Annotated in this window: 48 protein-coding genes and 1 tRNA gene (2 of these 49 only partly in view); 29 read left to right on the top strand and 20 right to left on the bottom strand. The window is 64.4% G+C overall.

Annotated elements, in window-relative coordinates:
• Window positions 1–2,283 carry the 3' portion of a [protein-PII] uridylyltransferase gene (locus ABIA45_RS29275; protein WP_157285340.1) on the top strand. 507 nt of this gene lie to the left of the window's left edge, so the window shows 2,283 of its 2,790 coding nt (coding positions 508–2,790); its start codon lies off the left edge, out of view; it ends in the stop codon at window positions 2,281–2,283.
• Window positions 2,284–2,445: 162 nt separating this feature from the next.
• On the opposite strand, the gene ABIA45_RS29270 is transcribed toward ABIA45_RS29275, so the two are convergent.
• Window positions 2,446–2,976, bottom strand: coding sequence for a methylated-DNA--[protein]-cysteine S-methyltransferase (locus tag ABIA45_RS29270; protein WP_271541690.1), 531 nt, complete (start codon window positions 2,974–2,976; stop codon window positions 2,446–2,448).
• A gap of 38 nt (window positions 2,977–3,014) precedes the next feature.
• Between ABIA45_RS29270 and ABIA45_RS29265 the strand changes: the two genes are divergently transcribed.
• Complete coding sequence (locus tag ABIA45_RS29265) at window positions 3,015–3,431, top strand: DUF1304 domain-containing protein (RefSeq protein ID WP_404654549.1); 417 nt, start codon at window positions 3,015–3,017, stop codon at window positions 3,429–3,431.
• 134 nt (window positions 3,432–3,565) lie between these two features.
• Window positions 3,566–4,789, top strand: coding sequence for an ABC transporter substrate-binding protein (locus ABIA45_RS29260; RefSeq protein WP_157285338.1), 1,224 nt, complete (start codon window positions 3,566–3,568; stop codon window positions 4,787–4,789).
• A 168-nt stretch (window positions 4,790–4,957) separates the two neighbouring features.
• Here the strand turns inward: ABIA45_RS29260 and ABIA45_RS29255 are convergent, their stop codons facing one another.
• On the bottom strand, window positions 4,958–5,383 hold the full coding sequence (locus ABIA45_RS29255) for a DUF1330 domain-containing protein (RefSeq protein WP_404654548.1): 426 nt from the start codon (window positions 5,381–5,383) through the stop codon (window positions 4,958–4,960).
• A gap of 170 nt (window positions 5,384–5,553) precedes the next feature.
• Here ABIA45_RS29255 and ABIA45_RS29250 point away from each other — a divergent pair, with 170 nt between their 5' ends.
• Window positions 5,554–7,764, top strand: coding sequence for a transglycosylase domain-containing protein (locus ABIA45_RS29250; protein ID WP_404654547.1), 2,211 nt, complete (start codon window positions 5,554–5,556; stop codon window positions 7,762–7,764).
• Window positions 7,765–8,106: 342 nt separating this feature from the next.
• On the opposite strand, the gene ABIA45_RS29245 is transcribed toward ABIA45_RS29250, so the two are convergent.
• The 4 genes from ABIA45_RS29245 to ABIA45_RS29230 form a co-directional block, all read right to left on the bottom strand.
• Window positions 8,107–8,946, bottom strand: a complete 840-nt coding sequence (locus tag ABIA45_RS29245; protein ID WP_036023974.1) for a M48 family metallopeptidase — start codon at window positions 8,944–8,946, stop codon at window positions 8,107–8,109.
• Window positions 8,947–9,163: 217 nt separating this feature from the next.
• Entirely contained in the window at window positions 9,164–10,492 is a 1,329-nt protein-coding gene (locus tag ABIA45_RS29240; RefSeq protein ID WP_025033269.1) for a polyhydroxyalkanoate depolymerase, read from the bottom strand.
• 121 nt (window positions 10,493–10,613) lie between these two features.
• Entirely contained in the window at window positions 10,614–11,432 is an 819-nt protein-coding gene (locus tag ABIA45_RS29235) for an ABC transporter permease (RefSeq protein WP_404545203.1), read from the bottom strand.
• 229 nt (window positions 11,433–11,661) lie between these two features.
• A complete protein-coding gene (locus tag ABIA45_RS29230) occupies window positions 11,662–12,465 on the bottom strand; it encodes an ABC transporter ATP-binding protein (protein WP_404654546.1) in 804 nt (267 codons plus the stop codon).
• Between the two features lie 119 nt (window positions 12,466–12,584).
• On the opposite strand from ABIA45_RS29230, the gene ABIA45_RS29225 reads away from it, so the two are divergent.
• Together ABIA45_RS29225 and ABIA45_RS29220 are read left to right on the top strand one after the other, a co-directional pair.
• A complete protein-coding gene (locus ABIA45_RS29225; protein WP_404654545.1) occupies window positions 12,585–13,907 on the top strand; it encodes an ActS/PrrB/RegB family redox-sensitive histidine kinase in 1,323 nt (440 codons plus the stop codon).
• Between the two features lie 102 nt (window positions 13,908–14,009).
• Window positions 14,010–14,564, top strand: a complete 555-nt coding sequence (locus ABIA45_RS29220) for an ActR/PrrA/RegA family redox response regulator transcription factor (protein ID WP_271541680.1) — start codon at window positions 14,010–14,012, stop codon at window positions 14,562–14,564.
• Window positions 14,565–14,659: 95 nt separating this feature from the next.
• Here ABIA45_RS29220 and ABIA45_RS29215 read toward each other — a convergent pair whose 3' ends face one another.
• Window positions 14,660–15,148, bottom strand: coding sequence for an MmcB family DNA repair protein (locus ABIA45_RS29215; RefSeq protein ID WP_271541678.1), 489 nt, complete (start codon window positions 15,146–15,148; stop codon window positions 14,660–14,662).
• A 138-nt stretch (window positions 15,149–15,286) separates the two neighbouring features.
• The gene (locus ABIA45_RS29210) at window positions 15,287–16,885 is read right to left on the bottom strand and encodes an alpha-amylase family glycosyl hydrolase (protein ID WP_404654544.1); all 1,599 of its coding nucleotides are present in this window, start codon (window positions 16,883–16,885) and stop codon (window positions 15,287–15,289) included.
• Between the two features lie 161 nt (window positions 16,886–17,046).
• On the opposite strand from ABIA45_RS29210, the gene ABIA45_RS29205 reads away from it, so the two are divergent.
• A complete protein-coding gene (locus ABIA45_RS29205; RefSeq protein ID WP_404654543.1) occupies window positions 17,047–17,727 on the top strand; it encodes an MBL fold metallo-hydrolase in 681 nt (226 codons plus the stop codon).
• Between the two features lie 72 nt (window positions 17,728–17,799).
• Here the strand turns inward: ABIA45_RS29205 and ABIA45_RS29200 are convergent, their stop codons facing one another.
• On the bottom strand, window positions 17,800–18,162 hold the full coding sequence (locus ABIA45_RS29200; RefSeq protein WP_404654542.1) for a winged helix-turn-helix transcriptional regulator: 363 nt from the start codon (window positions 18,160–18,162) through the stop codon (window positions 17,800–17,802).
• A 194-nt stretch (window positions 18,163–18,356) separates the two neighbouring features.
• Here ABIA45_RS29200 and ABIA45_RS29195 point away from each other — a divergent pair, with 194 nt between their 5' ends.
• Both ABIA45_RS29195 and ABIA45_RS29190 read left to right on the top strand, forming a co-directional pair.
• Window positions 18,357–18,659 (top strand): hypothetical protein, encoded by a 303-nt coding sequence (locus ABIA45_RS29195; RefSeq protein ID WP_404654541.1) that lies wholly within the window; start codon window positions 18,357–18,359, stop codon window positions 18,657–18,659.
• Between the two features lie 317 nt (window positions 18,660–18,976).
• Entirely contained in the window at window positions 18,977–19,918 is a 942-nt protein-coding gene (locus tag ABIA45_RS29190; RefSeq protein ID WP_404654540.1) for an IS110 family transposase, read from the top strand.
• A gap of 54 nt (window positions 19,919–19,972) precedes the next feature.
• Here the strand turns inward: ABIA45_RS29190 and ABIA45_RS29185 are convergent, their stop codons facing one another.
• Complete coding sequence (locus tag ABIA45_RS29185) at window positions 19,973–21,172, bottom strand: PHB depolymerase family esterase (protein ID WP_271541668.1); 1,200 nt, start codon at window positions 21,170–21,172, stop codon at window positions 19,973–19,975.
• A 475-nt stretch (window positions 21,173–21,647) separates the two neighbouring features.
• Between ABIA45_RS29185 and ABIA45_RS29180 the strand changes: the two genes are divergently transcribed.
• Window positions 21,648–22,883 carry an LLM class flavin-dependent oxidoreductase gene (locus tag ABIA45_RS29180; RefSeq protein WP_157285327.1) on the top strand — a complete coding sequence of 412 codons (1,236 nt, stop codon included), beginning with the start codon at window positions 21,648–21,650 and terminating at the stop codon, window positions 22,881–22,883.
• 241 nt (window positions 22,884–23,124) lie between these two features.
• A complete protein-coding gene (locus tag ABIA45_RS29175; RefSeq protein ID WP_404654539.1) occupies window positions 23,125–24,501 on the top strand; it encodes a cytochrome P450 in 1,377 nt (458 codons plus the stop codon).
• Window positions 24,502–24,779: 278 nt separating this feature from the next.
• Here the strand turns inward: ABIA45_RS29175 and ABIA45_RS29170 are convergent, their stop codons facing one another.
• Window positions 24,780–25,619, bottom strand: coding sequence for an SDR family NAD(P)-dependent oxidoreductase (locus ABIA45_RS29170; RefSeq protein ID WP_404654538.1), 840 nt, complete (start codon window positions 25,617–25,619; stop codon window positions 24,780–24,782).
• Between the two features lie 179 nt (window positions 25,620–25,798).
• Between ABIA45_RS29170 and ABIA45_RS29165 the strand changes: the two genes are divergently transcribed.
• The 12 genes from ABIA45_RS29165 to ABIA45_RS29110 all read left to right on the top strand — a co-directional run bounded on the left by ABIA45_RS29165 (window position 25,799) and on the right by ABIA45_RS29110 (window position 42,468).
• Window positions 25,799–26,770: a sensor histidine kinase gene (locus tag ABIA45_RS29165; protein WP_404654537.1), complete on the top strand. Its 972-nt coding sequence runs from the start codon at window positions 25,799–25,801 to the stop codon at window positions 26,768–26,770.
• A gap of 409 nt (window positions 26,771–27,179) precedes the next feature.
• Complete coding sequence (locus tag ABIA45_RS29160; protein ID WP_404654536.1) at window positions 27,180–28,916, top strand: putative bifunctional diguanylate cyclase/phosphodiesterase; 1,737 nt, start codon at window positions 27,180–27,182, stop codon at window positions 28,914–28,916.
• Between the two features lie 264 nt (window positions 28,917–29,180).
• Window positions 29,181–30,623 carry a sigma-54 interaction domain-containing protein gene (locus tag ABIA45_RS29155; protein WP_404654535.1) on the top strand — a complete coding sequence of 481 codons (1,443 nt, stop codon included), beginning with the start codon at window positions 29,181–29,183 and terminating at the stop codon, window positions 30,621–30,623.
• 245 nt (window positions 30,624–30,868) lie between these two features.
• Window positions 30,869–32,896 carry an acyl CoA:acetate/3-ketoacid CoA transferase gene (locus tag ABIA45_RS29150; RefSeq protein WP_404654534.1) on the top strand — a complete coding sequence of 676 codons (2,028 nt, stop codon included), beginning with the start codon at window positions 30,869–30,871 and terminating at the stop codon, window positions 32,894–32,896.
• Window positions 32,897–33,007: 111 nt separating this feature from the next.
• Window positions 33,008–34,192 carry a substrate-binding domain-containing protein gene (locus ABIA45_RS29145; RefSeq protein ID WP_404654533.1) on the top strand — a complete coding sequence of 395 codons (1,185 nt, stop codon included), beginning with the start codon at window positions 33,008–33,010 and terminating at the stop codon, window positions 34,190–34,192.
• A gap of 206 nt (window positions 34,193–34,398) precedes the next feature.
• Complete coding sequence (locus tag ABIA45_RS29140; RefSeq protein WP_275501777.1) at window positions 34,399–35,175, top strand: ABC transporter ATP-binding protein; 777 nt, start codon at window positions 34,399–34,401, stop codon at window positions 35,173–35,175.
• Complete coding sequence (locus ABIA45_RS29135) at window positions 35,172–35,894, top strand: ABC transporter ATP-binding protein (RefSeq protein WP_225189921.1); 723 nt, start codon at window positions 35,172–35,174, stop codon at window positions 35,892–35,894. Before ABIA45_RS29140 ends, ABIA45_RS29135 begins: the two co-directional genes overlap by 4 nt.
• Window positions 35,891–36,901 carry a branched-chain amino acid ABC transporter permease gene (locus ABIA45_RS29130; RefSeq protein ID WP_404654532.1) on the top strand — a complete coding sequence of 337 codons (1,011 nt, stop codon included), beginning with the start codon at window positions 35,891–35,893 and terminating at the stop codon, window positions 36,899–36,901. Before ABIA45_RS29135 ends, ABIA45_RS29130 begins: the two co-directional genes overlap by 4 nt.
• A complete protein-coding gene (locus ABIA45_RS29125) occupies window positions 36,898–37,983 on the top strand; it encodes a branched-chain amino acid ABC transporter permease (RefSeq protein WP_157285318.1) in 1,086 nt (361 codons plus the stop codon). Before ABIA45_RS29130 ends, ABIA45_RS29125 begins: the two co-directional genes overlap by 4 nt.
• 176 nt (window positions 37,984–38,159) lie before the next feature.
• A complete protein-coding gene (locus ABIA45_RS29120) occupies window positions 38,160–41,282 on the top strand; it encodes an EAL domain-containing protein (protein WP_404654531.1) in 3,123 nt (1,040 codons plus the stop codon).
• Window positions 41,282–42,331, top strand: a complete 1,050-nt coding sequence (locus ABIA45_RS29115) for a diguanylate cyclase (RefSeq protein WP_404654530.1) — start codon at window positions 41,282–41,284, stop codon at window positions 42,329–42,331. Before ABIA45_RS29120 ends, ABIA45_RS29115 begins: the two co-directional genes overlap by 1 nt.
• A gap of 60 nt (window positions 42,332–42,391) precedes the next feature.
• A tRNA-Arg gene (locus ABIA45_RS29110) sits at window positions 42,392–42,468 on the top strand.
• 294 nt (window positions 42,469–42,762) lie between these two features.
• Here the strand turns inward: ABIA45_RS29110 and ABIA45_RS29105 are convergent.
• The 3 genes from ABIA45_RS29105 to ABIA45_RS29095 all read right to left on the bottom strand — a co-directional run bounded on the left by ABIA45_RS29105 (window position 42,763) and on the right by ABIA45_RS29095 (window position 44,833).
• Window positions 42,763–43,416, bottom strand: coding sequence for a bifunctional 2-polyprenyl-6-hydroxyphenol methylase/3-demethylubiquinol 3-O-methyltransferase UbiG (locus ABIA45_RS29105; protein ID WP_271541645.1), 654 nt, complete (start codon window positions 43,414–43,416; stop codon window positions 42,763–42,765).
• 668 nt (window positions 43,417–44,084) lie between these two features.
• Window positions 44,085–44,294, bottom strand: coding sequence for a hypothetical protein (locus ABIA45_RS29100; protein WP_157284847.1), 210 nt, complete (start codon window positions 44,292–44,294; stop codon window positions 44,085–44,087).
• 95 nt (window positions 44,295–44,389) lie between these two features.
• Window positions 44,390–44,833 carry a TspO/MBR family protein gene (locus ABIA45_RS29095; protein WP_404654529.1) on the bottom strand — a complete coding sequence of 148 codons (444 nt, stop codon included), beginning with the start codon at window positions 44,831–44,833 and terminating at the stop codon, window positions 44,390–44,392.
• Between the two features lie 149 nt (window positions 44,834–44,982).
• On the opposite strand from ABIA45_RS29095, the gene ABIA45_RS29090 reads away from it, so the two are divergent.
• The 4 genes from ABIA45_RS29090 (at window position 44,983) to ABIA45_RS29075 (ending at window position 51,791) form a co-directional block, all read left to right on the top strand.
• Window positions 44,983–47,070 (top strand): acyltransferase family protein, encoded by a 2,088-nt coding sequence (locus tag ABIA45_RS29090; RefSeq protein WP_404654528.1) that lies wholly within the window; start codon window positions 44,983–44,985, stop codon window positions 47,068–47,070.
• A 191-nt stretch (window positions 47,071–47,261) separates the two neighbouring features.
• A complete protein-coding gene (gene dinB / locus ABIA45_RS29085; RefSeq protein ID WP_074447598.1) occupies window positions 47,262–48,362 on the top strand; it encodes a DNA polymerase IV in 1,101 nt (366 codons plus the stop codon).
• A gap of 103 nt (window positions 48,363–48,465) precedes the next feature.
• Window positions 48,466–49,911 carry a sensor histidine kinase gene (locus ABIA45_RS29080; protein WP_404654527.1) on the top strand — a complete coding sequence of 482 codons (1,446 nt, stop codon included), beginning with the start codon at window positions 48,466–48,468 and terminating at the stop codon, window positions 49,909–49,911.
• A 419-nt stretch (window positions 49,912–50,330) separates the two neighbouring features.
• Window positions 50,331–51,791, top strand: a complete 1,461-nt coding sequence (locus ABIA45_RS29075; RefSeq protein ID WP_404655770.1) for a lipopolysaccharide biosynthesis protein — start codon at window positions 50,331–50,333, stop codon at window positions 51,789–51,791.
• 123 nt (window positions 51,792–51,914) lie between these two features.
• On the opposite strand, the gene ABIA45_RS29070 is transcribed toward ABIA45_RS29075, so the two are convergent.
• Both ABIA45_RS29070 and ABIA45_RS29065 read right to left on the bottom strand, forming a co-directional pair.
• A complete protein-coding gene (locus tag ABIA45_RS29070; protein ID WP_036024052.1) occupies window positions 51,915–52,208 on the bottom strand; it encodes a hypothetical protein in 294 nt (97 codons plus the stop codon).
• 202 nt (window positions 52,209–52,410) lie between these two features.
• A complete protein-coding gene (locus ABIA45_RS29065) occupies window positions 52,411–53,097 on the bottom strand; it encodes a DNA-3-methyladenine glycosylase I (RefSeq protein ID WP_404654526.1) in 687 nt (228 codons plus the stop codon).
• 209 nt (window positions 53,098–53,306) lie between these two features.
• Here ABIA45_RS29065 and ABIA45_RS29060 point away from each other — a divergent pair, with 209 nt between their 5' ends.
• Window positions 53,307–54,134 carry a metallophosphoesterase gene (locus tag ABIA45_RS29060; protein WP_404654525.1) on the top strand — a complete coding sequence of 276 codons (828 nt, stop codon included), beginning with the start codon at window positions 53,307–53,309 and terminating at the stop codon, window positions 54,132–54,134.
• On the opposite strand, the gene ABIA45_RS29055 is transcribed toward ABIA45_RS29060, so the two are convergent.
• From ABIA45_RS29055 to ABIA45_RS29040, 4 genes are all read right to left on the bottom strand, one after another.
• Window positions 54,073–54,558, bottom strand: coding sequence for a Crp/Fnr family transcriptional regulator (locus tag ABIA45_RS29055; RefSeq protein ID WP_036002505.1), 486 nt, complete (start codon window positions 54,556–54,558; stop codon window positions 54,073–54,075). The two genes, ABIA45_RS29060 and ABIA45_RS29055, sit on opposite strands and share 62 nt — an antisense overlap.
• Window positions 54,559–54,651: 93 nt before the next feature.
• Window positions 54,652–55,392 carry a di-trans,poly-cis-decaprenylcistransferase gene (locus tag ABIA45_RS29050; protein WP_271541626.1) on the bottom strand — a complete coding sequence of 247 codons (741 nt, stop codon included), beginning with the start codon at window positions 55,390–55,392 and terminating at the stop codon, window positions 54,652–54,654.
• 30 nt (window positions 55,393–55,422) lie between these two features.
• A complete protein-coding gene (locus ABIA45_RS29045) occupies window positions 55,423–55,797 on the bottom strand; it encodes a transcriptional regulator (RefSeq protein ID WP_036024038.1) in 375 nt (124 codons plus the stop codon).
• Window positions 55,784–56,401 carry a hypothetical protein gene (locus ABIA45_RS29040; protein WP_271541623.1) on the bottom strand — a complete coding sequence of 206 codons (618 nt, stop codon included), beginning with the start codon at window positions 56,399–56,401 and terminating at the stop codon, window positions 55,784–55,786. Before ABIA45_RS29040 ends, ABIA45_RS29045 begins: the two co-directional genes overlap by 14 nt.
• Window positions 56,402–56,602: 201 nt before the next feature.
• Between ABIA45_RS29040 and ABIA45_RS29035 the strand changes: the two genes are divergently transcribed.
• On the top strand, window positions 56,603–56,937 hold the start of the coding sequence (locus tag ABIA45_RS29035; RefSeq protein ID WP_404655768.1) for a S1C family serine protease. 913 nt of this gene lie beyond the right edge of the window; only the first 335 of its 1,248 coding nucleotides appear in the window; the start codon lies at window positions 56,603–56,605; its stop codon lies off the right edge, out of view.

The following is a 56,937-nucleotide window of genomic DNA, read 5'->3' as shown; positions in this document are numbered from 1 at the left end:
CAGGCGCGCGGCGACATGACGATCCGCACCGCGATCCTGGAGACGCGGTTCCTCACCGGCGACAAGCCGCTCTATGACGAGCTGGTCGAGCGCTTCGACAAGGAAGTGGTGCAGGGCACCGCGTCCGAATTCGTCACCGCAAAGCTCGCCGAGCGCGAGGAGCGCCACCGCCGCGGCGGCCAGTCGCGTTATCTGGTCGAGCCCAACGTCAAGGACGGCAAGGGGGCCTTGCGCGACCTGCACACACTGTTCTGGATCGCCAAATACGTCTACCGCGTCCGCGACACCCACGAGCTGGTCGGGCGCGGCGTGTTCGATGCGCAGGAATATCGCACCTTCCGCCGCTGCGCCGACTTCCTCTGGTCGGTGCGCTGCAATCTGCACTTCTACTCTGGCCGCGCCGAGGAGCGCCTCTCCTTCGATCTCCAGCGCGAGATCGCGATCCGTCTCGGCTACACCTCGCATCCGGGCATGCAGGACGTCGAGCGCTTCATGAAGCACTACTTCCTGGTCGCCAAGGAAGTCGGCAATCTCACCGCCATCCTCTGCGCCAAGCTCGAGGACCAGCAGGCCAAGCCCGCGCCGGTGCTGAGCCGGGTGATGGCGCGGCTGCGACCGAGCACCGTGAAGCGGCGCGTCCCCGACAGCGACGACTTCATCGTCGACAACAACCGCATCAACGTCGCCGCGCCCGACGTGTTCAAGCACGACCCGGTCAATCTGATCCGCATCTTCCGCCTCGCGCAGAAGAACAACCTCGCCTTCCATCCGGATGCGATGCGCGACGTGACGCGCTCGCTCGGCCTGATCAACGCGGGCTTGCGCGAAAATCCCGAGGCCAACCGGCTGTTCATGGAGATCCTGACCTCGGACAATGCCGAGATCGTGCTGCGGCGGATGAACGAGACCGGCGTGCTCGGTCACTTCATCCGCGCCTTCGGCAAGATCGTCTCGATGATGCAATTCAACATGTATCATCACTACACCGTCGACGAGCACCTGATCCGCTGCATCGGCTTCCTGCAGGACATCGAGCGCGGGGGCATCGAGGAGTTCGCGCTGGCGAGCGACCTGTTCCGCAAGATCCGGCCCGAGCACCGCGCGGTGATCTACATCGCAACGCTGCTGCACGACGTCGCCAAGGGCCGTCCCGAGGACCACTCCATCGCCGGCGCCAAGGTGGCGCGGCGGCTCTGCCCGCGGCTCGGCTTCAGCCCGGCCGATACCGAGCTCGTGGCTTGGCTGATCGAGGAGCACCTGACGATGTCCACGGTCGCGCAGTCGCGCGACCTCTCCGATCGCAAGACCATCGAGAATTTCGCTGCCGTGGTGCAGTCGGTCGAGCAGATGAAGCTCTTGACCATCCTGACCACCGCCGACATCCGCGGCGTCGGGCCGGGCGTGTGGAACGGCTGGAAGGCGCAGCTCTTGCGCTCGCTATATTACGAGACCGAGCCGGTGCTGACCGGCGGCTTCTCGGAGGTCGACCGCGGCAAGCGCCTCGCCGCTGCGCACGCCGAATTCCGCATGGCTTTCGCCGAATGGCCGAACGACGAGCTCGACGCCTATATCGGCCGGCACTATCCGGCCTACTGGCTCAAGGTCGAGCTGCCGCGCAAGATCCGCCACGCCCGCTTCGTCCGCTCCAGCGAGCAGGCCGGCCACAAGCTCGCGATCAATGTCGGTTTCGACGAGGTGCGCGGCGTCACCGAGCTGACGATCTTCGCCGCCGACCATCCCTGGCTGCTGTCGATCATCGCCGGCGCCTGCGCCTCGGCCGGCGCCAACATCGTCGACGCCCAGATCTACACCACGACCGACGGCCGCGCGCTCGACACCATCTCGATCTCGCGCGAATACGACCGCGACGAGGACGAGGGACGGCGCGCCACGCGCATCGGCGAGATGATCGAGGACGTGCTGGAGGGCAAGCTGCGCCTGCCGGAAGTGGTGGCGCGGCGCACCGTGCGCAGCAAGGCAAAGCCGTTCGTGATCGAACCAGAGGTGACGATCAACAACCAATGGTCCGATCGCTACACCGTGATCGAGGTCTCCGGGCTCGACCGGCCCGGCCTGCTCTACGAGCTGACCACCGCGATCTCCAAGCTCAATCTCAACATCGCCTCGGCCCATGTCGCGACTTTCGGCGAGCGCGCGCGCGACGTGTTCTACGTCACCGACCTGCTGGGCGCGCAGATCAACGCGCCGACGCGCCAGGCCGCGATCAAGAGCGCGCTGACCCATGTGATGGCCGGCGACAAGGCGGTGCAGCCGGCGGCGTGAACGGACGGTCTCGCCTATCTTCATTCGGAGGCGCATCTCTCTCCACTCGTCATTCCGGGGCGCCGCGCAGCGGCGAACCCGGAATCCATCGGGCACTAGTGACGCGGATAAATAGATTCCGGGTTCGCGCTACGCGCGCCGCGGAATGACGAATTGAAAGACCTAAACCTCCACTCCCTCGTGCCGCAGCAGCCAACGCTTGCGCTCGAGGCCACCACCATACTTCACCAGCGAACCGTCCGCGCCGATCAGGCGATGGCAGGGGAGCACCACACTGATCGGATTTGAGCCGTTGGCATGGCCGACGGCGCGGATCGCCCTGGGCATGTCGATCTTCGCGGCGAGCGCGCCGTAACTCATCGTGGTGCCGGCGGGGATCTGCGCGAGCGCGGTCCAGACTTTTTGCTGGAACGGCGTGCCGGCGATACGCCATGCGATGCTCTGGAGCTGACCGAGATCACCGTCGAAATAGCGCGACAGTGCGGTCCGCATGTCCGACGGCGCAGGCTGATCACGCAGATCCACCGCGCCATAGTGCAGGCGCAGCAGCTCGCGCATGCGGTGCTCATAGTCTTCCCAGTCGAGCGCGCGCAGCTTGCCCTCGGCGTCGGTGACGAGCAGCGCAATCCCGATCGGCGTCGTCAGGCGATCGAGGCCGAAGCGTTCAGGCACCTTGGTTGATCGAGCGGACATTGCGGCACAGCAATCGAAACACATCGATCGCACTTGCCATGGCGGCCGTGCTAACGTCCACCCGAAAAGCTGATGCTTTGGGGGAGCTCACCTTGATTCTGATCGCCAATGTCCTGGTGGCGCTGGTCGCCGCGCTGCACGTCTTCTTCCTCGTCCTGGAGATGTTTCTCTGGGACAAGCCGCTGGGCCTGAAGGTGTTTCGGAATTCGCCCGAGAAGGCCGAGATCACCAGGGTGCTGGCCGCCAATCAGGGCCTCTATAACGGCTTCCTCGCGGCCGGCCTGGTCTGGGGCCTGTTCCACGGCAACCCGGCCTTCGCGTTCCAGATCAAGGTGTTCTTCCTGCTCTGCGTGATCGTGGCCGGCGCCTATGGCGCGGCGACCGTCAGCACGCGGATTCTGATCGTGCAGGCGCTGCCTGCGGCAATCGCGCTGATTGCGATGTTTCTCGCCTGAGACGCTACGGCACAACGCCGCGATCCTTGCGCTGCGGCGAAGCTTCCTCCACAATCTTCGGCAGCGATGGCGACCGTTGCAATTAACGGAGAAAGACCATCGGCCGATAATTCCGTCAGGAGGAACGTTCCAATATGAACAATCGCAGAGCCTTCTTAGCTGCCACGGCGGCGCTCGCCGTCGCAGTCTCGACCAGCCAGGCCCTCGCCCAGAAGAAATACGACACCGGCGCAAGCGACACCGAGATCAAGATTGGCCAGACCGTGCCGTTCTCCGGCGCCTATTCGGTCTACGCCAATATCGGCAAGACCCAGGCCGCATACTTCAGGATGATCAACGATCAGGGCGGCATCAACGGCCGCAAGATCAACCTGATCCAGTATGACGACGCCTATTCGCCGCCGAAGACCGTCGAGCAGGTGCGCAAGCTGGTCGAGGGCGATGAGGTCCTGTTCACCTTTCAGCTGATCGGCACAGCCGCGAACGCCGCCGTGCAGAAGTACCTCAACGGCAAGAAGGTACCTCAGCTGCTGGCCTCGACCGGCGCCGCGCGCTTCAACGATCCGCAGAACTATCCCTGGACCATCGCTTACAATCCCAACTATGTGTCCGAGGGGCGGATCTACGCAAAATACATTCTCGCCAATCACCCCAACGCCAAGATCGGCGTGCTCTACCAGAACGACGACATGGGCCGCGACTATCTTGCCGGCCTCAAGAGCGGCCTCGGCGACAAGGCCAACATGATCGTCGGCGAGGTGTCGTATGAGGTGACCGACCCCACCGTCGACTCGCAGGTGGTGAAGCTGAAGTCGATGGGCGTCGACCTGTTCTATAACGCCTCGACGCCGAAATTCGCGGCGCAGGCGATCAAGAAGCTTGCCGATCTCGGCTGGACGCCGGTGCACATCCTCGACATCAACGCGAGCCCGATTTCGGCGACGCTGAAGCCGGCAGGCCTCGACATCTCCAAGGGCATCATCTCGACCAATTACGGCAAGGAGCCGAGCGACCCGCAGTGGAAGGACGACCCCGGCGTGAAGGCTTTCTTCGCTTTCATGGACAAGTATTTCCCGGAAGGTGACAAGCTCAACACCATCAACACCTACGCCTATTCGGTCGCCGAGCTCTTGGTGCAGGTCTTGAAGCAATGCGGCGACGATCTGACGCGTGCGAACATCATGAAGCAGGCCGCCAATATCAAGGGCTACACGCCGAGCCTGGCGCTGCCCGGCATCAAGATCAACACCGGGCCGAACGACTACCGCGTCAACAAGCAGATGCAGATGATGAAGTTCAACGGCGAGCGCTGGGAGCTGTTCGGACCGATCATCGAGGACACCGGCCCGTCGGGCTAGAACGCATCTGCCTCTGCGACGTCATGCCCGGGCTTGTCCCGCCTGCGCGGCCGGAGCCGCTTCGGCGAGGCGAAGACCCGGGCATCCACGTTCTTGGGGCGTCAAGGAAGCCGTGGATGGCCGGGTCAAGCCCGGCCATGACGATCGAGAGAGCCTCCTACATGGCGTTCAGGTCGGTATCTCCCCAAAGTTCTTCCCGACCGGCAGCACGGCGTGCCGGATCAGCCGCGAATCCTCCACCGCGGCCTGGCGGTGCTTCACCGTCTCGCGATAGACGGGGTCGCGGATCATCTCGACGAAGGCGGCGACGCTTGGATATTCGGCGATGAAGCAATGGTCCCAGCGTTCCTCCTGCGGGCCGATCAGCATCAGCTCGAATTTGCCCTGCCAGACGATGCGGCCGCCGAGCCGTTCGAACACCGGGCCGCTTTCGCGGCCATAGGCCGCATAGGCTTCCGCGCCGCTGGCCTTGCGGCCGTCGGGATAGGCCGCCTCCTTGCGCAGGCGGACCAGGTTGAGCATGTGGATCGGGCCCGGGCGATCGTTCTCCCGGAATTGCGCGAAGATCTCCTTGGTCGGATCGATATGGCCCATGGCGCTCCCTCTTCTTATTGATGCGAGCGATCCTAGCCTTGCCGCCCCGGAAGCGGAACTGCGGCCGGCGAATGCCGCATCTCCTAATCGCGCGTTAACGCCGGGGTAACCCGGCCTTAAACAGCGACCGCTAGCGTCTCGGCGGGGCGGGCTGACCGGGCGTTTTGCGTATGGCGTGGGGAAAGAAAAAGGGTGCGCGGAAGGAGCCGCTGTTCGGCTTGCCCGCGGCGCTCGCCGATCTGCGCCTCACCCCAGCAGACCGCGTTCCCGGCGGCGACGACAAGCCGAAGAAATCTGCGAAAGCATCCGCCAAGCGCAAGAGCGAGGATGCCGGCACCGAGGCGCCACGCGAGCGCAAAGCATCAGACAGCCGCAGCGGCGCCAAGCGACGAGCGAAGTCGCGGGGCGGGTTCGGTCTCGGCCGCCTGGTCTATTGGGGCGCGGTGCTGAGCCTGTGGGGCGTCATCGCGGTGATTGGCGTCGTGATCTATGTCGGCGCGCATCTGCCGCCGATCCAGTCGCTGGAGATCCCGAAGCGCCCGCCGACGATCCAGATCGTCGGCATCGATGGCAGCATTCTGGCGCAGCGCGGCGAGATGGCCGGCGCCAATGTCGCGCTGAAGGATCTGCCGCCGTATTTGCCCAAGGCGTTCATCGCGATCGAGGATCGCCGCTTCTATTCGCATTTCGGCATCGACCCGGTTGGCATCCTGCGCGCCCTCGTCACCAACGTGCTTCATCGCGGCGTCTCGCAGGGCGGCTCGACCTTGACTCAGCAGCTCGCGAAGAACCTGTTCCTGACCCAGGAGCGCACCATTCAGCGCAAGCTGCAGGAGGTGGAGCTCGCGATCTGGCTGGAGCGCAAGCATTCCAAGGACGAGATCCTGGAGCTTTATCTGAACCGGGTCTATTTCGGCTCCGGCGCCTACGGCGTCGAGGCGGCGGCGCAGAAATATTTCGGCAAGTCGGCCAAGAACGTGACGGTCGCGGAAGCCGCGATGCTGGCCGGCCTCGTCAAGTCGCCGTCCCGCCTCGCCCCGAACCGCAACCCCGAAGGCGCCGAAGCGCGGGCGCAAATCGTGCTCGCGGCGATGGCGGATGCGAAGTTCATCACCGACGCGCAGGCGAAGGCCTCGATCGGCCATCCCTCCTACAACGTGAAGCCGGCCGGCGCCGGCACGGTGAACTACGTCGCCGACTGGATCGGCGAGGTGCTGGACGATCTGGTCGGGCAGATCGACGAGAGCATCAAGGTCGAGACCACGATCGATCCGAAGCTGCAGAGCGTCGCCGAAGCCGCCATCATCGACGAGCTCGCGGCCAAGAGCGTGAAGTTCAACGTCAGCCAGGGCGCGCTGGTCGCCATGACGCCCGACGGCGCCGTGCGCGCCATGGTGGGTGGGCGGAACTATTCCGACAGCCAGTACAATCGCGCGGTCACGGCCAAGCGCCAGCCGGGCTCCTCGTTCAAGCCATTCGTGTACCTGACCGCACTCGAGCAGGGGCTGACGCCCGACACCATGCGCCAGGACGCGCCGATCGAGGTCAAGGGCTGGCGTCCTGAGAACTACACCCATGAATATTTCGGCGCGGTGACGCTGACGCAGGCGCTGGCGATGTCGCTCAACACGGTGGCCATCCGTCTTGGCCTCGAGGTCGGGCCGAAGAACGTGGTGCGCACCGCGCACCGGCTCGGCATCTCCTCCAAGCTCGAGCCGAACGCCTCGATCGCGCTCGGCACGTCCGAAGTCTCGGTTGTCGAGCTGGTCGGCGCCTATGCACCGTTCGCCAATGGCGGCCTCGCGGTGGCGCCGCATGTCGTCACGCGAATCAGGACGGCCGGCGGCAAGCTCCTCTACATGCGTCAACCCGAAGAGCGCAATCAGGTCGTCGACCCCCGCTATGTCGGCATGATGAACGCGATGATGCGGGAGACGCTGATATCGGGCACCGCCAAGAAGGCGGAGATCCCGGGCTGGCCGGCGGCTGGCAAGACCGGCACCAGCCAGGATTATCGCGATGCCTGGTTCATCGGCTACACCGCGAGCCTCGTCACCGGCGTCTGGCTCGGCAATGACGACAACTCGCCGACCAAGAAGGCGACAGGCGGCGGCCTGCCGGTGGAAGTCTGGTCGCGCTTCATGAAGGCTGCGCATGAGGGCGTGCCGGTGGCGAACCTGCCGAGCGCACCGGGCGGCTGGGGCCTGTCGAACCTCGCGCAGGCAGCCTCGCAGGTGTCGCCGCCGACACCTGCCGCACCGGCACAACCGAACGCCGGCGGCTATCGCCCGCCCCCTCCGACGCGCGCCAATGTGCGCCCCGAGGCGGCAGCCGGGCTCGATGGCTGGCTGATGGACCGGCTGTTTGGCGGAAACCGGTAGGCCTTGCGAAGGGCCTCCAAACAAAACTGCGAAAACAACCCCATGCACAGTAGAATGCGACGTCCGGCGAGACGCACGCTGGATGCTGTGAAGCGGTTGATGCGCCGGGATTAATCAGGCAAGCGGCGCAATCGTCGCGAAGTGTGGCGAGAATGGAGCGGTGATGCCTGCCCACCCTCTCCTGTCATTCCCCGCGAAGGCGGGGAATCCAGTACTCCGCGGCATCGAGATTCATAACGGCTGCTGCGGCTTACTGGATCGCCCGCCCCAGTGCGCAAGTGCGCACAAGGCGGGCGATGACAGCGTTTGCTGGGCTGGCAGCGCGGCCTGATCTGCGAGGAACTAATCCTCCACACCGTACCGGTGCAGATCATTCCCGTACGTGTCGAGCCACTTCTTGGCGCGCTCCATCGACGGGCAGACCTTGCCGCAGACGCGCCAGAAGCGCGGCGAGTGGTTCATCTCGACGAGATGAGCGACCTCGTGCGCGGCGAGGTAGTCGAGCACGAAGGGCGGGGCGAGGATCAGGCGCCAGGAGAACGACAGCGAGCCGGCCGAGGTGCAGGAGCCCCAGCGGCTGGACTGATCGCGGATCGAGAGGCGCTTGACCCTGACGCCGAGCTCGGCCGCGTAGACCTCCGCCGAGCGCTGCAGGTCGCGGCGCGCCTCGCGCTTGAGGAAATCGCTGACGCGGCGGTCGACATGCTCGAGGCCGCCGGCGACGCAGAGAATGCGCTCACCGCTGTCGCGCACCTCGGTCCACACCGTGCCGCGGGTACCGGCGCGATGAACGATGCGATGCGGCGTGCCGCGCAGCGGTATCACCGTGCCCGGCTGGAACGGTGCGGCCTTCGGCAAGCGGCCGAGGCGCGCGGCAATCCACGCACCGTGACGCTGTGCGAAGTCCTTTGCTTCGGCGAGGGTGCCGCGCGGCGGCATGGTGAGGATGGCTTCGCGGTCGCTCGGATGAATTCTGAGCGTGTAGCGGCGCGCGCGGCGGTGCCGGCGCAGCCGAATCGCAAAGAATTGCGATCCGTGGGTGATGACGAGGGTCTTCGGTTCGTGGGGCCGACGATAAAGGAGTGCGCGGGTGGCCATGTCTGTCAGTCCGGGGGGCAGGAGAGCGCCCGGATTCTGCCATAACCGCCGCCAGGGAAAGCGCTCGGCGCAAAAACAAATCATTTGCCCAATATACAGCGGTCAGGCGTCCGGGAGACCCTATAGACTGGGGTTGGAACCGGGTTTTTTCGCCCCCGCTGCACGCATGCGACACCCCCAAGGGGTGAGGGTAGACTCACTCCTATAAAGCTACCTAAATACCGCGAATCTAGCGGGAACTTACCCCTGCCGGAGTCCCTGGCAGGGGCTGAAATTTCGGCGGGAAAGCCGAAATTCGCGCTTATTCAGCCGCAAGCGCCTGCAACGAAGCAGGATTCGCCGCCGAAACCATGAAGTCGTGAATCCGCGGCACGATCTCCGACTTGAAACGCGATCCGTTGAACACGCCGTAATGTCCGACGCCCTTCTGGACGTAATGAACGCGGCGATGATCGGGAATCGCGCTGCACAATGTGTGCGTCGCCTCGGTCTGACCGAGACCGGAGATGTCGTCGTTCTCGCCTTCGACCGTCATCAGCGCGACGCGCTTGACCTTGGAAGGATCGACGCGGGTTCCGCGATGGGTCATCTCGCCCTTCGGCAACGAGTGCTTCACGAACACGGTGTCGACGGTCTGCAGGTAATACTCGGCCGACAGATCCATCACCGCGAGATATTCGTCGTAGAAGTCGCGATGCTTGTCGGCGAGATCGCCGTCGCCCTTCACCAAATGGGCAAACAGCTGCTTGTGGGCATCCATGTGCCGGTCGAGATTCATGCTGATGAAGCCGTTGAGCTGCAAGAATCCTGGATAGACGTCGCGCATCATGCCCGGATGCGGGAACGGCACCTTTGTGATGACGTGGTTGCGGAACCAGTCGATGCCGCGTTCCTGGGCGAGGTTGTTCACCGCGGTCGGATTGCGACGGGTGTCGATCGGGCCGCCCATCAGCGTCATCGAGGTCGGCACGAACGGATCGCGCCGCGCTTCCATGATCGAGACCGCCGCGACGACGGGCACGGAGGGCTGGCACACCGCCATCACGTGAGTGTTGCCGCCGAGCACATGCAGCATCTCGATGACATAGTCGATGTAATCATCAAGATCGAAGCGGCCCTCGCTCAAGGGCACCATGCGGGCATCGGCCCAGTCGGTGATGTAGACCTCATGCGCCGGCAGGAAGGCTTCGACCGTGCCGCGCAGGAGCGTCGCATAATGGCCGGACATCGGCGCCACGATCAGCACGCGCGGCTGCGGGCTGCGCAGCGGACGGGCGAACTTGCGGTCGAAGTAGAGCAGCTTGCAGAACGGCTTTTCCCAGACCGAGCGGATCTCGACGGGGACGCGGATGCCGTTGACCTCGGTGTCGTTGAGACCCCATTCCGGCTTGCCGTAGCGGCGCGTGGTGCGCTCGAACAATTCGCAAGCCGCGGCGACCGACTTGCCGACCTCGGTGCGCGACCAGGGATTGAGGGGGTTCTGAAACAGCAGCTTGGTCGCGTCGGTGACCGCACGCGCCGGATTGAGAGAGGCGTGCGCCATCTCGTACATCCAGTACATCGGCGTCGTCAGGACCGGACTGCCTTCTGCCGCCAGGGGCGGTGCGCCGCCGAACTCACCAATAGGCATTGTCATATTCCTCTTCGCATCGCAGCATACTGCCGAATGCGTAATATTGCGTCAATGCATGGTTCCGTACATCTACGTGCCGGAAACCGCCAAATCAGCATGAATCCACGGGAAAGTGACTTTATTCGCCGCCCGACAGCAGCGAGCCGTGCCGCTTTGCGCTGCGCAAAAGGGCAAGGAATGCCCCAAAAGATGCAACCAAAAGGACGGCGTTGATGAGCAACGCCTCCAGCATCAAATCGCTCCTGAAGGTCTGCTCGATCAGCAGCGCGCGCATTCCCTCGAAGGCATAGGTCGGCGGCAACGCCCAGGCGACGTATTGCAGCCAGACCGGCAACACGCTGACGGGATAGTAGACGCAAGCAAGCGGCAGGATAGCGAACATCAAGGTCCAGACGATGCTCTCGGCGCCGAGGCCGTTACGCACCACGAGGCCCGAGACGAAGATGCCGACCGACCAGCTCGTGAAGATCAGATTGCAGAAGAACGCGATCAGCGGCAGGCCGAGGGCATAGATGTTGAAGTGAAACAGGAACAGCGCGAGCAGGGTCATCGGAATGATGCCGATCGCAAGCCGGATCAGGCTCATGACCATCAGCGCCAGCAGAAACTCGATCGGCCTCAAGGGGCTCATCATGAGATTGCCGAGGTTGCGCGCCCACATCTCCTCCAGGAACGAGATCGAGAAGCCGAGCTGGCCGCGGAACAGGATGTCCCAGAGGATGACGGCGCCGATCAGCGTGCCGCCGGCGCGCGCGAAGAAATTGGCGTTCTCGGCGATGTAATACTGGAGAAAGCCCCAGGTGATGACCTGCAGCGCCGGCCAATAGAGCAGCTCGAGCAGCCGCGGCCAGGACGACAGCAGCAGATACCAATAGCGCAGGATCATCGCGCCGATGCGGTGGAGCGAGATGCCGCGGTGGAGGGAGAGCTCGGTCATCGGGTCAGCCCATAGCTGGGATGGAAAGTGTCATCCCGGGACGCAACATAGTCGCGGGCTATGATGCGCAATTGCGCATCTGAGTATCCATAACCACAGGATTGCATTTGGCGAAGACTCGGAGTTACCAGTCTCGCCTCACAGCTGCCGCCTGTGGTTATGGATTCCGGGCTCGCGCTCCGCGCGCCCCGGAATGACGGGACCCTATCCAGGGCTCTACAACTCCCCCTCACCGCACCGCCTCCTTCGCCCCGTTCGCCCGGCCGCGGGCGACGTCCAGAAACACCTCCTCCAGCGTGGTGCGGTTGTAGCGGGCCATGATCGCCTCGGGCGTATCGTCGTCCTCGATGCGGCCGCGCTTCATGATGATGACGCGGTCGCAGAGCCGCTCGACCTCGAGCATGTTGTGCGAGGCGAGGAGAATGGTGGCGTTGTTGTCCCGGCGATACCGCTCCAGATGCGCCCGCACCCAATCGGCGGTATCGGGGTCGAGCGAGGCGGTCGGCTCGTCCAGGAGCAGCAGCTCGGGCTGATTGATCAGCGCCTTCGCCAGCGCAACGCGGGTCTTCTGCCCGGCGGAGAGCTTGCCGTTGGCGCGGTCGATGAAATCGCCGAGGTCGAGGTCGGCGGCGAGCCTCGCAATGCGCTCAGTGAGGTTCTTGACCGCATAGAGCTTGCCGAACACGGTGAGGTTCTGCCGCACCGTGAGCCGCATCGGCATGTCGACATAGGGGCTTTCGAAATTCATCCGCCCCAGCACGGAGGCACTCTCGTCCGGCATCTCGTGACCGAGCACCTGCACGCGGCCGGAGGTCGGCAGCACCAAGCCCATGATCATCGCGATGGTCGTGGTCTTGCCGGCGCCGTTGCCGCCGAGCAGCCCGGTGATGCTGCCGCGCGGCAGCAAAAAGGAGATGTCGTCGACGGCGCGGGTCTGCTTGTAGACCTTGACGAGGTGATCGACCGCAATTGCCGCGGACGAATCTCGATCCGCGACAGTCGGCCGACTTGAAGCCTTGCCATTCTCGGTCATGCTGGCCGTTCTTCTGCTATTGCATCGGCGAGCGCAAGGCTCGATGTAAGGGCTCCTCACCGGGCGGTTCCGCCAGCCCGGCGTTCGTGACCTTGGAAGGCGCCGCCACATTGGCCGATATGACCAAAACTGCCGATTCCGACTTCCATCACGCGCAGCGGCATATCCGGCTGGACACGATCCTGCGGCTGCGCTGGCTGGCGGTGCTGGGGCAGCTCGCCGCGATCTTCATCGTGGCCCAGGGGCTGGAGTTCAACGTCGAGATCATTCCCTGCGTCAGCATCATCGCGCTCTCGGCGGCGCTCAACCTCGCACTCCAGACCGCGGCCAATCCGATGCAGCGGCTGGAGCCGATGCAGGCGGCCGGCCTGCTCGCGCTGAACATCGTCGAGCTGGCCGGCCTGTTGTTCTTCACCGGCGGACTGCAGAACCCGTTCTCGTTCCTGTTCCTCGCGCCCGTGCTGATCTCGGCCACGGCGCTGCCGGCCCGTTTCACCTTCGGCCTCGGCCTGCTCGCGGTGGCCTGCGCGTCCGTCCTGTTCTTCTTCCATTTTCCGCTGCCGTGGGATTCCGAGGATCCCCTGGTGCTGCCGCCGGTCTATCTCGTCGGGGTCTGGCTTTCGATTGCGCTCGCGATCGGCGTCACCAGCCTCTACTCGTTCCAGGTGACCGAGGAGGCGCGCAAGCTTGCGGACGCGCTGGCCGCAACCGAGCTGGTGCTGACGCGCGAGCAGCACCTGACCCAGCTCGATGGCCTTGCCGCCGCGGCCGCACACGAGCTCGGCACGCCGCTCGCGACGATCTTCCTGATCTCGCGCGAGCTGGAAAAGACGGTGAAGGAGCCAACCATTGCCGCCGACCTGAAGACCTTGCGCGAGCAGACCCAGCGCTGCCGCGACATCCTCAGCAAGATCACCCAGCTCTCCCCCACCGGGGCCCCGTTCGATCGCATGAAGCTGTCGGAGCTGATGGAGGAGGTGGTGGCCCCGCACCGCGATTTCGGCGTCGACATCAAGGTGCGGATCGCCGTGGCCGCGGCGACCGAGCCGGTCGGCTCGCGCAATCCTGCGATCCTCTACGGCATCGGCAACATCGTCGAGAACGCGGTCGATTTCGCCCGTACCACCGTCGAGGTGAACGCTTGGTGGAACCAGGACCATATCGAACTCGTGATCTCCGACGACGGACCGGGCATTCCACCCGATATCCTCAACCGGATCGGCGAGCCCTATCTGTCGCGGCGACGGCCCCAGGATGATGGCGGCGGCGAACGGCGTGGCCTCGGCCTCGGCGTGTTCATCGCGCGCACCTTGCTGGAGCGCACCGGCGCCAAGGTCTCGTTTACCAACCGGATCTTTCCGGACCATGGTGCGGTGGTTCAGATCACATGGCCGCGACAGCGTTTTGAGGCTATCGAGACGCTCGAAGAAACAATAGGATAGCCGCGACCTTGCGTCGCACAAAAGGGCGGGTCGACCATTTGCCGCCTTGGCACCGCGCCATTGCGGCGCCATATGTCAATGCGCTGGAGAGAGGACACAACCTTGAACGCCATTGCCGAACTGAACGAACAGACCGACCGCTCGCTGCTCATCGTTGAAGACGACAAGCCGTTTCTGGAGCGTTTGTCACGAGCCATGGAGAGCCGCGGCTTTTCGGTGACATCATGCGACACGGTCTCGGACGGGCTTGCGCAGATCGGCAAATCGGCGCCGGCGTTCGCGGTGGTGGATCTGCGGCTCGGCGACGGCAACGGCCTCGACGTGGTCTCGGCGCTCAAGAAGAAGCGGCCGGATGCGCGCGCGATCGTGCTGACCGGCTACGGCAACATCGCCACCGCGGTGACCGCGGTGAAGATGGGCGCGATCGATTATCTCTCCAAGCCCGCGGATGCCGACGACGTCGTCGCCGCACTGCTCTCGACCAACACGGACAAGTCCGAGCTGCCGGCCAACCCGATGTCGGCCGACCGCGTCCGCTGGGAGCACATCCAGCGCATCTACGAGATGTGCAACCGCAACGTCTCGGAAACGGCGCGCCGGCTCAACATGCACCGGCGTACGCTGCAGCGGATCCTGGCCAAGCGCGCGCCGAGGTAAAGGTCTCGTAGTGTGGATTAGCCGAAGGCGTAATCCACCTCTCCCGCGTGCGGCGGCAATTGGTGGATTACGCTGCGCTAATCCACCCTACGCATTCATTCCCAAAAATCCGCGTGGCCCTGCGGATCGACCAGGCGGTTGATCCGCAAGGCCGCCGCCATCGCGAAACGTAGCGTCATCTGCTTGCGGGTGGCGGCGGCGAGCTTGTGCTCGGGCGCCTCGCAATGCAGGTGCGCGCCGTAGGCGTCGGCGACGATCAGGCCGGTGTCACCGGGGAAGATCTCGCAGGGCAGATCCTGCGTGAAGGCGAAGAACAGCCGGTCGCAATGGGCACGGTATTCGTGCCATTTCTGATCGGCGCGCAAATCCTCGACCGACGACTTGATCTCGACGATCCAGATCTCGCCGCGCTCGTTCAGCGCGACGAGATCGGCACGCCGGCCCGACGGCAACGGCAATTCGCTGATGCAGGAGAAGCCGAGCGAGCGCAACAGACGCGCGGTGCCGCGCGCGATCGCCAGCGCCGTCTCCGACTGGCGACGATCCGGCGGCGGCACGAGTGTGATGCGGGCGGTGTTGTCCATACGGCGAGAATAGCCGATTCCATGAGGGGCGGACACCGTCTCCCCACCCGTCATTCCGGGGCGCGCCACCTGGCGCGAGCCCGGAATCCATAGCCACAGGCCGCGGTTGTGAAGCGACGCGCGCCCCGGGACGACAGTTTACGGCGCCGCCACCACCACGCCCTCGTTGCCGCGCAGGTCCAGCACGCCTTCGATCTCCTCACCTTCGCGATCCAGGAACGTCGACAGCAAGATGCTGCTGCCGAAACGGATCGCGCTGGTGGTCACCGCGACCGGATCGGGGCCGAGATTGAGCGCGACGATCACGGCCTTGCCGCCGGCCTCGCGGCGGTAGATCAGGAGATCACCTTGCGCGGCGATCGGATGATAATCGCCCGTGACCAGCGGAGGGCAGCTCTTCCGCAAGCCGATCAGGCGCTTGTAGAGGCTGAGGATCGAGCGGGAATCGGCTTCGAGATTGGCGACATTCTCGCGGATGTGGTCCTCCGGCAGCGGCAGCCAGGGCCTTGCTTGCGAAAAACCGGCGAAGTTCGAGGAATCCCACTGCATCGGCGTGCGGCAGCCGTCGCGGCCGACACCGATGCCGGGCACGTTCTTCTCGAAGGGATCGCGCACGTCCTCCGGCGCGATCGCGAGCTGGTGCATGCCGATCTCGTCGCCGTAGTACAGCGTCGGCGTGCCGCGCAGCGTCAGCAGCAGCATGGCCGCGACGCGGGCCTGCTCGGGCCCGACGCGGCTCGCGACGCGCGGACGATCGTGATTGCCGAGCACCCAGTTGGGCCAGGCGCCGCGCGGCAATGCCTTTTCGTAGTCCTCGATGATCTTCTCGATCGAGCGGGCGCTCCAGAAGGTCGAGAGCAGCGCGAAGTTGAACGGCATCTGCGCGCCGGTGAGATCGTTGCCGTAATAGGCCATGAGCCGGTGCAGCGGCAGATAGATCTCGCCGATCAAGACGCGCGCGCCATAGGAATCGGTGACGCGCCGCATCTCGGCGATGACGTCATGCACCTCCGGCTGGTCGGTGGAATATTGCGTGAGGATTTTTTCGTTCGGCGGACGACCCTCGACGTAGTGCGGGTTGGCCGGATTGTCGCGGAATTCGGCGTCCTTGATCAGGTGCCAGATCACGTCGACGCGAAAGCCGTCGACGCCCTTGTCCAGCCAGAACCGCATCACGTCGTAGATCGCGGCGCGGACGTCCGGATTGCGCCAGTTGAGGTCCGGCTGCTGGGCGAGGAAGGCGTGGTAGTAATATTGCCCCGTGGTCTCGTCGAAAGCCCACGCGCTGCCGCCGAACTCGGACAACCAATTGTTCGGCACGCCCCCGCCTGGCGCCGGATCGCGCCAGATGTACCAGTCGCGCTTGGGATTGTCGCGCGAGGACCGGCTCTCGGTGAACCAGGGATGCTGGTCGGAGGTGTGGTTCGGCACGAGATCGAGGATCAGCTTCAGGCCATTGTCGTGGGCGGCCGCGAGCAACGCGTCGAAATCGGCCATCGTGCCGAACAGCGGCTCGATGCCGACATAGTCCGAGATGTCGTAGCCGAAATCGGCCATCGGCGAGGGAAAGATCGGCGACAGCCAGATCGCATCGACGCCGAGCGATTTGACGTAAGGCAGCCGCTTGAGGATGCCGGCGAGATCGCCGACGCCGTCTCCGTCCGAGTCCTGAAACGAGCGCGGATAAATCTGATAGAAGATGCCGTCGCGCCACCAATTCTCGTTGTCGTGAGCCATGCCGAAGACCACCCAAATCTGACGCCTTGCGCGGGAGAACGCGACAGCAACGCCCCGGTTCAAATTGGCAGGCCAATTGGGACGGCCGTGTGACGGTTGTTCCCCGGTGCGGGGACGAATCTTTTGCTTGGCGGCTCGGCAAAAATCGGCATTGTGAGGCCATGACCGAGCCAAACGACACTCAAGAATCCCGGCAAGCCAAGGCGGGCGCGATCATCGTTCCCGTGACGCTGTTCGAACAGAACTGCACCATCATCTGGGACGAGCCTTCCAAGAAGGCCGTGGTGATCGATCCCGGCGGCGACGTGCCGAAGATCCTGGACGCGATCAAGCAGACCGGCGTCACCGTGGAGAAGATCTGGCTGACCCATGGCCATATCGACCATGTCGGCGGCGCGGCCGAGCTGCGCGATGCGCTCAAGGTGCCGATCGAGGGACCGCATGTCGCGGACAAGTTCCTGCTCGACAACGTCGTGGCGAGCGGCGCGCGCTTCGGCATGACCGGAGGACGCGACTTCACGCCGGACCGCTGGCTCGACGAAGGCGACAGCGTGTCGATCGGCGACTTGCAGTTCGACATCCTGCATTGTCCGGGTCATTCGCCCGGCAGCGTGGTGTTCTTCAACAAGGATCTGCGGTTTGCCCATGTCGGCGACGTCCTGTTCGCCGGCTCGGTCGGACGCACCGACCTGCCCGGCGGCAGTCACGCCACGCTGATCAGTTCGATCAAGACGAAATTGCTGCCGCTCGGCGACGATGTCGGCTTCATCTGCGGCCACGGCGCCGGCTCGAGCATCGGCCAGGAGCGGATGACCAATCCGTTCATCACCGGCGAGATGTAGGCTTTTTGCCTGCGCATGATCCAATCGGAAAACCGCTTCGCGCTTTGCACTAGCGCGGCCTTCGGGTCCGGATCATGCGGCCTCGGTGAGCACGGGCTCGCCGAGGTTTCGTTCACCCCATTCGCGGATCGCCGCGACGACGGGCACAAAACTCTTTCCTTTTCGCGTCAGGCGGTACTCGACCTTCGGCGGCACCTCGCCGAAATCCTTGCGGTCGATCAGGCCGCTCATCGTCAACGCCTTCAATTCGCGGCTGAGCACGCGCGGGGTAATCTCGGCGCTGCCTGACGCGCCGCGCAGCAAGCCGCTTCTGATCTCGCCGTAGCGGCGCGGGCCGTCCTTGAGATCCCAGACGATGCGCAGCTTGTATTTGCCGCTGATCATCTTCTGAAACGCCGCAACCGGACAGATGCGCGCGGGAGACGTCTTCGCCATGTCGTTTCCTCCATGTGGAAGATTCTTGTTTTGACGCGTTTTCTCTACGCGAACCGGTACCACTTCGCTCGAAAACGCTATGCGACGAGGATAGGAGCAACGGCGAAAAAGTCCATACTATCAATTTTGTCCATACTTGCGGGATCGTATCGAGCGCGCAGATGATGACGCACAAGACGAACAGGGAGCGTCACATGAAGCACTTCATGATCAGATACGAGTTCAAGAACGGCACGACGGAGGAGTGGCACCGCGAGATCGGCCGCTTCATCAGGGCGATCGACGCCGATGCGGAGCTGAAGGGAAGGATCGGGTATCGTTGCCTGAAGCATCGCGACGACGGCAGCTATCTCCACTTCGCCAGCGTCGCCGACGATGCTGCGCAGAAAACGCTGCAATCGCGCGACTTTTTCAAGGACTACCAGGAGGTGACGCGGAAGGTCGCAGGCGGCGAGGTGACGGTGACGCCGGTCGAGGTGATCGATCAGACGGGGTAGCTTTTCGCGGAGCTGAATTGAAGCCGCCGCTACAAACTCCGCTGTCATCCCGGACAAGCGCAAGCGCAGATCCGGGATCCATAACCACGGGGAGATGTGGTTACGGGGACTCGGAGTCACCTCTTCGTGCCCAACTTTGTCCTGTGGCTATGGGTCCCTGTGTCTTGGAAGTCTGTCAGAATAGGGTTGGGCGGGAAGCCGTTGGGTCCTTGGCGCTTGACGCCGTGAGCCGGCTCGGTCTCCCGCCCGTTCCATTACCAACCTGAACAGTTGCACGAGGCTGCGCCAACAGACCTCGCATCACAGGGACAGGCACCGTGATCATACCCCTTCGCTACGTTGGAATCGACGTCTCTAAAAAATATCTCGATATCTTCGATGAAGGCCTGGGCGTGCCGGAGCGCATCGCCAACGCGACGCAGGCCATCACACAGATCGCGGCGCGTTGGCGATGCGATGTGCTGGTCGTCTTCGAGGCCACGGGCGTCTATGACCTCGAACTTCGCGAGGTGCTGAGCCAGGCCGGGATCCGCTTCGCCCGGATCAACCCGGCCCGAGCCCGCGACTTTGCGCGCGCCAGCGGCCAACTTGCCAAGACGGACCCGATCGATGCGCGGATGCTGGCGGCCTTCGCGCGAGCCATGCAGCCGGAAACCGAGCAAACGGCTACCCCCGCCCGCAACGCCTTGGCAGGGCTCGCAAAACGGCGAGATCAGTTAGTCCGCATGCGCGCGCAGGAGAAGAACCGGCGCAGCGAGGCCGATAACCGTGGTATGGCCGAACGGATCAGCCGCCTCATCGAGATCCTCGACGGCGAGATCGCCGAGATCGAGGCCGACATCAAGGCACTGATCAAGGCCGAGCAGGAGATCGCGGACGATGCGCGATTGATGCGCTCGCTGCCTGGCGTCGGGCCCGTGGCTTGCATGCAACTCATCGCAAAGATGCCGGAGCTCGGACATGTTGGGCCCAAGCAGATCGCGGCGCTGGCCGGCCTCGCCCCCTTCAACGTCGATAGCGGTGCCTTCCGTGGCAAACGCAAGATCGCCGGCGGCCGCAAGCGCGTCCGTGATGCCCTCTACATGGCCGCTCTGAACGCAGTCCGCCGCGCCGATCCGTTCAAGACCTTCTACGCACGGTTGCGACAGGCCGGCAAACCAGCCAAGCTTGCCCTCATTGCAGTTGCCAGGAAGCTGCTCACGATACTCAACGCCATGATGCGAGACAGAAAACCGTATCTGAAGGACGTGCCAACGTAACAGTTGCCGGATCGGCGCGCACTTCAGGCGCGCTTGTCCGGGACGACAGCGGGGCTACTTCATCAGCCCCGCGGCCGTGAGCGCGCGCGTGATGATCTGGCCGAGGTCGAAGCCGCGCACCTTCTCGCCCTGCGGCTCGGCCGGCTCCGCGGCGACGAGGGTGCGGATCGAGCGGGCGAGATGCGGCGCGGGCGAGAGCGCCGGCTTCGCGGCAGGCTTCGTCGCGGACTTCGTCGTGGATTTGGCTTCCGCCTTCGTCGTCGCGGCGTCCGCAATCCAGCCGGTGAGGCCGAAGAACTTCGCGATGTGGTAGGACGAGGAGATGCCAGCCTCGATCAGGAAGGCGCCTTCAATGCCGTAGCGCTGATCGTTGTCGGCGAGCCCCAGCGGCGTGCCGTGCGCCATGTCGGTGATGGCATAGGACTCGACCAGCGTCTCGCCGTCCTTGTCCCACCAGGCCTGGCGCGGATAGCCGTCGACATTGGTCTCCGCCATCGGCAGTTCAGGCAGGCCATGCAGGTCGAGCCATTGCTTGACGATCTCGTTGGCATTGCCGGGATTGACGGTGCGGTCGGCGCTGCCGTGCCACACCGAGACCCTCGGCCAAGGGCCGCGATGGTCGGAGGCGCTGCGCACGAGATCGCCGAGCTCGCGCGAAGGGCGCGCCGGGGAATGAAACATGCCGTCGAGCGCCTCGCGCAAGTTCGAGGCGATGCCGTAAGGCAGCCCGGCAATGATCGCGCCGGCCGCGAAAACTTCCGGATAGGTCGCGAGCATCACCGAGGTCATGCCGCCGCCGGCCGACAGGCCGGTGATGAAGACGCGCCTGGGATCGATGCGATGCGTCTTCACCATGTGCGCGATCATCGCGCGGATCGAACGCGGCTCGCCGCTGTCCCGCGCGGTGTCCTCCGGATTGAACCAGTTGAAGCAGGTGTTGGCATTGTTGATGCGCTGCTGCTCGGGCATCAATAGCGCAAAGCCGTAATGTTGCGCGAGCGTCGACCAGCCCGCGCCGAGATCGTAAGCGGCCGCCGTTTGCCCGCAGCCATGCAGCACGACGACGAGCGCGCGCGGCCGCTGCAATTGCGCCGGCACGAACGCGAACATGCGCAAGGCGCCGGGATTGTCGCCGAAGCCGGTGACCTCCTGCAGCGGGCTAGATCCATCTGCACCGCGGCCGGGCTCGGCGAAGCGCAGTCCGTCCAGCCGGGGCAGACGTCTCAAGAGGTCGATGTTTCTGGCTAACGACACGGCAAGTTCCTGGTGGGCGACGTTCAACGTCCAGCCCAACCAGATAGTTGCTGCGGCGCAAAATAAAAAGACCGTGCGCTGTCAATCTCGGGAAATTGGCTGAGAATCCGCAAGAATCCGCACGCATTAACCGCAACGTCGCAATCTCGTGCCGGTGCGCGGCGCATCCGCGCGGGAAATGGGGCGCCGATCATGACGAATGTCACAAATGACACGAGCGAGGCGAGGAATTCTGCGCGCGCTGATTGTGAGGCTTCGACGTGGAGGTGTCGAACGCGAATGAAGGGACCCGCCCAATGGCGCTGCGTGTCGTAATCGTGATGAAGCGCGAAGCGGGCGAGGACTACGCAACGTCTCGCTTGCCGCCGCGCATGCCTGCATTCCACCGCGCGGGACATCGCGTGATTGCGTTCGTGCCGTCAGGCACGTAGCCTGACACGACCAACAAACAGAAAATTCAGCCGGAGAGACCGCCATGGCGCGCCTGAAGTTCGGAGCCTTTCTTGCCCCGCATCACCCGATCGGGGAGCATCCGATGCTCCAGTTCCGGCGCGATCTCGATCTGGTCGAGCAGCTGGACGCGCTCGGCTACGACGAGTTTTGGTGCGGCGAGCATCATTCCTCGGGCTGGGAGATGATCGCCTCGCCCGAGATGTTCCTGGCCGCCGCCGGCGAGCGCACCAAGCGGATCAAGCTCGGCACCGGCGTGGTGTCGCTGCCCTATCACCATCCCTTCAACGTCGCCCAGCGCATGGTGCAGCTCGACCACATGACCGGCGGCCGCGCCATTTTCGGCTCCGGACCGGGCGCGCTCGCCTCCGATGCGCACACGCTCGGCATCGATCCGATGACGCAGCGCGACCGTCAGGACGAGGCGATCGGCATCATCCGCCGCCTTTTCAACGGCGAGCGCGTCACCGCCAGGAGCGACTGGTTCACGATGAACGACGCCGCGCTGCAGATCCTGCCCTTGCAGGAGGAGATGCCGTTCGTGGTGGCTTCGCAGATTTCGCCCTCCGGCATGACGCTGGCCGGAAAATACGGCATCGGCATCATCTCGCTGGGCTCGATGACGACGCAGGGCCTGATGTCGCTGCAGCAGCAATGGCAGTTCGCCGAGGATGCCGCCAAAAAGCACGGAACCACAGTGCGTCGCGCCGACTGGCGCGTGCTCCTGACCTGGCACATCGCCGAGACGCGTGAACAAGCCCGCCGCGAGGCCGGCGCCGGCCTGATGCGCTGGCACAACGAATATAATGTCGGCACGCTGCAGCGGCCGGGCCTCACCGCGTTCTCCTCGCCCGACGAGGCCGTCGACAAGACCGCCTTCGTCGAGGGCGCGGCGTCCACGATCGGCACGCCCGACGATCTCGTCAAGACCATCAAGAACGTGATGCAGGTCTCCGGCGGCGTCGGCGCCATCATCGGCTTCGTGCACGACTGGGCCAATCCGGAAAACACCCGCCGGAGCTGGGACATGGTGGCGCGCTACGTTGTGCCGGAGATCAACGGCTATATCGACGGTCTTCGCAAGTCGCAGAAATTCGTGATCGAGAACCGCGCGATCTTCGAGCGTGCCGGCCAGGCTGTGATGGCCAAGATCATGGAGAACGAGAAGGCCGCCGAGGCGCTGAAGGTGACCGGCCCCGGCCGTGTCGCCATTCCCGCCGTCAACGCGCCGGATCTGCAGAAGGAAGCGGCGAAGCGTTAGGCACTCCACTCGTCGTCCCGGGGCGCGCGCAGCGCGAGCCCGGGACCCATAACCACAGGATGCGGATTTACGAAGACTCGGAGCTACCAGCCTCGCACCAAAACTCCTCCCTGTGGTTATGGGTCCCCGCCTCCGCGGGGACGACGGCAGTGAGAGTGACGATTTTGTGCGCAAGACGACCGCAGCTCATCGCGCCCGGATCGTGCTATGTTTGCTGGGCTAGGCAATCGGAGCAATCGTCATGTCGATGCAGAATGTGGCCGCCCCTGCGCTTCCGTTCACTCCGCCCAGACGCAACGAGCTGACCCACATTCCCGGTGACGAAGGCTGGCCGGTCATCGGCAAGACCTTTCAGGTGCTCGCCGATCCCAAGGGCCATATCGAGGCGAACGGCGCCAAATACGGTCTGGTCTACCGCACGCACTTTTTCGGCGAGACCAATGTCGTGCTGCTCGGGCCCGAGGCCAACGAGCTCGTGCTGTTCGACCAGCAGAAGCTGTTCTCCTCGACCCATGGCTGGGACAAGGTGCTGGGGCTGTTGTTTCCGCGCGGATTGATGCTGCTGGATTTCGAGGAGCATCGCCTGCATCGCAAGGCGCTCTCGGTCGCGTTCAAGTCGGGACCGATGAAGTCCTATCTCGGCGATCTCGACCGGGGCATTTCCGCGCGCGTCGCGCAGTGGAAGGCGAAGCCGGGCGAGATGCAGCTTTATCCGGCGATGAAACAGCTCACGCTGGATCTCGCCGCGGCCTCCTTCCTCGGCGCCGATATCGGGCCCGAGGTCGACGAGATCAACCGCGCCTTCGTCGACATGGTGGCCGCCGCCGTCACCCCGATCCGCCGCCCCCTGCCCGGCACCCAGATGGCGCGGGGGGTGAAGGGACGCAAGCGCATCATCGCCTATTTCCGCGAGCAGATTCCGCTGCGGCGCGGCAATCACGGCGGCGATGATCTGTTCTCGCAGCTCTGCCGCGCCACCCATGAGAACGGCGCGCTGCTGTCGGACCAGGACATCATCGACCATATGAGCTTCCTGATGATGGCCGCGCACGACACGCTGACCTCGTCGCTGACCTCGTTCATCGGCGAGCTCGCCGCCAATCCTGACTGGCAGGACCGGCTGCGCGCGGAGGTGCTCGCGCTCGGCCTCGCCTCCGGCGCGCCGACCAGCTTCGACGATCTCGAGAAGATGCCGCTGACCGAGATGGCGTTCAAGGAAGCGCTGCGGCTCAAGCCGCCGGTGCCGTCGATGCCGCGCCGCGCAATGCGCGATTTCAGCTTCAAGGGTTTTGCGATCCCCGCCGGCACGGCGATCGGCATCAACCCGCTCTATACCCACCACATGAAGGAGATCTGGCCGGAGCCGGACCGCTTCGATCCCCTGCGCTTCACCGAGGACGCACAGCGTGGCCGTCACCGTTTCGCCTTCGTGCCGTTTGGCGGCGGCGCGCATATGTGCCTCGGTCTGCACTTCGCCTACATGCAGGCGAAATGCTTCGCGCGGCATTTCCTGGAGAATATCGAGGTGTCGCTCGCGCCAGGCTACAAGCCGGACTGGCAGATGTGGCCGATCCCGAAGCCGCGGGACGGGCTGCGGGTGACGGTGAAGGCGGTGTAGCTTTTCGTGTCCCGGACGCGCGAAGCGCGAGCCGGGACCCAGATTGCCACAGGCAAGCTGCGGATGGATGGGCCCCCGGCTCTGCGGAGCGGCGCTTCGCGCCGCACCGCGTCCGGGGCACGAGACTGTCCGCTACACCCCCTCGTCGAACGCCTTGCGCAGTAGAACTCGTAGGGTGGGCAAAGGCGCGGAGCGCCGTGCCCACGATTTGCCGCGACGGAAAGAATGGTGGGCACGCTTCGCTTTGCCCACCCTACTGCACCGTCATCTGCCGCCGCCTACGCCCCTTGATCGAACGCCTTGCGCAAGGCCACATAGCCCTGCTGCTGTTGACTCCAATTGCGGCCGCCGGTCATGGCGCCGTCGACGACGAGGTCGTGGCCGTTGATGAAGCTGGATTCGTCGCTGGCCAGGAACACTGCGGCGTGGGCGATGTCGTCGGGGAGGCCGGCGCGAGGGATCGGCTGCGCGGTCTTGTAGACCTCGCGCATCACCGCCGGCGTCTTCTCGGCGGCGTCGGTCGAGAGCCCCAGCGCCTTGCCGAAGATGCCGGTCGCGATGGCGCCGGGCGAGATCGAATTGACGCGAACGTTGGATTCGCCGAGCTCCATCGCCACGCATTTGGTGAGATGGATCACCGCCGCCTTGGCCGCGCCATAGACCATTGACGACGAGAAGCCGGCGAGGCGGCCGGCAATGCTGCCATTGTTGATGATGCTGCCTCCGCCCTGCTTCTTCATGTAGGGCGCGGCGTGCTTCATGCCGAGCATGACGCTGCGCACCAGCGTCGCCATCGCCGCATCGAACCGCTCGACCTCGAGGCCCTCGATGCCGCCGGTCTGCGCCGGCCCGCCGGCATTGTTGAACAGGCAATCGATCCTGCCGAACTTGTCGACCGCGAGCGCGATCAGCGCCTGCATCTGCGCTTCGACGGTGACGTCGGTCTGACGGAAGATGCAGCTTTCCCCGAGCTGCTTCGCCAGCGCCTCGCCTTCGGGCACGCGCCGGCCTGCGATCACAATTTTGGCACCTTCGGCAACGAAGACTTCCGCAGTGCGCAATCCGATGCCGCTCGTCGCCCCCGTGATCACCGCAACCTTGCCGTCCAGCCTGCCCATGGAATTTTCCTGTTTTCGAGTGATTTGATGCCAAATGGCGAATGCCGGCCGCCGCCGTCGCCGCAGCGGTCACTATTCCTGCCCGCTTCCGACAAGGCAAGCTATGCTTGTATGGGCGGCATGCGTAACATCCTCACGGGCCGCTCGATCGTCGAACGCCTATCGCAACCAGGCAGGGCATGAGGAAGCTGATCGAGGAGTTCCGCAAGGGCTGGCAGGGTGCGGCGCCGCCCTCGGTCGGTCTAAGCATCGGCTTTGCGGTGGTCTGCCTGTTGGCTGCAACCCTGGTCCGCTGGGGCCTCGCTCAGGTTCGTCCCGACATCTATTTCACGCCGTACTTCCCGGCCGTCTTCTTTGCTGCGGCCCTGGGTGGATTCCGGATCGGCATCGTGACGGCGCTCGTCGGCGGCGTGCTCGGCGTCGCGCTGAATTTCGGCGATGCGTTTGCCGATCGCGCGCGGTTTGTCCTGCTGGCGCTTTACTGGGCCGTGTGCGCGATCACCATCTGGGGTGTCGAGCACTATCGCACCATGCTGGCCGAGCAGCGCCGAATTTCCAGACGCCTGATCGAGGAAGAAGATTATCGCAAGCTGCTGGTCGAGGAGCTCCAGCATCGGCTGAAGAACAAGCTGTCGACGGTGCATGCCGTGGTGCACCAGGTGTTGCACGACCAGCCGCAGGTCTGGGCTCGGGTCGATCCGCGGCTGCGCTCGCTGGCCGCAACCGATGATCTGATCTCGCGGATCGACAAGGCCGGCTGCGACATCCGCGACCTCCTGATCTCCGAGCTCGGGCCTTACGGCCATGTCCGCTTCACGCTCAACGGCGAGCGGCTGTTCCTGCCGCCCAAGCTCGCGGTCACGCTGTCATTGATGTTTCACGAGCTTGCCACCAATGCAGGCAAGTACGGCGCATTCTCCTCACCGCGCGGTCTGTTGCAGGTGTCATGGACCATCACCGACGACCGCCTGACGATCACCTGGGACGAAACCGAAGGACCGAGCGTGGACAAGGTGTCGGAGCCCGGCTTCGGCACCAAGCTCTTGAAGTCGGCACTGTCGGCCTTCGACGGCAAAACCGAGATCTCGTATCTGAAAACCGGGCTGCATTGTATCATGCAGTGTCGAATTCCACGAAGCGACGAGCGGTAAGGCTCAAGTGTCGCAACGTGGGAGGTGCGCTCCCTCCCCCGCTTGCGCAGGGCATCGCATTTGGATTTTGCAGAGGTCGTCATGCCCGGGCTTGGCCCGGGCATCCACGTTCTTTGTGCCGCGTGAACGGCGTGGATGGCCGGGACAAGCCCGGCCATGACGCTGTGGAGCCAGTCGGTGCCCATAGCCACACCTGATCCTGCGTCAGACTCGAAAGCACTCCGATCGCAGTTTTTCATGCGGCGTTGACGCTCCGTTAATGACGATCGCCAGCGCGCGTCGGATCGTCGCAAGTTTTCTCCAAAACACCCCCGTATTTCTCCTGACCCCTTAACCAAACTTAAGAGGGAACCGCGGAAGATCGCGCCCATTGCAAAGGCGCGCTGAAACAACAAGATTCATGACTTCTATGAACGACAACCAATATTCCGGCGCGACTGAAGCGGAGCTCGGTTTTCTCAAGGAAATCGTTAGAATGCTGCCGGCCGGCCTCACCGTGCAGGACGCGCATGGCGAGCTGTTGCTGGTCAACGATGCCGCCGCCGCGCAGCTCGGCCTGGATGGCAGCCGTCCTTCACCCGATCTGACGCCGCGGCGCGAAGCCTGCCGCCAGGCCCTGAGCGACGGGCAGCCGGTCGTGACCGAGGAAGCGCTTCACGTCGGCGCTGCGCGAAAGGTGCTGCTCACGACCCATCGCCCCGTTCGTCTCGACGGACGCGAGCTGCTGATCTCGGCGTCCTCCGACATCACCGAGCAGAAGAATTTCGAGGACCAGCTGTTCCGCTCGGCCTATTTCGACGAGCTGACCGGGCTGCCCTCGCGCCGCGTGATCGAGCACCGCGCCAACGCCCTGCTCGCGCGCGACGACGGCGGCGGAGGCTTTGCGTTGGCCTTCCTCGACGTCGACAATTTCAAGCACATCAACGATTATTACGGCCACGCCGTGGGCGACGCGCTGCTGGTCGAGCTGTCGAAGCGGCTCGGACGGGACTTGCGCGATTCCGACATGCTCTCGCGCATCTCGGGGGACGAATTCCTGCTGCTGCTGTCACCGATCCAGAGCCAGGAGGAAGTCGCCGAATTCATGCAATCGACGCTGGAGCGGCTGACCGCGCCGTTCTTCATCGACCATTCGGAAGTATTCGCCTCGACCTCAGTCGGCATCAGCCTCTATCCCGACCATGGACGCAGCTTCGAGACGCTGCGGCAGAACGCGGACATCGCGATGTACCGCATCAAGAACAACGGCAAGGGACTGGCCGCCTTCTTCGATGCCAGCATGGAGCGAGAGGCGCAGGCGCGGATGAAGGTCGAGCAGTCGCTGCGGCTCGCCATCCTGGAAAAGCGCTTCTGCTGCGCCTTCCAGTCCAAGGTCGACATCCGAACGCAAGCGGTGAAGGGCATCGAGGCTTTGGTCCGCCTGCGCGACGACGAAGGCGTGATCCAGGCGCCCGGCTCGTTCATCGATCTTGCCGGTGAGCTCGGCCTGATCGACGAGCTGACCCATCTCGTGCTCGCCGAGATCGTCAAGTCGATCGACCTGATCAACGACACGTTCGGCCCGGAAGCGACCATCAGCATCAACGTCGCCGCCAAGCAGGCCGGCAATCCCGAGTTCATGCGCAGCTTTGCGCAGGCGCTGGAAGAGACCGGCTTTCCCCAGCGGTTCATGATCGAGGTGACGGAAGATGCTTTCGTCGCCAAGAATCATTTTCAGGACGAGATTCTGCCGATGTTCCGCAAGCTCGGCGTCGGCGTCTCCATCGACGATTTCGGCACCGGCTATTCCTCGCTCTCGGCGCTGGCCGACATCACCGCCGACGAGATCAAGATCGACCGCTCCTTCATCACCGACATTCATAAGCGCCCGCGCAGCCAGGGCATCCTGCGCGCGATCGAATCCTTGAGCGAGGCGCTCGGCATGACGGTGATCGCCGAAGGCCTCGAAACCTACGAGGAGCTGGCCTATCTGCAGGCGGCGACCAAGATCCGCTACGCACAGGGCTATTATTTCTCCCGGCCGATCTTCCTGGAGGAGCTGAAGCTCGCAACGCCCTCCTCGAGCGAAGCGCGGGTCAGCATGGCAAGCCGCCCGGCGCAACAGAACCGCCAGGGCTATTCGCGGGCGAGCGGGTACCGGCGGTAGGGGCGGCGCCGGCGCAACACATACCGCTGTCGTCCCGGGGCGCGCAAAGCGCGAGCCCGGGACCCATAACCACAAGACGTGGTTTGGCGCCAAGACGTCACTCCGAGTCCCCGTAGTCACATCTCCCTGGGGGTATGGGTCCCGGATCTGCGCTTCGCTTGCCCGGGACGACGGCTGAGTATGGGGCGCACCCCGATGCCGAATTCCCCCTTTGAAATCGCTGCACTTTTGCTAATACACGGGCGGACCTCCCCGAGGTATCTCATGCCTGCCGCCACCTCCTCGATCAGCGATTCCGCCTATCTCCGTGCGCGCGCGATGGAGACGCTGTTCGAGCGGCTGGAGAAGCTCTGCGAGGGCGCGATTGCGATCGATCGCGGCGGGCGCGTCGTCTACGTCAACGAGAAATATCTTGCCGCGCTCGGTCTCGACCATGCCAGCGAGGCGATCGGCCGGTCGATCGAGGAGGTCATCCCGAACAGCCTGATGCGGAAGGTGGCCGAGACCGGCGAGCCGATCCTGCTCGACATTATGGAGCTCGGCGGCGAGCAGCTCGTCGTCACTCGCATGCCGATCGAGGACGAGAACGGGACGGTGATCGGCGCGATCGGCTTCGTACTCTATGATCATCTCGAAAGCCTGAAGCCCCTGCTCGCCCGCGTCGCCCAGCTCGAGAGCGATCTGCGGCTGGCGCGGCGGCAATTGTCCAACGCCCGCGCGGCGCGCTTCACCTTCGCCGATTTCGTCGGCACGAATCCTGCGATCGCGCGCGCCAAGGAGATCGCCAGCCGCGCCGCGCGGCAGAGCGTCACCGTCCTGCTCACCGGCGAAACCGGGACGGGCAAGGAGATGCTGGCGCAGGCGATCCACAACGCCTCCTCGCGCGCCGATAAGCCGTTCGTCAGCGTCAACGTCGCCGCGATCCCCGAGACGCTGATCGAGTCGGAGTTCTTCGGCACTGCGCCGGGCGCCTATACCGGCGCCGACCGACGGGGACGCGAGGGCAAGTTCCGCATCGCCGACGGCGGCACGCTGTTCCTCGACGAGATCGGCGAGATGCCGCTGCAATTGCAGGCCAAGCTGCTGCGGGTGCTGCAGGAGCGCGAGATCGAGCCGCTCGGCTCGGACAAGATCACCAGGGTCGACGTCCGCGTCATCGCCGCGACCAATGTGGACCTGCGCAAGCGTGTCAGCGACGGCGCATTTCGCGCCGATCTCTACTACCGCCTCAACGTGCTTTCGGTCGACCTGCCGCCGCTGCGTCAGTGCCTCGACGATCTCCCCGACATTTGCGCCCGGCTGCTCGACGACATCAGCGCGTCGGGCGATTACGTCAAGGCGAAGATCACGCCGAGCGCGCTCGCCGCGCTCGCCCGCTACGATTGGCCGGGCAATGTCCGCGAGCTCCGCAACATCCTCGAGCGCGCGCTGATCCTCAGCGATTCCGGGCGGCTCACCGGCGAGGATGTCGCCCGCATTCTTCCCATCGGCAGCGAGGTCAGGCTCGCACCGGCCGAGCGCCCGGCCGGATTGGTGGTGCCCTATGCCGAGGCCGAGGCCGAGTTCGAGAAGCAGACGCTCGAGCAGGCGCTCGCCGCCAGCAACGGCCAGATCGCCGAGGCCGCCAGGATGCTGCGGATCTCGCGCGCGACCTTTTACAAGAAGCTCGCCAAGTTCGGCCTCGCCTCGGGATCGGCGCCCGTCTGAGTTTCGAGACACGGGACTGTCCGGAGTCTCGGATTCCGGACACCGCACCCGGCTGCTCTTCCGGGACAGATCGCAGGCAATTGCCGCAGATTTCAGCGGTTTTGCGCGACGTTGCGGGATCTGGCGCGGACCTTGCTCTCCGCTTTGCCGTCTTTCCTTCGCGAGGAGCAACCTGTTCCGGGGCAGCGCTTCGCGATAAGATCAAGCACAACAAGGCCTACGGTCCAGGGAGCGGGAGGAACGCCGTGAGCCATCATCCAGCTCTGCCTTACTTGCGCAATTCCGAGAAGGGCAAGGTCGTCTCGGCGAATGAAGCCGTCATGCTGATCCGCGACGGCGACACGGTGGCAACTGGCGGCTTCGTCGGCATCGGCTTTGCCGAGGAGATCGCCGTCGCACTGGAGGAGCTCTATCTGTCCCACGAGGGCGATGCGCCCTATACGCAAGGCAAGCCGCGCAATCTGACGCTGGTCTATGCGGCTGGACAGGGCGACGGCAAGCAGCGCGGCCTCAATCATTTCGGACATGAAGGCCTGGTGCGGCGCGTGATCGGCGGGCATTGGGGCCTTGCGCCGAAACTGCAGCAGCTCGCGATTGCGAATCAGATCGAGGCCTACAACCTGCCGCAGGGCGTCATCACCCATCTGTTCCGCGACATCGCCGCGCACCGGCCTGGCCACATCACCCGCGTCGGCATGGGTACCTTCGTCGATCCCCGGCACGGCGGCGGCAAGCTGAACGCACGCACCACCGAGGACCTGGTGGAGCTGATCACGCTGCGCGGCGAGGAATGCCTGCTCTACAAGACGTTCCCGATCGATGTCGGGATCATCCGCGCCACCACCGGCGATCCCGACGGCAATCTCACCATGGAGAAGGAGGCCCTGACGCTGGAGGCGCTCGCCATCGCCATGGCGGCGCATAATTCCGGCGGCATCGTCATCGCCCAGGTCGAGCGTGTCGCCGAGGCCGGCAGCCTCAATCCGCGTCAAGTCAAGATTCCCGGCATCCTCGTCGACTGCGTGGTGGTGTCGAGGCCCGAGAACCACTGGCAGACTTTCGGCACGCAATACAATCCGGCTTTCTCGAGCGAGATCCGGGTCCGCGCCGCCTCGCTACCGGTGATGCCGATCAGCGAGCGCAAGATCATCGCCCGGCGCGCGGCGCTGGAGCTGAAGGCCAACAGCGTCGTCAATCTCGGCATCGGCATGCCCGAGGGGATCGCCTCGGTCGCCAATGAAGAGCGCATCATCGACCTCATCACGCTGACGGCGGAGCCGGGCGTGATCGGCGGCATCCCGGCGAGCGGCATCGATTTCGGCGCGGCGATCAACACGCAGGCGGTGATCGACCAGCCGTACCAGTTCGACTTCTACGACGGCGGCGGCCTCGATGCCGCATTCCTCGGCCTTGCCCAGGTCGACCGCGCCGGCAACCTCAATGTCAGCAAGTTCGGACCGAAGCTCGCCGGGGCCGGCGGCTTCATCAACATCAGCCAGAACGGCAAGGAAGTGATCTTCGTGGGCACATTCGGCGCCGGCAAGCAGCGCATCGCGGTGAAGGACGGCAAGCTCGTCATTCTGGACGAGGCCACGTCGCGCAAATTCGTCGAGAATGTCGAGCACGTCACCTTCAGCGGCCCGTTTGCCGCCGCGCGCAAGCAACGCACCCTTTACGTCACCGAGCGCTGCGTATTCGAGCTCCGGGAAGACGGGCTCGAGCTCGTCGAGGTCGCGCCCGGCATCGACATCGAGCGCGACATCCTGCGCCTGATGGATTTCAAGCCGCTGATCCCGCGCGACCCCGCACTGATGGACGCGCGCATCTTCGGGGACGGGCTGATGGATTTGCGCGAGCGCCTGCTCACCATCCCGCTCGACCAGCGCTTCACACTGGACGAGCAGCAGAACCTGTTCTTCGTCAATCTCGAGCGCTACCCGCTGCGCAGCAAGGCGGAGATCGACACCATCGCCGCCATCGTCGAGGCCCGCCTGGCGCCGCTCGGACGCCGCGTCTACGCCATCGTCAATTATGACAATTTTTCCATCCTGCCGGAACTGATGGACGATTATTCGGCCATGGTGCGCAGCCTCGTCGACCGCTTCTATTCCGGCGTGTCGCGCTACACGACGTCGGGTTTCCTGCGCATCAAGCTCGGCGAAGCCTTGGAGAAACGCGGCGTCGCGCCGCACATCTTTGAAAGCGCGGAGGAAGCGCAGTCGGACTGGCGCCAGATCGAGGCCGGCGCGGCGCGCAAAGAGAGCCAGGCCTAAAAATGATGCATGTTCACGCGCAAGCGCGCTCCGTCGGAAGGTTCAATTGCAATGTTCGTAACGTTGTGCAAATCGCTGTTGGCAGAAACTTTTAAATCAGGAGGGACCATCGTGCGTCGATCACTCATCATAACAACAACCATCCTCGCGCTCGGCGCGGGCACCTCCGCGCTCGCCGACGATCTCAAGATCGCGCTGATCTACGGCAAGACCGGTCCGCTCGAAGCCTACGCCAAGCAGACCGAGACCGGCCTGAAGATGGGTCTCGAGTACGCCACCAAGGGCAGCATGACGCTCGACGGCCGCAAGATCGTCATCATCACCAAGGACGACCAGGGCAAGCCCGACCTGGCCAAGGCCGCGCTCGCTGAAGCCTATCAGGACGACAAGGCCGACATCGCGATCGGCACAACGTCGTCGGCCGCGGCGCTCGCCATTCTTCCCGTGGCCGAGGAGAACAAGAAGATCCTGATCGTCGAGCCGGCGGTCGCGGACCAGATTACCGGCGAGAAGTGGAATCGCTACATCTTCCGCACGGCGCGCAACTCCTCGCAGGATGCGATCTCCAACGCAGTCGCGATCGGCAAGCAGGGCGTCACCGTGGCGACGCTGGCGCAGGACTACGCCTTCGGCCGCGACGGCGTCGCCGCGTTCAAGGAGGCGCTCGCCAAGACCGGCGCGACGCTCGCCGCCGAAGAATACGCCCCGACCTCGACGACCGACTTCACCGCGGTCGGCCAGCGCCTGTTCGACGCGCTGAAGGACAAGCCCGGCCGCAAGGTGATCTGGGTGCTCTGGGCCGGCGCCGGCAATCCGCTGGCCAAGCTCCAGGACATGGATCCGAAGCGCTACGGCATCGAGCTCTCCACCGGCGGCAACATCCTGCCGGCGCTCGCGGCCTACAAGGGTCTGCCCGGCATGGAAGGCGCGACCTATTATTTCTACGAGATCCCGAAGAACCCGGTGAACGACTGGCTGGTCGCCGAGCACCAGAAGCGCTTCAACGCGCCGCCGGACTTCTTCACCGCGGGCGGCTTTGCGGCTGCGATGTCCGTCGTCGCCGCCGTCACCAAGGCGAAGTCGACCGACACCGAGAAGCTGATCAGCGCGATGGAGGGCCTCGAGTTCGACACGCCCAAGGGCAAGATGGTGTTCCGGAAAGAGGACCATCAGGCGCTGCAGAGCATGTATCACTTCAAGGTCAAGGTCGATCCGAACGTCGCCTGGGCCGTGCTCGAGCCGGTGCGCGAGCTGAAGATCGAGGACATGAACGTTCCGATCAAGAACAAGCGGTAGGTGCCTCTTCACCTCTCCCGCTTGCGGGAGAGGTCGGCGCGTCCCGGGCGATGCGAAGCATCGTCCCGCGCGCCGGGTGAGGGCTTTCTCCTCTTGGGGGTTCTCGCCCGCGGAGATAGCCCTCTCCCCAGCCCTCCCCCGCAAGCGGGGGAGGGAGCGCACCGTGACCTGCGGATCTATCTCGTTTCATCCTTTGCCAGACACCCATGCCGCTCACCCTCGAAACCCGCGACCTCACCATCCGCTTCGGCGGCCATGTCGCGGTCAACAATGTCTCCTGCACGTTTCGCCCGGGCGAGCTCACCGCCATCGTCGGGCCGAACGGCGCCGGCAAGACCACCTATTTCAATCTGATCTCGGGCCAGCTGCGGGCATCCGGCGGCAGCATCCTGTTCGACGGCACCGACATCACCGAGCATTCCGCACCGATGCGCACCCGTGCGGGCCTCGGACGCGCGTTCCAGCTCACCAATCTCTTCCCGAATCTCTCAGTGGAAGAGAACGTCCGCCTCGCAGTGCAGGCGGCGGCTGGCACGCACTACGACATGCTGCGGCCCTGGACGGTGCGCCGCGACCTGATCGCGCGCGCCGACGCCATTCTCGACCAGGTCGCGCTCGGCAATCGCCGCGGCGTCACTGCGACCGCGCTGTCGCATGGCGACCAGCGCAAGCTCGAGGTGGCGCTGATGATCGCGCTCGAGCCAAAAGTCTTCATGTTCGACGAGCCGACCGCCGGCATGAGCATCGACGAGGTGCCGATCGTCCTGAACCTGATCGCGCAGCTCAAGCAGGACAGGAGCAAGATCATCCTCCTGGTCGAGCACAAGATGGACGTGGTGCGCTCGCTCGCCGACCGCATCATCGTGCTGCATAACGGGCAGCTGGTGGCGGACGGCGCGCCCGCCGAGGTGATCGCCTCGCCGATCGTGCAGGAAGCCTATCTCGGCGTCGCGCCGAAGAACGCTGCAGGGAGCGCAGCATGAGCGATCTCCTCAAGCTTTCCGGCGTGCACACCCATATCGGGCGCTATCACATCCTCCAGGGCATCGATCTCACGGTGCCGGAAGGACAGGTCACGATGCTGCTCGGCCGCAACGGTGCCGGCAAGACCACGACGCTGCGCACCATCATGGGGCTGTGGCAGGCCTCGAAAGGCGAGATCACCCTGGCAGGCCAGCGCATCGAGAGCCTTGCGACGCCCGACATCGCGCGGATCGGCGTCGGCTACGTGCCGGAGAGCATGGCAGTGTTCTCCGATCTCACGGTGAAGGAGAACCTGGTGCTGGCGGCGCGCGACGCGCCGCTCGACGACAAGCAGCTGGATTGGATCTTCGGCTTCTTCCCGGCGTTGCGCCGCTTCTGGCTGTCGCGCGCGGGAAGCCTGTCGGGCGGGCAGAAACAAATGTTGTCCATCGCCCGCGCCATCGTCGAGCCGCGCAAGCTGCTCCTGATCGACGAGCCGACCAAGGGCCTCGCGCCCGCCATCGTGATGGCGCTGATCGAGTGCCTGAAGGAGATCAAGCGCAAGGGCGCGACGATCCTGATGGTCGAGCAGAATTTCTTTGCCGCCCGCGAGCTCGGGGACAACGTGCTGGTGATGGACAACGGCACCATCGTTCATCGCGGCGAGATGGCGGCACTCGCCGCCGACGTGCCGCTGCAGGAGCGGCTGCTCGGCCTGAGCCTGGAGGCGCATCAGTGACAGACCTTGCCGCAACCGATCCGCTGCCGAAGCCGAAGCGCGATCTCGCGCCGATCCTTCTGCCGCTCGCGCTCGCGCTGCTGATGATCCCGCTGATCGGATCGACCTCGTCCTGGCTGACCCTGACCGTCGCGAGCCTCGCCATGGGCATGATGATTTTCATCATGGCCTCAGGGCTAACGCTGGTGTTCGGCCTGATGGACGTGCTCAATTTCGGCCACGGCGCCTTCATCGCCGTCGGCGCCTATGTCGCGACCCTGGTGCTGGCGCCGTTCGCGGCGTCCATCCAGGCCGACTCGCTTCTAACGAACCTTGCGGTTCTCGCCCCGGCCGCTCTGCTGTCGATGGCGGTGTCGGGCGCGCTCGGCCTCGTCGTCGAGCGCGTGATGATCCTCCCCGTCTACGGCCAGCACCTGAAGCAGATCCTGATGACGACCGGCGGCCTCATTGTTGCGGAACAGACGCTCTATGCGCTGTGGGGACCGCAGATCATCCCGATGCCGCTGCCGGCCTCGCTGCGCGGCTCCTTCATCATCGGCGACGTCGCGATCGCCAAGTACCGCGTGCTGGCGATGCTGATCGGGCTCGGCGTCTTCATCACGATCCAGCTCGTGCTCAACCGCACCAAGCTCGGCCTCCTGATCCGTGCCGGCGTCGAGAACCGCGAGATGGTCGAGGCGCTCGGCTATCGCATCCGCCGCCTGTTCCTCGGCGTGTTCATGACCGGATCGGCGCTGGCCGGCCTCGGCGGCGTGATGTGGGCGCTCTATCGCGAGCAGGTGCACGCCTCCATGAGTGACGACCTCACCGTCCTGATCTTCATCGTCGTCATCATCGGCGGGCTAGGATCGATCGGCGGCTGCTTCATCGGCGCCATTCTGGTCGCCATGGTCGCCAATTACGGCGGCTTCCTGGTGCCGAAGCTCGCCCTCGTCTCCAACATCCTGCTGATGGTCGCCATTCTGATGTGGCGGCCGCGCGGCCTCTATGCGGTGACCAGCCGATGATGATCCTCTCAGGCGATCCGCCGCGCAGCCGCGTCCTGACGCTCGTTCTCGTCGTCATCATCCTGGCGCTGGCGGCAACGCCGTTCCTGTTCCCGGGCGCCAAGGCGCTGAACGTCGCGGCCAAGATCTGCGTGTTCGCAGCGCTAGTCGCCTCCTACGATCTGTTGCTCGGCTATACCGGCTCGGTGTCGTTCGCCCACACCATGTTCTACGGCATCGGCAGCTACGCGATCGCCATCGCGCTGTACGGCATGGGTCCGAACTGGGCCGCAGTCGCCACCGGCATCGTCGCCGGCCTGCCGCTCGCAGCCCTGCTTGCGCTCGCCATCGGGCTGTTCTCGCTGCGGGTCGCGGCGATCTTCTTCGCCATGATCACGCTCGCGGTCGCCTCGGCCTTCCAGGTGCTGGCCTCGCAGCTGTCCTGGCTGACCGGTGGTGAGGACGGGCGCAGTTTCCAGCTACCGGAGCTGCTGCGCCCCGGCACGGTGCTGATCTCCAAGAACCTGTTCGGCTTCGAGATCAACGGCCGCATCCTGACCTTCTACCTGGTGTTCGCGATCTCGGGCCTGATGATCCTCGCTCTGCTCCGCGTGGTGAACTCGCCGTTCGGGCGCGTGCTGCAGGCGATTCGCGAGAACCGTTTTCGCGCCGAGGCGCTCGGCTTCCGCACTGTGTTCCACCTGACCTACGCCAACTGCCTCGCCGCCCTCGTCGCGGCCAGCGCCGGCATCCTGAACGCGCTGTGGCTGCGCTATGCCGGTCCCGACACCTCGCTGAGCTTCTCCATCATGCTCGACATCCTGCTGATGGTGGTGATCGGCGGCATGGGCACGATCTACGGCGCGATCATCGGCGCCACCATCTTCATCCTCGCCCAGAACTATCTGCAATCGCTGATGGGCGTCGCCTCCAAGGCGGCGGGCGAAGCCGGGCTGCCGCTGCTGCCGGGGCTGCTGCATCCCGACCGCTGGCTGCTGTGGCTCGGGCTGCTGTTCATCGCCAGCGTCTATTTCTTCCCGACCGGCGTGGTCGGACGGCTGCGCCATGGCGGCGGCAAGAAGTCTGCCGGCCCCTCGCATTAGCCGATGATTTACCATGCGGCGCCGCGATTGCGGCGCGCGCAACACAACCACCGCGTGCGATGCGCGTAGCGCTACGATTGATGCGATCACACCAGCCGGATTAATGCTTAGGTAACTGGCTTTCCTAAGGTTTGCGCCATTTGTGCGGTGTATTCGTGATCCTCCAGCGAGGGGGAATGCGCCAGGTCTTTGCCAGCGTAGCAGCCGGAATGTCTCGAGCCGCGAGAAACGGCTGGGAGGCCTTGGCGCGCCGTGGTCCTGTCCTGTGGCTGACCCTGTGCGGCGTGTTTCTGGTGGCCGGCATCTTCATCGCCACGGCCGTTGCCATCGGCGAGTTTCGCGAGCGGACCCTCGCCAACCGCGAACGCGAGCTTGAAAACACGGTGAAGCTGATCGCGCGGCATTTCGATCAGCAATTCGAGGATTCCGAGGTCGTTGCCGCCGACCTGATCGGGCAGATGAACCTGCCTGAGATCACCTCGCCTGCGACGTTCCGCGAGCGCATGTCCGGGCCTGCGGCAAACCAGATGCTGCGCGGCAATATCAGCTCCGTGTCGTATCTCGGCGACATCGCGATCTACGATGCCGAGGGCGATCTGATCAACTGGTCGCGGGCCCAGCCGCTGCCCAAGATCAACATCTCCGCGCGCGCCTATTTCCAGTCGTTCAAGTTCAACCCGGCGGCCGAGCCGGTCATCCTGGAATCGGTCCGCAGCCTCATCATCGGCAAATGGACCACGGTCGTCGCACGCCGGCTGCGCGGCGCGGACGGCACATTCCTCGGCGCCATGGTGCGGCGGATCGACCCAAACAGCTACCAGCAATATTTCGCGTCGGTCGCGCTCGCCGACGGCACGGCCATCTCGCTGCTCGATCGCGAGGGCAAGATGCTGGCGCGCTATCCGCACGCCGAGGAGCTGATCGGGCGGAACTTCAAGGACGGGCCGCTGATGCAGAAAGCGCTGGCCGAAGGCGGTCAGCAGACGCTCCGCGGCAGGAGCCCCGTCACCGGTGAGGAGCGGCTCGGCTCGGCTGCGTCGCTGACGCATTTCCCGCTGGTCATCATCGCCACCAGTACCACGGCAGCGGCACTTGCGGACTGGCGGCAGCAAACCGGCTTCTTGGTGACAACGGCAGGCTTCTCGGCCGGCGTAATCGCGCTGATCCTCTATCTGATCATTCGCCAGATCAACCAGCAGAACCGCGAGGCCCAGCAGCGGATCGAGGCGGAGCGGCTGCGGCTCGATACTGCCCTCAACAACATGTCGCAGGGGCTGGTCCTGTACGACGCGTGCGGCACCATCGTCACCTGCAACCGCCGCTACGCCGACATGTTCGGCCTGTCGCACGACGTCATCAAGCCCGGCTGTCACATCCGTGAGGCGATGTATCATCGCAAGGAGCGCGGCGCCTTCGACGGCGACGTCGAGGCCTTCTGCGCCGAGGTCATGCGGGTCGCCGCCGAGGGCACAGTCGCGACGCTGACCCATCAACTGGCCAATGGCCGCGCCTTTCAGGTCATCAACACGCCGCTCGCACAGGGCGGATGGGTCGCCACCATCGAAGAGATCACCGAGCGCCGCAAGCTCGAACAGGAGCGCGACCGCAACTACACCTTCCTGCGCGAGATCATCGACCATATCCCCTCGCAGATCACCGTGAAGGATGCCCGGACCCGGCAATATCTCTTGCTCAACGTCGTCGCCGAACAGCTGTTCGGTCACTCCCGCCAGGACGTCGTCGGCAAGACCGCCTTCGACATCTTCCCCGAGGCGGCCGCTGCCCACATCACCGAGGACGACAGCAGGGCGCTGGCATCGGCCAACGGATTGTTCAAGGACGAGCACGCCTGGCAGATGCCCGGCATGGGCCTGCGCTACATTACCTCGACCCGGATCGGCCTCCGCGATGAAGCCGGCGAACCGCGCTACCTCATTCACGTCATCGACGACGTCACCGAGCGTCGGCGTGCCGACGAGAAGATCGCGCATATGGCGCATTACGATGCGCTGACCGACCTGCCGAACCGCACGCTGTTCCGCGAGCAGATCGAACGCCAGCTTGCGCATGTCGCGGACGGCTGCCAATTCGCGCTGCTCTACATCGACGTCGACGAATTCAAGGGCATCAACGATTCGCTCGGCCACCATGTCGGCGACGAGCTGTTGAAGGCGATCGCGGCCCGGCTGCGCGGTTGCCTGACGCAGGGCGACCTGATCGCGCGGCTCGGCGGCGACGAGTTCGCGGTGATCCAGACCGGGATCCAGTCCCCCGCGGACGTGCTGTCCTTCGTGACGAAGATCTACCAGGCGATCCGCCAGCCCTATCATTGCCTCGGCCACCAGCTCTCGACCGATGCCAGCATCGGCATTGCGCTGGCGCCGCAGGACGGCTCGGACCTCGATCAACTCATCAAGAACGCCGACCTCGCGATGTACGGCGCCAAGGCCGAAGGCCGCCGCACCCACCGCTTCTTCGAGCCGGCGATGGACGCGAGCGCCAAGGCGCGCCTCAGCATGGAACAGGATTTGCGCCAGGCGCTGGTGAACGGCGGCTTCGAGATCCACTATCAGCCCCTGGTCGACCTGCGCACCAACGAGGTGTCCGGCTGCGAGGCGCTGCTGCGCTGGCGCCATCCCGAGCGCGGCATGGTGTCGCCGGCCGAGTTCATTCCGGTCGCCGAGGACACCGGCCTGATCAACGAACTCGGCGACTGGGTGCTGCGCATGGCCTGCAACGAGGCCGCGACCTGGCCGGCGCATGTGCGCGTCGCGGTCAACGTCTCGCCCGTGCAGCTCAAATGCGACACGCTGGCGCTTCGGATTGCGGGCGCGCTTGCCGCCTCCGGGCTCGACCCGCGTCGGCTCGAGCTCGAGATCACCGAGGCCGTGCTGATCCGCGACGACGAGGCGGCGCTCTCGATCCTGCACCAGTTGCGGTCGATCGGCGTGCGCATCGCGCTCGACGATTTCGGCACCGGCTATTCCTCGCTGAGCTATCTGAAGCGCTTCCCGTTCGACAAGATCAAGATTGACCGCTGCTTCGTCGTCGACATCGCCGAGGCCACCGGCTCGCCCGTCATCGTGCAGGCGGTGGTGAACATCGCGGCCGCCAGCAGCATGACCACGGTCGCTGAGGGCGTCGAGACCGAAGCGCAGCGCGACATGCTGCGCGCGCTCGGCTGCACGCAAATGCAGGGCTATCTGTTCAGTGCACCGAAGCCTGCCAGCGAGGTGCGCAAGCTGTTCGGCGCCGGCGATGGCTCGCCCGGGGCCTTGCCCGTGGCTGCGGTGGCCTGATGCCGAAGTCGCGCAAGAACGCTGCGAAGACGCTCGATGTCGCCGATTCCTACGCCGTGCGGCTGATGCAGCACCTCGTGGTGCCGACCTTCGTGATCGACCCGAAGCGCCGCGTCGTGATCTGGAACAGGGCTTGCGAGCGGCTGACCGGCGTCGGAGCCGCCGAAGTGATCGGCACCAGCAAGCACTGGCAGGCGTTCTACGAGACGAAGCGCCCTTGCCTTGCCGACCTCGTCGCCCTCGACCGGCCCGAGCAGTTGCCGGAGTACTATTCGGAGTATGCCGTGCGCGGCCACAACGGCCTCGGCTTCTCCGCGGAGAACTGGTGCGTGATGCCCAAGCTCGGCAGCCAGCTCTATCTCGCCATCGACGCCGGGCCTATCCACGACGAGGCCGGCAACCTGATCGCGGTGGTGGAGACGCTGCGCGACCTCACCGACCAGAAACGCGCCGAGATGGCGCTGAAGGAGCTCGCCACCAAGGACGGGCTGACCGGCCTGTCGAACCGCCGCGCCTTCGACCAGATGCTGCTCGGCGAATGGGCCCGCGCCCAGCGCACGCAGAAGCCGCTGGCGCTGCTGTTCGTCGACGTCGATCATTTCAAGCTGTTCAACGACCAGCACGGCCATCAGAGCGGCGACGAGTGCCTGCGCGCGGTCGCGTCCGTCGTCAACCGGCACGCGGTGCGCCCGCTCGACCTCGCCAGCCGCTATGGCGGCGAGGAGTTTGCGCTGATCCTCCCCGACATGGATTGCGACAGCGCCTGCATGGTGGCCGAGGCGATCCGCTGCGCCGTGATGGCCTTGGCGATCGCCCATGGCGCGATCGGCGCCGGCGACCACGTTACCCTCAGCGTCGGCGTCGCAAGCCATATTCCCGGCGGTGCCGACGGCGGCCCCGACCGGCTGCTCGGCGCGGCCGACGAGGCGCTCTATGCCGCCAAACGCCTCGGCCGCAACCGCGTCATCTGCGCCGACCGGGTGCTTGCCGAAATCGCCACCCGCGACGGAGAGGCGGTTCCGGCCCTGGTCAGGCGCAAAACGGCTTGAGCTTGATCCTGCGAGAAGCGGTTGCCCGCCCCGCGCCAATCGGCTACATCAGGCCTCTCTGCACCCGTAGCTCAGCTGGATAGAGCGTTGCCCTCCGAAGGCAAAGGTCACACGTTCGAATCGTGTCGGGTGCGCCAATTCCTAGTTCGGTCCGGTAAGCAGCGCCAGGCAATCTGAGTCAAGATCGCAGGGGAAAGTGCATGCTTGCACGCGCATAGTCGTCAAGTGGCGCGCAATCCAGCGGCGGCAAGAGAGCCGGACTAGCGGAGCGCAGTCAAGACCGCGAGCCGACGAAGTCGGTCGCACGCAGCGCGAGCCTTGACGGCTCTCCGTAGGTCCGGCAGCGATCTCCCATGCGATCATTGCCAGACATCCTGGTCGAGCGGCACTGCGTGGATCGCAGCGTCGACAGACTGGCCCGCTCGGCAGCTTCATCGCATCCTGCCTTGGCGCTTGCGCGCCGCGATATATGGCCGGGCCTCGTTGCCTTTGGTCGCGTGGTTTTCCGTGGCTAGAATCTCGAAGCCCGCGGCCTCCATCAGTTCGCCCAGCTCCGATGCCCGGAAAGCACCGGCATAAGGCGCCATGCCGATCGCGCGCATTGCAGGCAGCAACGCTAGCCGGATGAGCGGGTTCATGTCCCCGAGGCACGGCGTCTTCGAAATGAACAGGCCCTCCGGTGCGAGCAGCGCATTGATGCGCCGCAAGGTGCCGGGCAGGTCGCGGACCAGGTGGAGATAGTTGAAGCCCAGGACCGCATCGAACGGCCCGGCCTCAGGGGCGAGCGTCTCCACCGTCCCGGTCTGGAAGGCAAGCCCCGGGATGGAGGAGGCGCCGTGCTTCTCCCTGGCGATCTCGATCATCTCGGCGGAAAAGTCCGTCGCAAGATAGCTTTGCACATCGGCTGCGAGCCTCAGCGCCGTCGTCCCGGTTCCGCAGCCCAGCTCAAGCACCCGGTCGCCCGGCTTTAGCAAGGCACTGGTCCGATCGAGCGTGCGCTCATATCCAGCCGGATCCGCGACCGCACTCTTGGCATATTTCCGTGACGACCTGTCCCAGAAACGGGCGTCGCTCGCGGTGCTCATAGATAACGCTCCTTTTGCAGTCGGCGAAGCGGACGCGGGATCGGCGAATGCCCTGAGCCTACCTATGAGAGTGACAGCTGCGAACGCTATTCGAACCGGATTTCGGCCGGCCGCCTTTTCTTCGACAACGAGTTGTTCGCAGGACGCCGCAAGGCCTGTTGGTTTTCCATCGGCTGACTCACGTTTCGCGATTGGTATCTGCCCTTTTTGATATTCGCTGTACGTTTTCGAAGCTTCGGATCGACAACGTGCACGCTCGTCGCCGATGGACCCGTTGTAGAGACTCCTGCGCCAAGCCTGACCCGTGTATTGCACGCATTCATAGCTCATGTCCCGTCTTCCGACCAAATTCGCGGTCGCCTCGTCACCTTCGCCGCTGCGCTTCCTGCTGCGTTGCCATTGCAGGCTGCACCGTCCACTTCGCGTGACCGATTTCGCTCGCTCAGGTCATGGAGATGCTGGAGAAGCCGCCGACCGATCGGACGACGCAGCAAGTTATCACCGCGTGCCTAGCGGGTGTCGGCGCGGCGGCGGGCATAGTTGCCAGCATGTTGCAGACCAGCTTACGTCAGCGCCGTGACGCGCTCAGACAGGCAGAGGTTGCCAAGCATCACGGACAAGTATCACCTGGCCAAGTATCACCTGGCCAAGTACCACCTGCCTCGCCCTCACGTCAGCATCGCGACGATCGCCTGGATCTGGTCGGAGGCGGACGTCACCAGCCCGTCATATGAGGTCTGGCCGTGTGCGGCGGCGTTCAGGATGCATTCGGCGACGGCAGCCTTCAGGCCGAACACCGATTGATGGGCGGGTACGCTCGCCATCACGGTCTCCAGCGCTTGACGCATCGTGTGAATGAGCTCGGAGCTGTATTGCATTGGCTTGTCCTCCGCGGGCACATATTAGGTTTCGCGGCCATGCTTGCCACTCACAAGCCTGAGATTCTTCTTTGAAGAACTCTCAAGTGAACGCCTCAATTCAATCGCCAGATCGCCGCATTGAGCACGCCGGCGAACGCGACCCAGGCGGCGTAGGGCACGAACAAGGCGGCGGCCAGCCTGTCGCGTGACATCTCAACGGCAATGTAAGTTACGATCGCGACGAACAGGCCGATGAGGATGACGAGCGCGGCGCCGATCTGGTGCATCGTGAACATGACGGGAGACCAGATGAAATTCAGCGCCATTTGCGCCGCCCAGGCCAGCATCGCCTTGCCCCTGGGTTCACGGCGAAAGGTTCGCCATCCCGCAACAGCGATCAGGACGTAAAGGATCGTCCAGGCGATCGGGAACGCCCAGTTCGGCGGAACGAAGCCGGGCTTGGCAAGGCTCGCATACCACGCACCGGGGGGATTGGTCGCGCCGATCAGCCAGCCAATGCCGACCACACCCGCGACGAAAATCAACAACTGAAACATCCATCACCCCGCGCTTCTCATCACCGGATTGTATCATCTTGCCATGAGCGAATCCTACACGATGCCTGGCGCAGCTGCGGCCGAGCGACGAGAAGCGATGCGCTGAGCGGCATGGCAACGTCCTGCTTTTCGCAGCCGCGCCGGATGGGTTGCCGGCTCTGACGGAGACGGTCCGACTGCGACGGGCCGATCGGGGGAGAACTCAGCCCGTTCCGCAGTTGAGGAACGCATGCAGGCGCGCTAAAGGCAAGCGGCGCGCGTGTATCCGCAGTCGGACGAACCGCCGCCAGTGGATCCAGCACTTGGTTACAAAGCTATTCCATCGACACGACATTGACGGGCTCCGGGCGATCGCCGTCTTGAGCGTATTCTTCTATCACCTGGACGTTCCGCCGTTCGGCGGCGGCTTTGTCGGGGTCGACCTGTTTTTCGTCGTGTCCGGCTATCTGATCTCTCGGATCATTCTCAGCGAGGCTGATCGCGGCGAATTTTCGATTCCCCGATTTTACGAGCGCCGCATCCGGCGCCTCTTTCCCGCAGCAATCGTCACCATCATCGGCATTTTGGCCGTCGGCGGCCTCTGGTTCTCCCCGGAGCTTTTCAAGGGCCTGACTCAAGACGTCGTGGCTACGCTGGTATCGGTCTCGAATTTCTATTTCTGGCGCGGCAGCCACGCATATTTTGCCAGCTCGACCGATCCCAGCCCCGTACTTCACTTCTGGTCGCTGGCTGTCGAGGAGCAATTCTATCTGTTTTGGCCCGTCTTCATTCTGCTGGGACGCAGACAACTCGGTCGCGCACTGCCTTTGCTCATTCTTGGCATTGCAATCCTTTCGCTTGGCGTCGCGCAAGCGACACTCGCAACCGACAGCTCGGGTGCTTTCTACCTGCCGACCTGTCGCGCCTTCGAATTTGCGATCGGAGCCCTGGTCGTCTTTGCGGAGCAGAGGCTGACCTTCTCGGCCGGAGCGCGCTCGCTGTTGGCTGCCGCCGGATTCGCCTTGATCGCTTACGCGGTCGTCAGCTTTGACAATGCGACCTCCTTCCCTGGCGCGACGGCCCTCATCCCATGCCTGGGTGCAGCCTGCGTGATCTTGGCGGGCGAGCGTCACGTCCTTTCGCCTGTCCTGACCAATCCGCTGAGTACGGGGATCGGGCTGGTGTCCTACTCGCTCTACCTCGTGCACTGGCCCCTGATCGTCTACGCAAACTACATCATGGGCGACGACGCCAAGTCGGTTGCGGTTAAAGTGCTGATCGTCGCCCTCGCGATGGCGCTGGCTGCGCTGATGTATCGGCTGATCGAACAGCCGTATCGCGCGGGTCGCTCGTCACTGTTGCGAGTCGCCGGCCCCGCCGCTGCGACGATCGTCGCGCTCGCGGTTGTTGCATTTGTGGCCAATCGTCAAGATGGCTGGCCATGGCGGCTCCCGGCAGAGGCCCGCGAGATCGCCGATCTGCAGCGATTCGGCTTCTGGCCGTGCGCCAAGAGCGCACAATCTAAATGTGCCTTCGGTTCGTTGAGCGATCCCGTTGGCGTGCAAGTGCTCGGCGACTCCTTCGCCGAGCACTATGTCGCTGCGCTGGACCCGGCGGCAAAGCGCGCCGCCGTCCGGGGAGAGGCCTATACGGCCGAAGGTTGTCCGTTGCTCGTCGGCCTCGTGCGAACAGCTTTCGACGGCTCGCAGGACTGCAAACGCCAGCGCGATACCTATCTCGCCGCGATCAGGCAGAACCAGGCTCCAATCGTGCTCAGCCAATCCTGGATGACTTACGGCAATGCGCTCCGCAACGAGTTCGCGCCGGAGGTCGATGCACCGGCCCTGCAAGTCTGGCGGGCCGGCATCGAGAACACGATCCATGAGCTCGGCGGCAGCGGACGGCGCATCCTGATCATAGCGCCCGGAGTCGAGCCGGGCTGCCGCAGCCCGATGTCCCGCTTCGCACCGGGCCCCCTCTGGCACGCACCAAGCAAGCCCTGTCCTGCCGTGCCCCTCGATCGCGTGCAGGCCGACAATCGCGAATTCCATGCCATGCTCGAGGAGATCCGGAGCCGCTACCCGAACCAGATCTTTCTGCTCTATCCAGAACGTTATTTGTGCGGAGAAGCCGAGTGTCCGACCGCCATGGACGGCCTCTGGCTCTATTGGGACGTCAATCACCTCACGATCGCAGGTGCGCAGCGCGTTGGCGACGGAGCCTCAAGCCAGCTCCTCGAGTTCATCCGTGGCAAGTAAGAGCCTCCGCCTCTCCCAAGCGATCGCGGCCGAGACGAAACTATCTCGACTGAACGGAACTGACGAGCGGCTGTCGTCGCAAGCCTGAGATGGCTTTGCCCTGCCGCGATAGTGCAGCTCAAATTCAACCGCCTGATCGACGGAAGCATCCTCGGCTCGCGCATCTCCCCGCGCGATTGTATCATCTTGCGATGAGCGAATCCGACCCGACGACCGGCGAGCCCTCGCCCGTGCGCAAGATCATCCATATCGACATGGATGCGTTCTATGCATCGGTGGAGCAGCGCGACAATCCGGAGCTGCGCGGCAAGCCGGTCGCGGTCGGCGGCTCGGCGGAACGCGGCGTCGTTGCTGCCGCGAGCTACGAGGCGCGCAAGTTCGGCGTTCGCTCGGCCATGCCGTCGGTGACGGCGAAGCGGCAATGTCCCGACCTGATCTTCGTCAGGCCGCGCTTCGAGGTCTACAAGGCGATCTCCAGGCAAATCCGCGACATCTTTGCCGAGCACACGCCCGTCATCGAGCCGCTGTCGCTGGACGAAGCCTATCTCGACGTGACGGAGAACCTGCAAGGCATCCCGCTGGCGCGGGACATCGCGCTCGAGATCCGCGCGAAGATCAAGGCCGAGACCGGCCTCACCGCGTCGGCGGGTATCTCCTACAACAAGTTTCTGGCCAAGCTCGCGTCCGATCATCGCAAGCCCAACGGCCAGTTCGTGATCTCGCCGGAGATGGGGCCGGCCTTCGTCGAGCCGCTGCCGGTCGGCAAATTCCACGGCATCGGTCCGGCGACGGCGGCGAAGATGAACGCGCTCGGCCTGTTCACCGGCCGGGACATCCGCAACCAATCGCTGGAGTTCATGAACGCGAATTTCGGCAAGTCGGGCGCGTATTATTATTGGATATCACGCGGAGTCGACGAGCGGCCGGTCCGCGCCAACCGGATCCGCAAATCGGTCGGCGCGGAGAACACGTTCTCGACCGACCTCGATGCGTTCGACGCGCTTGCCGCCGAGCTAAGGCCGCTCGTCGACAAGGTCTGGCGGCATTGCGAGGCGACGGGCAATCGTGGCCGCACCGTCACCCTGAAGATCAAGTTCGCCGATTTCGAGATCATCACGCGCAGCCGATCCGTCGCGGCGGCCGTTGCCGGACGCGACGATCTGGAGCGGCTGGCCTGCGGTCTGCTCGAAGCCGAGATGCCGCTGCCCAAGCGCGTCAGGCTGCTGGGGGTCTCGCTGTCGTCGCTCCACGCCGCCGGCGAGTCGGAGCCGCAGCTGACGCTGGGCATCTGAACGCGGCTTGAGGCCCCTTCGGTGAACGCGGCATCTTTATCCGCGACGCGGCGCCAAACCTGTCGTAGATACACCAGACATGACTTTTCGCGATTGAGTTTGGATGCTTGCCTTATTGATACGCCTCGGACTGCGCTTCGAAGACCGCATCGAGGAACGCCGGTTTGTCGACCAATATGTCCGGGGCAGTCTCGGATGGACGCAGATCGCGATGCTGCTCGGCGCCGCCACCTATGCCAGCTACACGCTCTGGGATTGGGTGCTCTACCCCGAAGTCGTGCCGACCACGCTCGCAATCCGCGGCGGAACCGCCGTGTTCATCCTGCTCCCGCTGACGGCGCTGCTGTCGCGGCGCCGGATGAAGCCATGGGCGGAGACGATCTTTCTCATCTATTGCGTCATCCCCGGCTGCATTCTGCCGAGCATCTATCTCGTGCTTCCCTCGGGCTTCACCTTTGCCGCGCCCGGCATGATGATGATCATACTGTTCGTCTCGACCATGCTGCCCTTGCGGATCGGCTCGCTGGCGATCTTCTGCCTGCTGTCGTGGGTGGCGTTGCTGGTCGCCGAGACATTCGCGTCGACAATGCCGACCGGCCTGAGCTTCATCAACCACTCTCTCGTCGGCAACGCCTACGCATTGTCGCTCTACGCGGTGGCTGCGCGCGAGTATCGGGCGCGAAAGCAGTTCCGGACATCCGAGGCGCTTCAACGCGAAAAGGAACGCTCCGAGAAATCGTTGCGCGATCTGCGCGCGACCCAGGAGCATCTCGTGCAGGCGGAAAAGCTCGCCTCGCTCGGGCAATTGGTGGCAGGTGTCGCTCACGAGGTCAGCACCCCACTCGGCCTCGCCTTGACGACTTCGACGGCCATGCAGGATGACCTGCAAACGATGAGTGATGCATTGGGCGGAGCATCGGTCCGGCGGTCCGATCTAACCAAGGGCATTGACCGGCTCAAGCAGGGGCTCAACCTGACCTTCGAAAATCTGCACCGAGCATCCGAAATGGTGCACAGCTTCAGGCAGGTCGCGGTCCATCAAGCCGATGAGGACCGGCGCAGTTTCGAGCTCAGGGATTGGCTATCGGAGTTGATGTCCCGGCTCGGGCCATTGCTGTCGCATCATGCCCTGACCGTGGAGGTACACTGCCCGGCGGGAATCAAGCTCAACAGCTATCCCGGAGCGCTTGCTCAGGTGATCAGCAATCTCGCCCTCAACACTGCAGTGCATGCGTATCCCGACAAGAGAGGCGGCCGGTTCGTGATCACGGTCAGCCAACCGAATCCGACATCAGTCCGCCTTGTCTGCGCTGATGAAGGCGTCGGAATCCCTGACCACCTGCAGGCGCACATCTTCGATCCATTCGTCACGACAAGCCGCGAGAAAGGCAATGCCGGTCTGGGACTGCACATCGCGTTCAATCTCGTCACCTCATCGCTCAACGGGCGCTTGCTGCTCGAGAGCAAGGCGAGTCCGGGAACTCAGATCGTCATCGAAATTCCCGTTGAAGAGCACGTTGCAAGAGAACCGCGAAGACTAGAGGTTTGACACTATTGCGAGCGGTTCTGTGTCGATCTTCGAGGCACTGCCTGACGTGAAGCTGACAGACCAGCCTCTTTTTCGGTTTCGACGCGCTGCTCTGAGCAAGATGCACTCCATTGGCTGTTCGTTCGAGCGCGATCGACGTAAAGTTTTTTGCGAACGCAGTTTGGTCGCGCCATTCAATTGACACGTACTGACGGATAGTCGTCGGCGTTTCGCGACGCTGCTCACGCGCGATAGCCTCGATGTCCCTCTCGTGCGGTGATCCGCGCATGAGGGGCGTCCGGTTGATCGCACATGAGTGAAGCGCCAATCGCATGAAATCGAAAAGATAAACTGTCGTTTGATTCACCGTCTTGCTTTCGAACTGCGCTTGAAATTTTCGTTGTTCGCCGCTCGAGGAGCTGATCGTGACTCAACTCAACATGCGCTTGTCCGAGGACGAGCAGTCCCGGAACGTACGGAAAGGTGCGCTCGCTGCGATCGTCACTCAGGTCGTGCGTGTAGCGACGCAGACCGGATCTGTGATCCTGCTCTCGCGCCTACTGACGCCAGTCGACTTTGGTACTTATGCAATGGCTTCGCCGGTGCTCGCCTTCGCGGTGCTGTTCCAGGATCTCGGTCTTGGACACGCGACCGTGCAGAAGGACGAGTTGACGCACAACGAGCTGAGTGCGCTGTTCTGGGTGAACCTCTCGGTCGGCGCGCTACTGGCGGCCACACAGGTGGCGCTATCGCCGCTCGTCGCCAGGTTCTACAGCGCGCCAAATCTCGCCCCACTGACATCTGGTATGAGCGTCACGTTGCTGCTCAGCGGCGCTGACGTCCAGCATTTGTCGTTGCTGACGCGACAGATGAGATTCTGGACGCTGGCAGGCCTGGAGTCCGCGGCCGCACTGACTGGATTACTGACCTCTGCCGCGGTCGCGTACGTCTATCACAGCTATTGGGCCATTCTCGCCGGCAGCCTGACATCAGGTCTGGTGCTCGCGAGCGGCGCGTGGCTAAGTTCGGGATGGTTGCCGTCGAGGCCCGGCTCGATCAAGGCTGCACGCGACATGCTGAACTTCGGGCTCGGCGTGACCGGCTACAATCTTGCCGAGTTCCTGTCCCGCAATACCGACGGGGTGTTGATCGGCAAGGTCTGGGGGGCTGCCTCGCTTGGCGCGTATAACCGCGCCTACCGGTTGCTGCTGTTTCCGCTTCAGCAAGTCAGCAATCCGATGGTGCGAATCATGCTGCCGACGCTGTCGGGCCTGCTGAAGGAGCCGGAGCGCTATCGGGATTCGTTCCGTCGCGCGGTGCTGCCGGCGCTCCTGCTCGTGTTGCCTGGCGTCGGCTTCATGATCGCGACCGCCGATACGCTGGTCGAAACCCTGCTCGGCGACCAATGGAGCGAGGCTGCGCCGATCTTCGTCGCCCTCAGCATCGCCGGTCTGCTGCAGACCAGCAACAGCCCCGCCAACTGGCTTTTCCTCAGCCAGGGCCGCGCCAAGGAATACATGCGATGGGGCCTGTTCAACGTCTCAACATCGATTCTCGCCTTCATATGCGGGCTGCCGTTCGGACCAGTCGGCGTCGCCAGCGCATATTCCATCAGCGAGTGCGTGCGCACGCCCATCCTGTGGTGGCTGATTGGGAGACGCGGCCCGGTGCATCATCGAGACCTCATGAAAGTGGTCGGGCCTCATCTCGCCGGAGCGCTCGCTTCCGTGGTGACGGTGTCTCTGCTGCATCGCTGGCTGCTGGCGCGTTCGATCGGAGGGATCCCGGAATTGGCAGCCTGCTTCTCCCTTTCATATGCGGTTTCGCTCACGATCGTTGCGCTGTTTCCGGCCTGTCGCGGAGAAATGTGGCGCTACGCACAGAGCATTCGCGGCAGATAATACGATCGGCACCAGACCGTTCGCAAGACGGTAGAGCTGATCACCACGTCACCAGTCACGCCAAAGCCGCGCGCCACGGGAGTGCCGTGGCGCACGTGTCTCCAAAACGTCCCGTCGGGCTGCTCAATGCCTCACATGCTCGAACACCACGATCACGCCGGTCGGTTCGGGCTCATGCGCCATCAGGCGCGTCAGGTCGGAATCGCCCCAATCAGCGAGGCTGACGACTTCGCCACTCTGGCGGTCGCTGCCGAGCGACCCCGTCGGCTCGAGCACCTTGAGGCCCATCTCGTCGACGAAGAAGGTGTGCTCGCCGAACATGCTGTTGAGCTGCGGCATCGCCGGATGTTCGTCGGGCAGCACCTGAGCGCCGAGCTGGTTGACGGTCTGCTTCACCTGTTCAGATGTGAGCTTCATGGACTGCTCCGTTGTTGTATCCGGTTTCATCGAGCCAGGCGGGAGCGAGCATTCCCTGCGCCCTTATGCGCCTGGCTCAGAGTCCCGAACAGGTGCTGCGGATAAATGTTCCTGCGAAATGTATTTCGTGATCGCGGGTTTCATCGGCCGCGTTCGCAGCACAAGATCGCCACAGGATGCACACGATCTGTCGATCGACGCGCTACTCGCTGCTGTTCTCGCCGACCGACAGCGCGCAGATGCGTGACAGATATGTGTACGGCAGGCCGGTCTCCTCGGCCCAAGCGTTGAACTGCGCCTGCACCTTGGCGAGATCGCCCTTCGACTTGACCTCCTCGGCGATGTCGAGACCGGCAGCGCGCAGGCAGGCCACGACGTCCTTCGACGTCACGAAGCCGTCCCAGCCGACGAAGCGGAGCAACATCTGGCCGGTGTTGCCGCCCAGCCGGCTGCCGCGTTTGTTGAGGAGATCGAGCAGGCCGATCTCGTCGGAGGACGGCCATTTCGTCAGAAACTTGCCGAAGCTGCCGTGCTCCTTCGCGATCTCCTGCACGAAGGCGGCGTTGTCGCGCACCGACATGATCTTGGCACCGTTGCGCACGATGCGCGCGTCGCGCAATAGGCCCTCCCAATAGTCTTCGGGCTGGAAGGTGAGCTTGGCGGGCCGGAAATGCAGGAAGGCCTGCTCAAAGCCGTCCCATTTGGAATCGATCACGCTCCAGGCAAAGCCGGCGCAGAACACCCGCTTGGTCATTTCGGCGAGGATACGATCGTCGCCGAGCTTGGCCAGCTGCTTGAGGTCCGGCTCGGCCGGCATCAACTTGTCCAGCGCCTTGGGCCCGCCCTTGCGCTTTTCGGCGCGGGCGCGAATGGTCTTGAAGGAGGTCATGTGAACACAGGTGTTGAGAGCAGGCCACGACACCAGAATTCGGCGATCCGGTCCAGCCCCCGCATTGCCGCCCCTTGCGCTCTGCGACGGGACGCAGCATGCTGTCGCTCATTGGATTGATGCAAAGGGGCGGCCGGGCTGGTCTGCTTCTTGCTTTATGCCGTTTTTGGAATTCCCTGACATTTTGCTCTCTGGCCGTCGGATTTTCCATGCGCTGCCTGGTCGTGGCCGACCTGCACTATTCGCTGCCGCAGCTCGACTGGCTGGTCAGCGCGGCGCCGCAATTCGACCTCGTGATCTTCGCCGGCGACGCGCTCGACGTCGGCTCGATGGTGGATTTCCGCGCCCAGATCCTGGTGGTGAAGAAGTATCTCGCGCTGCTGGCCGCGACGACCCGCGTGATCCTCTGCTCCGGCAATCACGATCTCGACGAGCGCAACGCCGAAGGCGAGAAGATCTCGCGCTGGATCTCGGAGGTGCGCGAGCTCGGCATCGCCTGCGACGGCGACGGCCTGACGGTCGGCGATACCCTGTTCACGGTGTGCCCGTGGTGGGACGGACCCCAGGTCAAGCAACGCCTCATCGAGCAGTTGCGCGATGCCGGAGCCATCAGGCCGCAGCGCTGGATCTGGGCGCATCATGCGCCGCCGGCGGATTCACCGACGAGCTGGGGCGGCAAGCGCTTCTTCGGCGACGTCGAGCTGGCGCAGTGGATCATGCAATACCAGCCGTCGATGGTGATCTCGGGCCATGTGCATCAATCGCCCTTCATCAGCAATGGATCGTGGTTCGACCGGCTGGGCCAGACCTGGGTCTTCAACACGGGCCTGCAACCTGGCCGTCCCCCGACCTGCATCGTGCTCGATCTCGATGCCGACAAGGCATTCTGGCTGGCGGCCGGCGAGGCGCAATGGATCGACCTGAAGGCGCCGCTGCGGCGGCCCGCCACCCCCATCGAGGCGCCGCCCGACTGGCTCACATTCTTGGATCGGATTGCCGATCCGAGCCTGGCGAAACCTCAGCCGGCGGCAGGTTGATCATGCTCTGGAGCACTTCGCCGACCATTGCCAGATGCGTGCCGTGGCCGGCATATTGCCGCTTCAGATCGGCGAGGTAGGTGTTGGCGACGTTGAGCCGCTGCGCCAGCATTTTTGCGATCAGCAGCGCCACGCCCGGCTCCCTCTCGAGGAACGCGGCGGCATCCTCGAATTCGTAGACGATGGCGTCGGAGCAGGCCCGTACCGTTGCGGTGTGCGGCTGGCCCAGCAGCACGGACATCTCACCCAACACCGCGCCGGGCTCGGTGACGGTGGCGACCACCATCTCGCCCTTGAGCACCTCGAGCCTACCTTGCATCAGCACGTAGAGATGGCCGGAGGTGCCACCCTCGGCGACGATGATGGTGCCGGCGGCAAGCTGCCGCTCCGTTCCGCCGGTGCAATAATCGAGGACTGCGCGCATGGTGCGAACGCTCCCGTACACAACGCCGGAAGACTAGAGCACGATCCAAGCCAGGCGGCAATCGGCAGAGAGCCGGCTGGTGCGCGAGGCGCGTCACACCCGCGAGAGCGAGGGTGCCTCTTCGGGCATAATGGCTTGCAGCCCGCCGAAGCGGCGCTCGCGGCAATGGAAGGCGGCGAGCGCCTCGGCAAGATCGCCCGCGTCGAATTCGGGCCACATCCGCTCGGTGAAGTACAGCTCGGCATAGGCGCCTTCCCACAGCAGGAAGTCCGACAGCCGCTTCTCGCCGGAGGTGCGGATAATGAGGTCGACGTCGCGAAGGCCAGCCTCGCCCGTCACGAGCTGCGAGAAGGCTTCGCGCGTCAGGCTGGTCAGCGCGGCCGCCTTGGCCGCGGCATGGAGGATGGCATCGCGCGCGGAATAATCGACGGCGATGCGCACGTGCAGCGTGCGGCCATCGGCGGTGGCCGCCTCGGCGCGCGCGATCGCGGCGGCGATGCCGTCGGGCAGGCGATCGCGGCGGCCGATGACGGAGAGGCGCACGCCGTTCTTGACGAGGCTCTGCACTTCGTTCGCGAGGTAGAAGCGCAGCAAGGTCATCAGCGCCGCGACCTCGGCCTTCGGCCGCCGCCAATTGTCGGTGGAGAAGGCGTAAAGCGTCAGCGTGCCGATGCCCTGCTTGGGCGCGGCCTCGACGATGCGGCGGATGGTCTCGACGCCGGCCTCGTGACCGCGCACGCGCGACAGGCCGCGCCGCGTCGCCCAGCGGCCGTTGCCGTCCATGATGATGCCGACATGAAGCTTCTCGTTATGGGACGTGATGTCACTTTGCATTGCAAAGTCTCCGGTCAAAAAAGGGGGAGATCAGGTCGAGGCGATGCCGAGCCGGCCGAGCGGCGGCGCTTCGCGGCCGGCGGCCTTCGCCGCGTCGCGCACCAGCCGCTCGAGCACGGCGAGATAGTCGAGGAAGCGGCGGCGGCCGGCCTTGGTGAGGCGGCAGCTGGTGTGCGGGCGATTGCCCTCGTAGCCCTTGGTCACCTCGACGAGGCCGGCTTCCTGCAGCACGGCAAGGTGCCGGCTGAGATTGCCATCGGTGAGGCCGCAGAGCTGCTTGAGATCGCCGAACGCCAGCCCCTTCGGATGCGCCATCAACGAGGTCAGAAGCCCGAGCCTCGCCTTCTCGTGGATCACGCGGTCGAGCCCTTCATAGGAGAAGGGCGCGCTGTCAGTCTTCGACATCGTTGTCTCCCGACGCAAAATGCAGAATGGCCGCCATCAGCGATTGGCCGATCAGGAAAGGTAGGCCCATGGTCCATGGCGACAGCGTGTGGGTTCGGCTCGCGAGCACCACGACCGCGAAGCCGGACACGAAATACCAGGCGCCGGCGAGCGCGACGGTGCGCGGCAGCGAGCGGACCGAGGCAAAGATGCCGAGCGACACCAGGATCTGCCACAGGCCCGGCAGCAGCCACAGCGTCTCGCTCGCGAACTTCCACATCACCACCGCGAGCAGAACGCCGGCAATGCCCGCCGGCAGGAACTGCTCGACCGCCTGGTGGATCATCGCGTCGGCGAGACCGGAATGATGGCGTCGCGACCGGGCGCGCATCTCGATGCCGATGATCAGCCCAGACAGCGCGGCGGCGATGAACCAGCCGATGAAGAAAACGAGCGGCTCGCCGGTGGGATCATCCAACAACCAGAATTGCAGGAGGGCGGTGATGAGCGCCACAGCACCGGTCGCCGCCATCGTCGCCGGGCCGTAACCGCGGAAGGCGGTACCCGCCGCGATCTGGCTGCGGATCGTCACGATGTCGGCCAGCGCCTTGTCGAGATCGCGCATCGGCAACGCCAAAACCTCGTTCCACCCGGACATTACGAGGCAAGAGCCTCGTTACTTTGTATTGCAAAGTATACGGTACTGCAAAGTATATGCAAGCCTGAATTGTCGCGGCCAGCCGGACGAGAGCGGACAACTGACGGTTGCGCCTCACCTGCCCTCGCGGATAAGATGGATGCAAGTGCGTTTGCCGGGGGCTGGGGTATGTGGTTGAGGTCGTTGGTCGTTGCGTTCGTGTTGCAGGTGAGTTTGGTCGGGGCGAACGCGGCGGGGCCGTTCGGCACCGTCAATGTCGGCAACTGGGCTGGCGGCGCATTCAGCAATGACGAGACGGGCGCGTTCTCCCATTGCGCGGCGACCGCACCTTACGCCAACGGCGTGAGTCTCTTCGTCGCGCAGAATGCGGCCGGCTCCTGGCTGCTGAGCTTTGCCAGCCCCAGCTTTCGCTTCAACAAGGGCGATACCGCGCCCATCGACTTCATCTTCGACGGCCAGGAGCAGGCGAGGTTGTTTGCGACCGCCGGCACCACCAACATGGT

This window comes from Bradyrhizobium sp. USDA 336, from assembly GCF_044908355.1.
In the GTDB taxonomy this organism is placed as follows: Bacteria; Pseudomonadota; Alphaproteobacteria; order Rhizobiales; family Xanthobacteraceae; genus Bradyrhizobium; species Bradyrhizobium yuanmingense.
The sequence above is the reverse complement of the archived record's forward strand: the minus strand, read 5'-3'. Positions and strand labels throughout refer to the sequence as shown.

What these genes read in the sequence shown, in the direction of transcription:
- ABIA45_RS29080 (WP_404654527.1), top strand. Translation starts at nt 48,466, where the DNA reads ATGCTTGCCTTATTGATACGCCTCGGACTGCGCTTCGAAGACCGCATC.
- ABIA45_RS29260 (WP_157285338.1), top strand. Translation starts at nt 3,566, where the DNA reads ATGAACAATCGCAGAGCCTTCTTAGCTGCCACGGCGGCGCTCGCCGTC.
- ABIA45_RS29230 (WP_404654546.1), bottom strand. Translation starts at nt 12,465, where the DNA reads ATGACCGAGAATGGCAAGGCTTCAAGTCGGCCGACTGTCGCGGATCGA.
- ABIA45_RS29270 (WP_271541690.1), bottom strand. Translation starts at nt 2,976, where the DNA reads ATGTCCGCTCGATCAACCAAGGTGCCTGAACGCTTCGGCCTCGATCGC.
- ABIA45_RS29040 (WP_271541623.1), bottom strand. Translation starts at nt 56,401, where the DNA reads ATGCGCGATCTCGACAAGGCGCTGGCCGACATCGTGACGATCCGCAGC.
- ABIA45_RS29105 (WP_271541645.1), bottom strand. Translation starts at nt 43,416, where the DNA reads ATGAGCACCGCGAGCGACGCCCGTTTCTGGGACAGGTCGTCACGGAAA.
- dinB (WP_074447598.1), top strand. Translation starts at nt 47,262, where the DNA reads ATGAGCGAATCCGACCCGACGACCGGCGAGCCCTCGCCCGTGCGCAAG.
- ABIA45_RS29240 (WP_025033269.1), bottom strand. Translation starts at nt 10,492, where the DNA reads ATGCCTATTGGTGAGTTCGGCGGCGCACCGCCCCTGGCGGCAGAAGGC.
- ABIA45_RS29200 (WP_404654542.1), bottom strand. Translation starts at nt 18,162, where the DNA reads ATGGCGAAGACGTCTCCCGCGCGCATCTGTCCGGTTGCGGCGTTTCAG.
- ABIA45_RS29210 (WP_404654544.1), bottom strand. Translation starts at nt 16,885, where the DNA reads ATGGCTCACGACAACGAGAATTGGTGGCGCGACGGCATCTTCTATCAG.
- ABIA45_RS29055 (WP_036002505.1), bottom strand. Translation starts at nt 54,558, where the DNA reads ATGCGCGCAGTCCTCGATTATTGCACCGGCGGAACGGAGCGGCAGCTT.
- ABIA45_RS29250 (WP_404654547.1), top strand. Translation starts at nt 5,554, where the DNA reads ATGGCGTGGGGAAAGAAAAAGGGTGCGCGGAAGGAGCCGCTGTTCGGC.
- ABIA45_RS29170 (WP_404654538.1), bottom strand. Translation starts at nt 25,619, where the DNA reads ATGGGCAGGCTGGACGGCAAGGTTGCGGTGATCACGGGGGCGACGAGC.
- ABIA45_RS29195 (WP_404654541.1), top strand. Translation starts at nt 18,357, where the DNA reads ATGAAGCACTTCATGATCAGATACGAGTTCAAGAACGGCACGACGGAG.
- ABIA45_RS29245 (WP_036023974.1), bottom strand. Translation starts at nt 8,946, where the DNA reads ATGATTTGTTTTTGCGCCGAGCGCTTTCCCTGGCGGCGGTTATGGCAG.
- ABIA45_RS29215 (WP_271541678.1), bottom strand. Translation starts at nt 15,148, where the DNA reads ATGGACAACACCGCCCGCATCACACTCGTGCCGCCGCCGGATCGTCGC.
- ABIA45_RS29235 (WP_404545203.1), bottom strand. Translation starts at nt 11,432, where the DNA reads ATGACCGAGCTCTCCCTCCACCGCGGCATCTCGCTCCACCGCATCGGC.
- ABIA45_RS29155 (WP_404654535.1), top strand. Translation starts at nt 29,181, where the DNA reads ATGCCTGCCGCCACCTCCTCGATCAGCGATTCCGCCTATCTCCGTGCG.
- ABIA45_RS29160 (WP_404654536.1), top strand. Translation starts at nt 27,180, where the DNA reads ATGAACGACAACCAATATTCCGGCGCGACTGAAGCGGAGCTCGGTTTT.
- ABIA45_RS29060 (WP_404654525.1), top strand. Translation starts at nt 53,307, where the DNA reads ATGCGCTGCCTGGTCGTGGCCGACCTGCACTATTCGCTGCCGCAGCTC.
- ABIA45_RS29045 (WP_036024038.1), bottom strand. Translation starts at nt 55,797, where the DNA reads ATGTCGAAGACTGACAGCGCGCCCTTCTCCTATGAAGGGCTCGACCGC.
- ABIA45_RS29255 (WP_404654548.1), bottom strand. Translation starts at nt 5,383, where the DNA reads ATGGGCCATATCGATCCGACCAAGGAGATCTTCGCGCAATTCCGGGAG.
- ABIA45_RS29120 (WP_404654531.1), top strand. Translation starts at nt 38,160, where the DNA reads ATGCGCCAGGTCTTTGCCAGCGTAGCAGCCGGAATGTCTCGAGCCGCG.
- ABIA45_RS29205 (WP_404654543.1), top strand. Translation starts at nt 17,047, where the DNA reads ATGACCGAGCCAAACGACACTCAAGAATCCCGGCAAGCCAAGGCGGGC.
- ABIA45_RS29165 (WP_404654537.1), top strand. Translation starts at nt 25,799, where the DNA reads ATGAGGAAGCTGATCGAGGAGTTCCGCAAGGGCTGGCAGGGTGCGGCG.
- ABIA45_RS29075 (WP_404655770.1), top strand. Translation starts at nt 50,331, where the DNA reads ATGCGCTTGTCCGAGGACGAGCAGTCCCGGAACGTACGGAAAGGTGCG.
- ABIA45_RS29135 (WP_225189921.1), top strand. Translation starts at nt 35,172, where the DNA reads ATGAGCGATCTCCTCAAGCTTTCCGGCGTGCACACCCATATCGGGCGC.
- ABIA45_RS29100 (WP_157284847.1), bottom strand. Translation starts at nt 44,294, where the DNA reads ATGCAATACAGCTCCGAGCTCATTCACACGATGCGTCAAGCGCTGGAG.
- ABIA45_RS29265 (WP_404654549.1), top strand. Translation starts at nt 3,015, where the DNA reads ATGGCGGCCGTGCTAACGTCCACCCGAAAAGCTGATGCTTTGGGGGAG.
- ABIA45_RS29175 (WP_404654539.1), top strand. Translation starts at nt 23,125, where the DNA reads ATGTCGATGCAGAATGTGGCCGCCCCTGCGCTTCCGTTCACTCCGCCC.
- ABIA45_RS29225 (WP_404654545.1), top strand. Translation starts at nt 12,585, where the DNA reads ATGACCAAAACTGCCGATTCCGACTTCCATCACGCGCAGCGGCATATC.
- ABIA45_RS29050 (WP_271541626.1), bottom strand. Translation starts at nt 55,392, where the DNA reads ATGCAAAGTGACATCACGTCCCATAACGAGAAGCTTCATGTCGGCATC.
- ABIA45_RS29140 (WP_275501777.1), top strand. Translation starts at nt 34,399, where the DNA reads ATGCCGCTCACCCTCGAAACCCGCGACCTCACCATCCGCTTCGGCGGC.
- ABIA45_RS29115 (WP_404654530.1), top strand. Translation starts at nt 41,282, where the DNA reads ATGCCGAAGTCGCGCAAGAACGCTGCGAAGACGCTCGATGTCGCCGAT.
- ABIA45_RS29180 (WP_157285327.1), top strand. Translation starts at nt 21,648, where the DNA reads ATGGCGCGCCTGAAGTTCGGAGCCTTTCTTGCCCCGCATCACCCGATC.
- ABIA45_RS29070 (WP_036024052.1), bottom strand. Translation starts at nt 52,208, where the DNA reads ATGAAGCTCACATCTGAACAGGTGAAGCAGACCGTCAACCAGCTCGGC.
- ABIA45_RS29095 (WP_404654529.1), bottom strand. Translation starts at nt 44,833, where the DNA reads ATGTTTCAGTTGTTGATTTTCGTCGCGGGTGTGGTCGGCATTGGCTGG.
- ABIA45_RS29125 (WP_157285318.1), top strand. Translation starts at nt 36,898, where the DNA reads ATGATGATCCTCTCAGGCGATCCGCCGCGCAGCCGCGTCCTGACGCTC.
- ABIA45_RS29065 (WP_404654526.1), bottom strand. Translation starts at nt 53,097, where the DNA reads ATGACCTCCTTCAAGACCATTCGCGCCCGCGCCGAAAAGCGCAAGGGC.